Source organism: Streptomyces sp. NPDC001270 (assembly GCF_042896695.1).
Lineage (GTDB): Bacteria > Actinomycetota > Actinomycetes > Streptomycetales > Streptomycetaceae > Streptomyces.
In genome coordinates this window covers 1-51,302 of sequence record NZ_JBIAXM010000048.1, presented here as the reverse complement: position 1 = coordinate 51,302, position 51,302 = coordinate 1, and the positions used below count along the sequence as shown (strand labels likewise).

Genomic DNA, 51,302 nt, shown 5'->3' with positions numbered 1-51,302 from the left:
TCTTCCGGGCTCCGTAGACACGGTAGTTGGACGTGTAAACGTCGTGGATCCGCTCCTTGAGTTCCTCGTCGCGCACGGAACGGGCGGAGGGCGTTCCGAGACGTTTCTTGTGGGCGTAGTACGTGGAAGGGGCGATCTTGCAGTCGTGCCCGGTGAGAGTCCTGCAGATCGGCTCGACCCCGCCGAAGCGGTCCCGGTGCTCGTCGATGAACGCTACGAGCGCGTGTGTGGCCGGTCGAGCTCGGCCGCGAAGAAACTCGCCGCGGCCTTCAGAATCTCGTTCGCTCGCTTCAGCTCGGCGTTCTCCTTCTTCAGGGCCTTGAGCTGGGCGGACTCCTCCGTCGTCGTCCCCGGACGCTGCCCCGCGTCGATCTCTTGCTGCTTCAGCCAGTTCCGCAGAGTCTCGCGGGAGCCGATGCCGAGCTTGTCTGCGACCGCCTGCAAGGCGGCCGTCTCGTTCGGGTGGTCGTCGCGCACTTCGGTGACCATGCGCACCGCGCGACGGCGCAGCTCAAGCGGGTAACGGGAGGGTCGTGCCATGACTCAATCCTTTCACGGAATCGAGTCTCTACCTGACACGGGGCGGTTCAGACCGTCGAGTGTGGTGAGCATTTCCGTGAACGACCTGGTCAGGTCGGCGGCGTATGCCAGTTCCGGGCAGCGGTCGAGCACGGCCTTGCGGTGCAGTTTCTCCTCTTCGGTCAGGGTGGCCGGGTGCCGGGTGAGCTAGCCGGTCACCTGCCGTACCGACGGCGGTGGCGGAGCCGGTGTGAAGCCTTCCCGCCGGGGCAGGTCTCGCCGGATCCAGTCGCAGACGATGGTGTAGTGGCCGCGGAAGCCTCGGGCGGTGATCTCCCGGTAGAGGTCGAGGACGGTCACTTTCCCGCCGGTCTGGGCCCAGCGTGCGGCCAGGCAGGGCTTGAACGGGTCGAGCCGCGGGAAAGCGCAGGTAGGAACCGTGGACCTGAGCAGACCAGTCCCCGCAGGCCGGGCAACAGGCGTTGCTCGCGGCGCACCGCGCCTCGATGCGGATCACCTCACCTTCCGTCTCGACATACGTGATCACGACGTTCGTGTTCAACGGGAACAACAGCTCTTGCACCGGAGACGGGTCTTCGTTCACGGCGACCGAATGTCGAGCACATCAGCCATACGAGGAGCGAAATCAAGGCGACTTCCGAACCCCCGCCGCAAAGATCAACAACTACAACGAGTAGCCGGCCCACACAACTTGGGCCAGACCCCAACGAACCCCGTTCAAGACACTACGTCTACCTCTACCCCTCCAAGAAGGCTCTCCAGGCCGTCAAGGAGAAGGTCAAGAGGTTGTGCCGACAGGACACGAACCTGTCGCTGGGCAGTCGTGCTGCACCATCTCAACCCGGTGCCGCGCGGCTGGACGGCGTACTTCCGGCACGGGGTGTCGTCCGCGACCTTCCAGTACCTGTCTGCCTTCACCTGGCGGCAGGTCTTCGGGTGGCTGCGGCGCAAGCACCGCCGGTCCAACTGGAAGAGTCTGCGCCGCCGCTATAGCGCGGGCCGATGGTGGCCCGCCGACGACGAGGTGACCTTGTTCAAGTGCGCGAAGGTGCGGACCCACCGCTACCTCTACCGCGGTAACAAGATCCCCTCGCCTTGGCCCAATGGGACCACGACGGCAGCGGCCGCCTGAGAGGGCTTGTGGAGAGCCGGATGCCTGGAGATCGGGTACGTCCGGTTCGGGAGGCGGGCCGGGAAAACCCACCGACGGCAACGTCGGCAGGGCGTCCCGGCCCGACCTCACCAGCTCGCCGAGTCGGCCAAGGAGCTGTACCACAGGCAGGTGGTCTCGGCCAGGCGCACGGCGCCGGTGACAGCAGAGCCACGCCAGAACGGACCGGCCAGCTCGTTCGGATCCGAATGTGATTAGCGCCACATGAAATATACCTCTAAACCGGGTATTTTCGAACGATGTTCTCTGAGCGTGTGCTGCCGGCCGATTGGCTCGACCACATGGTCGGCGGATGCGATCCCGATGGTCCGGAACACACCTCGGGGGCGGGCAGTGGACAGGTCTGAGTGCGTGGTGTCCGCCGCAGCGCGACGGTCCTCTGATTTGGTCGGCGCGCCGATCGCGATGATCGACGTGGAAGGGACGGTGGTCGGGTGGTCGCGGGCCGGCCAGCGGCTGGTCGGTTACTCGCCCGCGGAGGTGGTGAGCCGTCCCGCCGGGGTCATGCTGGCGTCTGCCGAAGACTGGGCGGAGGCGTCCGCCTTCGCGGAGCGGTGCCGTGTCCGGGGTGGCTGGTCCGGCCTTGCGGCGCTGCGCCACCGCGACGGCCGCAGGCTCGAGGTGAGCCTGCGGGTCTCCCCGTTGTCGGGGCTGGACGGCGGCGCCCATTGGCTCGTCTCGGTCACCGACTTGGCCACGGTCTCCTCGTCGGCGGTGAACGGATTGAGGCCGTCGTCGCTTCTGACCCGCGCGCCGGTCGGGATCACGGTCCGTGACGTGGAGCTGCGCTGCACCTGGGTGAACGATCTCGCAGAGCGCCGGGACGGCATCCTTCCCGAGGTGCGGCTGGGCCGGCGGCTGACGGAGGTGGTGGCCGGCTTCGAGGCCGAAGCACTCGAGGCCGCGATGCGGCAGGTGCTTGCGGACGGTACCCCGGTGGTTGACCTTGAGTACCCGGCGTGGAATGCGCGCCGGAAACACGCGTTCAGGGTCTCCTACTTCCGCCTCGAGGACGCGGAGGGCCACGCATTGGCCGTGTGTGGCATGTGCGTGGACGTCACCGACAGGGAGCAGGCGCGTGAGCGCCTGGCGATCCTCAGTGAGGCCAACACGCGGATCGGCAGCACCCTGGACGTCATGCGGACCGGGCAGGAGCTGGCCGACCTCGCGGTGCCGCTCCTGGCCGACTTCGTCACTGTCGACCTGGCGGAGTCGGTCCCGCTCGGCGAGGAGCCGCTGGCCCGGCTGGGGCCGATGGGGCAAAACATCCCGGTCTTCCGCCGCGCGGGCCTGGCATCGATCCACCCCGGAATCCCGGAGTCCCTGTGGGCACGGGGCGAGGCGGTCTTCGTCCCACCGACCTCGCCCTACACCCGCATCCTGTCCGACGGGAAGCCCTACCTGGAACCGGTCATAGACACCTCCCCCGGCACCTGGTTCGACCAGGACCCGGCACGGGTCGAGAAACACCACGAGTACGGACTTCACACCTGGATGTTTGTGCCGATCCACGCGCGCGGCAACGTGCTGGGCGTGGCAGTCTTCATGCGTTCGGAGAATCCGGTGCCGTTCGAGGAGGACGACCTGCTGCTGGCCGAGGAACTTGTCTCCCGGGCCGCGCTGTCTCTGGACAACGCCAACCAGTACACGCGCGAACGCACCGCGGCCCTGGCCCTCCAGCGCAACCTGCTCCCGCAGCGCCTGACGGGCGGGTACGCGGTCGAGGTGGCCTCGCGCTACCTGCCGGCCGACAACCACCGCGGCGTCGGGGGTGACTGGTTCGACGTGATTCCGCTGTCCGGGGCCCGGGTGGCCCTGGTCGTCGGCGACGTGGTCGGGCACGGCATCAACGCCGCGGCGACCATGGGCCGGCTCCGCGCCGCCGTGCACACCCTCGCCAACATGGACCTGGCTCCCGACGAATTGCTGGCCCACCTCGACGACCTGGCCATCCGCCTCACCGAGGAGGACACCGATGCCACGGGCCCGGCCACCGCCGTGGTGGGGGCCACCTGCCTGTACGCCGTCTACGACCCGGTCACCCGGCGCTGCACGATGGCACGGGCCGGTCACCCCCCGCCCGCGGTCATCGACCCGCACGGCCACGTCACCTTCCCCGACCTTCCCACCGGAACCCCACTCGGGCTCGGACTGACCCCCTTTCCCTTCGAGTCCGTCGAACTGGAACTTGCCGAGGGCAGCACGCTCGCCTTCTACACCGACGGCCTGGTCGAAACCCACGATCAGGACATCGACACCGGGATGCACCGCCTGGCCACCGCCCTGGCCCACCCCCGCCTCCCGCTGGAAGACCTCGGCTCGGCCGTGCTCGACACGCTGCCGACCGGAGCAACGTACGACGACGTCACGCTGCTCCTCGCCCGCACCCGCGCCCTCAGCCCGAAACAGGTGGTCTCCTGGGACCTGCCCACCGACCCGGCCGTCGTCAGCAAGGCCCGGTCCTTGACCCTCGGCCAACTCACCAAGTGGGGACTGCCCAATCTGGCGACAACCACCGAGCTGATCGTCAGCGAACTGGTCACCAACGCCATCCGCCACGGCACCGGCCCGATCCGCCTGCGCCTGATCCGGCACCAGGTCCTCACCTGCGAAGTCTCCGACACCAGCAACAGCCTCACCCGCCTGCGCCACGCCAGGACCACCGACGAGGGCGGCCGCGGCCTCTTCCTCGTCGCCCAGCTCTCCCACCGGCGGGGCACCCGCTACACACCGGACGGGAAAACGGTGTGGGCCGAACAGGAACTGACACCCGCGGTACAGCAGTGAGCAATGTACATCGCGAAACTTGCAGGTCAGGCGGGCTGGTGCGCGGGTTTCGGGGTGCTCGGGCTGGTGAAGCTTCCCCGTGATCGTGGACACACCGCCCGCCTGCCACTGTCGAGTACCACCCTGAACTGGCTCGCCGAGCTGGTGCGCGGCCACTTCAAGAAGATCGGCTCAGGTGGCGGGCCCTGCCCGCAGGGAAGATCGCCGGCATCGTGCTGGCGGTGCTGCGCTGTGACCAGCGGCCCGGCGATCTGGCCAGCGGTACAGGGTGCGGGAGGTCGTGGGTCTGCTGGCCGACCGCGCCCCGCGCCTGGACCGGGCCCTGAAGAAGATCGCCCGAGGGGGCGGGAGGTGCTGCTGGACGCCTCTTTGACACGCACCCGGCGGCGCACCGGGGCCGCGACCCGGAAGAACTCTCGGGCAAGCAGAGATGCCATTTCCTGCTCGTGATCGCGCTCACCGACGACAAGGGCCGACTGCTCTGGGGCTGCGCGGTCAGACCCGGGAGGACCTCGGAGATCACCGCCTGCCGTCACCACAATCTCACGCAGAAGTTGCGGGTGGCCGGGTTCGGCGCGATCGCCGACCTGGGATTCGTCGGGCTCGACGACAGTGATCCCGACGCCGGCCCGGCGGTTATCAATCCCCTCGACGTGTGGAGATCTTCTAAGCGGCCAGCTCCAGGGCGGAGTTGGCCCGGTGGTTGTGTTCGTAGTCGATCGGACTGCGGTACCCGCACACGCTGTGTGGTCGGCGGGTGTTGCAGAAGCCGGTGATCCACGTGGCAACCTTCAGCCGGGCCTCGGCTGCGTTGCCGCAGCCGGGTCGGCAGTCGGGCTGGTTGGGGGCCGTGGTGTCGGGTCCGGGGTCGCAGAGCGCGTTGTCGCGCTTACCGCTTCTGCCTGAGTCGTCGCGGGGCGGAAGCGGCTGGAGGACCAGCCGGTCCTCAACAGGATCGTGTGGAAGTTCCGGACCCGGACCGTTTGGCGGGACGTGCCCGAGCGGCGTGGGCCACAGGCGACACTGCACGCGCTTGCGCCGCTGGGCTCTGAGCGGAGGCGAGGCGAGGCAACGCCGCGGCCCGACTAGGGCGGAGACGGTACGTGTGGGCACCGCACCGTAATCGGCCATAAGGTGCTATGGGCATCCAAAACGCCACGGGAAGAGGTGGACAAATGGATGACGTGGATGCTGTGGTCGTCGGCTCGGGCATCAACGGTCTGGTCGCCTCGGCCGAGCTGGCCCTGGCCGGGTGGTCCGTGGTCCTGGTGGAGCAGGCGGAGCGCATCGGTGGATTCATCGCGGCCGAGGAGCGCACGTTGTCCGGCTACGTGCACGACACCTATTCCTCGTGGCACCCGCTGTTCGTCTCCGGCGCCGCCTTCGCACGCCTCGGCCCGCTGCTGCGCGCGCACGGACTGAGCTACCGCAACACCGAGGAGTGGATCACGGCGAGCGTGGCCGACGACGGTCGGGTCACCCTGGCGCACCGGGATCCGGAACGTACGGCGGCGGGCTTCGCGCAGGAGACCGATGGGTCGGCGTATCTCGCCGAGTTGGGGCGGATCGGCGACAACATGGCGGCGATCGGCGGGCTGATGGGCAGCGAGCCGCGCTCGGCGGCATCCGTGCGCCACGCGGTCGGCCTGTTCCGCACCGGCGGGCGCTCCGGCATCGAGCAATGGCTGCGTTCGCTGGCCACCAGTGGTCGCGCCTACGCTCGCACCCGGTTCTCCGGGCACGAGGTGGACCATCTGTTCTCCCCGTGGCTGCTGCACGCCGGGCTGGCGCCGGACCACGCGTCGGGCGCGCTGATGATGCCTCTGCTCGCCGCCACCCTGCACAGGTTCGGCGTGCCGGTGGTGGCCGGAGGTTCCGGCCGGTTCCTCGACGCGTTCCGGTCGCTGCTCGACTCACTCGGCGTACGCGTGGAAACCGGCACACCTGTCGATACCGTCCTCATCGAGGACGGCCGCGCCGCAGGCGTGGTGACTGGCCGGGGGGTCGTACGGGCGCGCCGGGCCGTACTCGCCTCGGTGACCCCCACCGCGCTGTACGGCAGTCTCCTTCCGGAGTCCGCGGTGGCTCCCGCCGTACGTGACGCCGCCGCGCGTTTCCGCTACGGCCGGGGCGCGATGCAGATCCATGTCGCGCTGTCCGAGCCGATCGGCTGGCGGGACGAGCGTCTGGGCGAGGTTCCGCTCCTCCATCTGACCGACGGCTCAGCCGACACCGGCATCGCGTGCGCGGAAGCGGAGGCAGGGCTGCTGCCCAGGCGGCCCACGGTGGTCGTCGGGCAGCAGTACCTGCTGGACCCGACCCGCGTCCCTGTGGGCGCCGCCGCGCTCTGGCTGCAGCTCCAGGAGGTTCCATTCGCGCCCGTGGGCGACGCGGCCGGCGAACTGGACACCGCCGAGGGCTGGACCTCGACGGCTCTGGCCCAGGGGTACGCCGACCGGATCATGGCCCGGATCGCCCTGCACGCACCTGATGTGCACGACAAGGTTCTCGCCGTCGACGTGATCACGCCTGTGCAGCTCGCCGAGTACAACCCGAACGCGGTCAACGGCGACCCCTACGGGGGTGCCGCCGAGCTGGATCAGGACTTCTGGTGGCGTCCGACGCCCACGCCCGGACGGCACGCGACCCCGATCGACAGCTTGTGGCACATCGGCGCCTCCACCCATCCAGGCGCGGGCCTGGGCGGCAGCTCGGGCCACATCACCGCCACCACGTTGACCACCCGCCCACGACTGGCGTGCGTCCGCCAGTTGCTCGACAGACGCACAGGCACGTAGTGGGTCGACAGCCCGCCAACGACGAACCGGGGCGTCCTACTGAAGCGCTGTACCACCCCTGACACAGCCAAAAATCATTGAGGGCATTTCATCTTAAAGTTGCTGGTGGTGGGGCTGGTGTGGGGTTTGGCTGCGATGCTCGTGCCGGTCGGAGGCGTGATCGGTAGGAGGTGATCGTCTGTCAGCGGTGGACCTCGGCGTTCGTCAGTACGAGGAGCGCCCGCAGCAGCGTGGTCGCGTGTCGGGCATTCATGCGGACCTTGGTGAGGATCCGCCAGTTTTTCAGGTCGGCGAAGCCATGCTCGTTCGCCGCTCGCTCGCGGCTGACCAACCGGTTCGCCTCCTTCTGGGCTACGGTAAGCGGATGGCCGCGGGCCGCCCCGCTGGCCGGTGACGATGACCGGGTTGCCGGGGTCGTCGCCCAGGCCGACGAAGCCGAGATCAGCCAGGGCACCCAGGCCGGCCTCCCGCAGGTGACCAGTGATCTTGTTGTTGCGGGCGGTGGTGATCTCGCTGGAGCGTCCCGGTTTCGCGGCCGAGATCCATACCAGGCTGCCGCACTCATCGGTCAAAGCGAGGAACAGCCGGCCATGGGCCTTGTGCTTGCCCGAATAGTTCGGCCAGTTCTCGTCCCCGGTGCGTCGGCGGGTGCGGATGAGGGTGCCGTCGAGCAGCACGACGACGCCACCCTTGCGGGCGATTTTCTTCAGTGCGCGGCCCAGGCGCGGGGCGCGGTGTCCACTCCGGTCGTCCCTCCGGCCCGGGCGGGCCTCACGTCCCCTCCTGAGCCCAACGACAAGAACCACGATGATGATCAGCAGGACCAGCACAGCCGAACCGAGCGTGACGGTAGCCGACTTGGTGGTCGCGTAAATGGTGCCCAGACCTCCGAGAACAGAGTTGATGAGCAACACCAGGCCCGCGGGACCTGTCCCCGAGGGGTGGAACAGCCGCCAGTCGACGGCCGCCGAGGCGTTGTGGGAGGCCAGGTGCACCGACACCCCGGCCTGGCAGCCGGTGACCTTGCCCGCGGTGCCGGTGTACTGCCTGACCACACACGCCGACGCGGCCCCGTCCTTGAGGAAGCCGGTGTCATCGACGATCAGCGTGGTCGGCTTGATCACCTGCTGCATCCGCCACGCGAGGCGGGCGCGCCCGCGCGAACGGCTCGAACATCTCCGCCGCGAAGTCCTCCAGATCACACCGGACCGCGGCCAACTCCCCACCTATCACGCCCGGCTCAACGGCCTGCCCAAGCAGACAGACACACCACCAGCGAGTGAACCTGACCAAGCCCTACCGGTGCTTGGTCACCGGTTCGACCACCCGGGTCGTTGAGGCGACCCCGGGCAATGCCTTCATTCCGGTGAGCAGTTCTGTACCGGCGGCGTCGCCCTTGAGATGCACCTCGAAGAATGCGGTGGCGTACGCGGTCAGCGCATTCTGCTGGGCTCTGGGGGTCAGCGCTCGGTCAGGGCAGGTACTGTCGTCCTCGCCCAGGGAAGCGGGCGGGGTCCACTGAGTGTTGAAGAAGTTGTGGTTCGCGTCGCGCAGCGAGACCGAGTACGCCGGCTGCGCGGTGCGTCCCTGGGCGTCGTCAAGGTACTTCTGCCCCGCCTCCCCAACGGCGCCGTCACAGCCAGAGGTCACCACGGCGACGGGGGTCCGCGTGACCAGTGTGTCGCTGTTGTCTCCGTCCGGATCGTCGAATTTCACCGGCGCCAGCGACAAAACGGCGCCGACGCGGACCCCGGCCGGCACTTCTCCCCTGTGCTTGTCCGACGCCTGCCACATCACGGCCTTGCCGCCCCGGGAGTGCCCGACCGTTCCGACGCGCTGCATGTCCACGTGCCCGCGGAGCGCGGGGAGCCGCTTGGCGAGAGCCCCACGGCCGTCGGCGAGCTGCCGCCACAAGAGCAGGTGTTCGTTGATCAGCCGTGCGCGGTCTCCGTAGTCGAACGACGTCATGTTGATGCCGTTCACGCTGAGCGAGACGACGACGAAACCACGCTCGGCGAGGCTCTCGGCCAGGTAGTTGTAGCCCTGGTAGCTCGGATAGGACGTGCCCTTGTCGCAGGGCCAGGCCCCGGCGTCCCGATGCGTACAGGGGTACCAGGAACCGTGGGAGACCACCACCAGTGGCAGCCGTCCGCTTACGCGCGCCGGATAGTGCACCACCGCGCGTACTTCACTGACCGTGCCCGTTTCGGGGTCGGTGAACGCGGTGTCCCCCAGATCGTAGTCGGCGTTCACGGTCCGCTGCTCGGCAGCCTGGCCGGCGGGCGCGAGGCTGCCGACGCCCCTCGGACCAGCCGCGCCACTCATGGGTTTTGCCCCATTCACGCCAGTCAGGGCTATTCCGAGCAGCAGGGAGGCGACCAGGGCCGCAGGCGTCAGTGGTCGTTGCTTCATCATCGCTCTCCTGTCTCAAGCGGGTCAGCTGTTTCTTCGCCGCACCATTGAGACGACGCAAGCGCCCTGCCGGTTGGGACCGAAATCATGAGGGCCACGACGCTGAACGCGGCTCCACGGCGCGTTGGCCGGCCCGATGCAACGGCGAGTGCGTACGAGGGTGCCGTCCAGCAGTACTACGACCCGGCCGCTGCGGGCGGTCTTCTTCAGCGCCCGGTCCAGTTGCGGGGCACGGGCGGACAGCGGTGGGAGGACTTCCAGCGCCCAGCGGCGCACGATGGAGGCGGAGACGTGGCTGCCGCCGGCCATGTCGGCCAGGCGCTGGTCGTGACGGAGCACGGCGAGCACGATCACCGCCTGGGCGCCCGGGGCGGGCTTGCGCCACCGGGTGCCCAACTGGTTGCGTGCGTCGGCGGCGTATCGGGCCGGCGACAAGATCGATGGTCCGCTTCGAGAGCGGGAGGCGGACTAGATAGGCAACATCCTGACCGCCTTCGGCGGGCTGGTTTTTCGTCACAGATTCACCGACTCCCGCCAGGGGCCGTCTTGTTACGGCCGCTCGGCCACTGCCCTGACCGGTCAGCACGTCAGATTGCGTCCCGCGCCGGTCCGCGAGATCCAGGCCCGGTCGGCGAGTCTGCGCAGTTGCCCGCGGACCGGCTCCACCTTCGCCGGTGTCGTCTCCCTGCCCAGCGCGACCGGGACGTCCTTGGCCATCACCGGACCGTCCGGACCGGCAACGATCTCCATGATCCGCCGTTGCTCCGGGGCGGGGGCCTCCACCTCCATGCCCCCGACACGGTCCGGCACCAGCCGCATCCCACCCGCGCCCGAACCAGCCACCACCACCGGCCCCGGCTCGCCGGGCGTATCAAGGCGATTCACGCCGAGAACGCCCGCGCCTACGGCAGCCCGCGCGTCACCGCCGAACGGCGCCTGGGCGACGGCATACTGGTCAACCACAAACAGGTGGAACGGGTCATGCACGAAAACGGGATCGCGGGCCTGCGACTGCGCAAGCGGGTCGTCACTACGGTCAGCGAGCCGTCCGACACTCCGGTGCCGGACCTGCTCGACCGCGACTTCACCGCGGCGGCGCCGAACCACAAGTACGTGGGCGACATCCCATACCGCAGGTTCGAACAAGGCTGATGTTTCCGGTGGCTGTTGATCCGCATGCAATTCCGGTGCAATTCCACGTGCCTGAGTGATATCCGGGGATATTGAGGCACGTTGGTGGTCGTCAACATCGCCATGCCGTCGATGCGGATGGGCTCACCCTGGCCACTGTCGCCGGCCTGCGGTGGGCCGGTTCCGAGGCATGCCTGGCGGCGAACCGCGACCTCGCACAGACCCTAATTCGAAAGAGTTTCGAGGAACCCGGCCAGAAGGGTGTTGAACTCGGTCGGCTCCTCCATGTTGGGGAAGTGTGCGGTGTTCTCCACGGACACCGCGCGGCCGTCGGGTACCGCGTGGACCAGACGGTCGGCCATCGCTATGTGGTCGCTCACGTCGAGGGCACCATTTATCGCCAGGACAGGAACGTCGATGGACGCCGCACGCCGCCAGGTCTGCGAAACCGGCACGCGATGGTCCGGGTCGCCGGCCGTGTGCTTGGAGATCGTCCGGGACGCCATCGCGCGCAGGCGGTTGGCCATGTCCGCATCGATATCACCGAGCGAGCGGTGCGGGCCTGCCGCGAAGCGCACGTGCCCGTTCAGCCAGCCCTCGATGTCGCCGGCTGCCAGCGCACTGTTCTGCTCCTCAAGGACCTCCAGGCTCCAGGGGTCCTCGAAGGATGGTTCGCTGGTCCCGACGCCGCTGACGACCACGGCACGAACCAGTTCGGGATGTTCGAGCGCAGCGTCGACCGCGGTACCCCCACCCATCGAGACCCCGACGAGCACCGCCGGCCCGGCATCGAGATGGCGCAACAGCGCTGCCAGATCGTCGGCCGGACGGAAAGGCCGGGTCGCGTTCGAGGAGGCGCCGTGTCCCCGGGCGTCCGGTGCGATGACCCGGTAGCGCGAGGCGAACGGCCGTATCTGCTCCTCCCACATGCCGTGGTCCAGGAACCCGGCATGGAGCAGCACCAGCGGCTTCCCCTTGCCGACGTCGCGATAGGCGAGGGAGCCGTCAGAGGTCGTGAACGAAAGCATCTCGGAGTGCCCGGCGAAAGCAAACATGACAACCAAGGTGTCATCAATCTCGAAAGTTGGCAACCGAAGTGTCATTCTTGAGGAATGAAAAGCACCGACACCCCTCTGCCGCCCGACGAGCTCGCCGCCCGACTGACGGAGGTGTTCGCCCTGGTGGGGCCGCTGTACCGGCGGGTGCACCGCAAGGTGGAACAGGCCGAGTCGATCGAGGGGCTGTCCGTCGGCGTGCGCGCCGTCCTGGATCTGCTGCGCCAGCACGGACCCATGACCGTCCCTCAACTGGGCCGCGCCCAGACACTCAGCCGGCAGTTCGTGCAGCGCATGGTCAACGATGCCGCCGCGCAGCACCTGGTCGAGACCGTACCCAACCCCGCCCACCAGCGGTCCTCACTGATCCGGCTGACCTCCGACGGCACGGCGGCCATCACCGCGGTGCGCACCCGCGAACACGCAGCCCTGCGGCAGGTGAGCGGCAACCTCACCGGCGCCGACGTGGATGCCTGCGTGCACGTCCTGACCCGGATGCTCGCGCTCTTCGACGAAGTCGACGTGCCCTAGCCACGTGGAGAGCGCCCGGACGAGGCGGGCTCGGTTCTGGGCGCAGCGGTTCCTTCCAGCGGTGCGGGCAGGCGTCCGTCGGCTCTCAGCGAGGCGTCCGAAAGCGCCGACCTGCTCTCAGGCTGATGCGCCTGTTCGGCATCGCCGAGCAGACCGTCCTGCGATACGTCACCGCGGCCCACCCCGAACGCGCCGCCAAGCTGCCCCGGTGAGCGCTCTGCCCGGGGACGGAACTTCTGAAGGCGCTTACCGCTTCTGCTGGGACGGCGTCGGATCGGTGTGGGCTGCGGTCATGTCCAGCAGGAGCATCGCATCGTGGTCGGGGGTGCCTGGCTGCGCGATGTAGACGCCCATGCGCTGGCCGGGGGTGCCTTCGAGGGCCATGCCCTGGAAGTTCAGGGTGATCGTGCCGACCCGGGGGTGCTGGAAGGTCTTGGTGAGGTTCTTGCGGCCGGTGACCTCGTAGCGCTCCCACAGTCCGGCGAACGCCGGGCTCTTCAGGAGCAGCTCGCCAACGAGCTGGGTGAGGTCGGGGGCATCGGGGTCGGTGCCGGCCAGGGCCCGCAGGCGGGAGACGCAACCGCGGATCTGGTTGTCCCAGTCGGGGAAGACCTCACGGGCGGCGGGGTGGAGGAAAAGGTAGCGGGCAAGGTTGCGCTGGGTGCCGGGCCAGTCGTCGATGCCGGCGTACAGGGCCAGGCCACCGGGGTTGGTGGCCAGCACGTCCAAGCTGCGGCTGACGATGTAGGCCGGGTTCGGCCGCACGGTCTCCAGCAGCAGCTTCAGGTGGGGGCGCACCGTGCGGCTGGGGGCCGGGGCAGCCTGGGGTGCGTAGCGGGCGGCGCGGACGGCCAGGTCGCGCAGATGCTGGTGTTCGGCGTCATCGAGCCGGAGAGCACGGGCCAGGGCGTCGACGACGGCCGGGCTGGGCCGGGTTTCCTTGCCGCGCTCCAGCCGGGTGTAGTAGTCGATGCTGACCCCCGCGAGGGTGGCCAGCTCCTCGCGTCGCAGGCCGGGGGTGCGGCGCACGCCCGGCCCGGGGGTCAGGCCGGCGCTCTCGGGGCTGGTCTGGGTGCGACGGGCACGCAGGAATCGGCCCAGCTCGTCTCCGCTGCGGTGCTGCTCGGCTGCCATGAGCCCCAGTCTCGCTCCGCCGGCCCCGCGACACGCCCTCAGTGGGGGGCCCTGTCACACCCCCGCTGGCTGTTCCCTGGCAGATCCCGGCCTGCCTGACCCGCGCACGGCGCGGCAGCCTGAATGGTGTTGCCCGCTGTCCTCGGCGGACAAGGGCCTCCCCCGGCGGAGTCCCGTGGCGAGCACGGGGTGGCCGGCCGGCGGTGGTCCTGACACGGGCAGTCGAAGTTTCGGGCCCGCTACCCCCGCATTCGGAGGGAGCCGTCGATGACGCAGTGGGACAGCGCTGAGCTGGACAAGCTCAGCACCGCGGAGGAGCTGGATCTTGAGTCCGGGCGCGGTGACGGCACACTGCGCGATCCGGTGACGGTATGGGTCGTGCGTGCCGGTGACCGCCTGTACGTCCGGTCGGTCAAGGGGAGGGAAGGTCCGTGGTACCGGGGAACGCAGTCCCACCGGCAGGGCCGCATCGCCGCCGGCGGTGTACGCCAGGAGGTCACCTTCCATGAGGCCGATCCGGGCGAGTACGCGGACGTGGACGCCGCCTACCGCACCAAGTACGGCCGCTACACCAGCATCGTCCACCACGTCCTGACCGATCGGGCCCGCGCCTCCACCCTGCGCCTCGAACCACGCTGACCGGCCCGCGCCCACCGGCCCCCCAAGCGGCCAGCAAGCCAATCCCACCCCAAGGAGCTGCGCTGATGCGCGCCACCCTGCTGTACGGAGCTGACGACGTCCGAGTCGAGAACGTCGGCGACCCGAAGATCGAAAACCCCACCGACGCGGTCGTCCGGATCGTTCTGTCGTGCATCTGCGGCAGCGACCTGTGGCCCTACAAGTCCGCACCTCCCACCGACAACCCCCGCCATATGGGCCACGAGTTCCTCGGCGTCGTCGAGGAGACCGGCCCCGACGTCACCACCGTGCGGCGAGGCGACGTGGTCGTGGCCCCGTTCGTCTACAGCGACAACACCTGCGTCTACTGCCGTGAGGGTCTGCAGACGTCCTGTGTGCACGGCGGGCAGTGGGGCGTGAACGGCGTCGACGGCGGCCAGGGCCAGATTGCGCGCGTCCCGTATGCGGACGGCACGCTGGTGAGGCTGCCCGTCGGGGAGGACTCCGAGCTGCTGCCGGACCTGCTCACCTTGTCGGACATCCTGTGCACCGGTTACCACGCCGCCCGCACCGCGGGCGTCACCCGCGGCGACACGGTCACCGTCGTCGGCGACGGCGCCGTGGGCCTGGCTGCGGTCATCAGCGCGAAGCTGCTGGGCGCCGAGCAGATCATCCTCATGGGCCGCCACAGCGCGCGCACCGACCTGGGCCGCGATTTCGGTGCCACCGGTGTGGTCGCCGAGCGCGGCGAGCAGGGCATCGCGGCCGTGAAGGAGCTGACCGGCGGCAGCGGCACCGGCAAGGTCTTGGAATGCGTCGGGCTGAAGGACGCGATCATGCAGAGCTTCGGCGTGGTCCGTGCCGGCGGCACGATCAGCCGCGTCGGCGCCCCGCAGTTCACCGACGTACCGTTCGGCTTCGGCGATTTCATGCGCAACATCACCCTCACCGGCGGCGTCGCCCCGGCCCGCGCCTACATCGAAGAACTCATGCCGCACATCCTCGACGGCTCGATCCGTCCCGGCCGGGTCTTCGACCGCACCGTCGGCCTCGAAGAGACCGGCGAGGGGTACCGGGCCATGAACGACCGCGAAGCGCTCAAGGTCCTCATCCGCCCCTGACCCCACCCTGGCGGCCCGGCCACGGCCGGCGACCCGCCTCGTTGAAAGGCACCACTGTCATGCGCGCCACCTTCATGTACGGCCCGGGCGACGTCCGCGTCGAAAACGTGCCCGACCCCGGGATCGTCGAGCCCACGGACGCGATCGTCCGGATCACGCTGGCCTGCGTCTGCGGTTCCGACCTGCACCCCTACCGCTCCATGGACAAGACCCGCGAGGGCGTGCCCATGGGGCACGAGTTCCTCGGCGTCGTGGAGGAGACCGGCTCGCAGGTCACCGGGCTCAAGCGCGGCGACTTCGTGGTCTCGCCGTTCGCCTACGCGGACAACACCTGTCCGATCTGCCGGGACGGCTTCCAGACGGCCTGTCCGCACGGCGGGTGGTACGGCGCCGGCGGCCTCGGGGGCGCGCAGGCCGAGGCCGTCCGCGTTCCGCAGGCCGCCGGCACCCTGGTAAAGCTCCCCACGGACGTGGACGAGGCTCTGCTGCCTTCGCTGCTGGCCCTGAGCGACGTCTACCTCACCGGCCACCACGCCGCCCACATGGGCCGGGTCGAGCCCGGCAAGACCGTCACGGTGATCGGCGACGGCGCGGTGGGCCTGTCCGCAGTGCTGGCCTCCCGCCGCATGGGCGCCGAGAGGATCATTCTCATGGGCCGCCACACCTCCCGCACCGACCTGGGCCGCGAGTGGGGCGCCACGGACGTCGTCGCCAAACGCGGCGAGGAGGGCATCGCCGAGGTGATGAACCTGACCGGCGGCGAGGGCTCCCACGTCGTGCTGGAGGCCGTCGGCCTGATGCCCGCCTACGAACAGGCATACGGCATCATCCGGCCCGGCGGGATCATCGCCCGCGTCGGCGTCCCGCAGTACGAGGACGCCCCGGTCGGCTTCAGATCACTGTTCGGGAAGAACGCACAGTTGGCCGGCGGCCCCGCCCCGGTGCGCGCCTACCTCGAACCCGCCATCACCGATGTGCTGGACGGCCGCATCGACCCGGGCAGGGTGTTCGACGCCGAGGTCGGCCTGGACCAGGTCGCCGACGCCTACAAGGCCATGGACGACCGCAGCCGCCTGAAGGTCGTGGTGCGCCCGTGACCGCCCGCAGGCCCACCCCTGCCGCCGCTGCCCCGCACGAGCGGCTCTTTCCCGGCCACGAGTCCACGCTCACGGTCACCGATCCGGAACTGATCGAATACTTGGCCGGCGTCTTCGACTTCTCGCACGCCACCAACGACGTCCTCACCGGCCGCGGGGTGGAACTGCCCTTGAGGGGCCAGTCCACCACCAGCCCGGACACCCGGATGGAGCAAGGACCGGCGGCGCAGAAGCGGATCGTCGGCGACAAGGCCGTGGACGCCATGCACTCAAACACCCCTGCGGACGAACAGCACATCCAGGAGCTGCTGAGCGGCAACCGCTTCGGCGACCACTGCACCCGCACCGGCATCGACGTGCCCACGCGTGAGCTGCTCACCTTCGCGCTGCTCGCCGCGTTCGGCGGCGCGGACGCCCAGGTGAAGGGACATGCCGCGGCCGGCCTCGACGTCGGCAACACCCGTTGCATCCTGATCGCCGTCCTGACCGGCCTGCTGCCGTTCCTCGGCTACCTCCGCACCCTCAGCGCCCTGGCCGCTGTCGACGCCGTCACTCCGGCCGACGACGCGCCGTCCGCGAAGGACAACACGTGACCACCCGTAACTGGCTCATCACCGGCGTCAGCAGCGGCTTCGGTCACGCCCTGACCACCCAGCTCCTTCAGCGCGCGGACCGCGTCATCGGCACCGTCCGCAACCTGGACAAGGTCGCCGACCTGCGCGAGAAGTACCCCGACACCTTCGACGCGCGCGTCTTGGACGTCACCGACACCGCCGCCGTACGCACCACGGTGGACGCCGCGTTCGGCGCCGGCCGTGTCGGCGTGCTCGTCTCCAACGCCGGCTACGGCCTGTTCGGCGCCGCCGCCGACGGCCTCCAGCTCACCCCCGAGGTCCTGACCAAGCTCTCCAGCCTCCCCCCCGGCCGCCGGCGACACCCACACCGAGGCCGGCCTCGCCATGCTGGAACGCTGACCCCCTTTTCCACCACCCCCGCCTGCACGAGAGCAAGGAGCACCCCCGTGGAGTTCGTCAAACCGCAGCACACCGGCAAGGGCCCCGAGAACTGGTTCAACGGAGACGTCTGGTTCGACGTCATCCACGCCGGCCAGGAACCCTCCCGCCTGCGCGCCAACATGGTCCGCTTCGCGCCTGGCGCCCGAACCGCCTGGCACCACCACGCCGTCGGCCAGACCCTCCACGTCGTGGCCGGCATCGCCCTGATCGGCACCCGTGACGGCACCGTGTACGAGGCCCGCCCCGGCGAGACTGTGACCTGCCGGCCCGGCGAGGAGCACTGGCACGGCGCCACGGAGGACCGCTTCATGCAGCACCTCGCCCTGTGGGACGGCACCGCCCCCGACGACGACCGGCCCGAGACCACCTGGCTGGAACACATCACCGACGAGCAGTACGACGCCCCGCGCACCCGCGCCCACTGATGCCGACGCGCGCAGGGAGACGTCACTCACGCCCGAGACGACGACTGCCCTGCGCACTTGCACCGGCCCGGACTGGGCCGCCCGCCGGATTCCCCTGGACCTGGGTGTGGACTCGGCCGCGTTCCTGGCCTGCTCCGCCGCGCCGCACTCCTGCGCACCGTCGGCAGGACAGCCGTGCTCGATCTTCGGGCCACGGTGGAGCGTGTCCCTCTTGGCTTCCGCCCGACCTCTGGCAAGCCGTTGTCTGCCGATTGCCCCGCTCGGGATTCACGCGAGACGAGCCAACTCGGCTGGCATCACACCCGGCTGCCGAACTCATGGGGCCTTGCGCCCGGCCGGTCCGCCGGACGGGCGGCCACCGCCTCGGCCACGGCGAGCGGCACCGGTTGTGCGCGAGTGTCAGGAGCCCCGGCCTTCTCAGACCGCCGCGAGACGATTGATGTCCGAGTTGCGCAGAACGACGGGACGCTCCTCCTCGCCCCGACCGACGACGATCATGGCACGCCCGACCGCTTCCGTCGTGGTGATGTGGCCGGGGACGATCCGTCGCAGCAGCGGGTAGAGAACGGAGCCGAAACGGTACAGGACGCGGTACGCCGGGGTGCGGGAGACGGCACCGTCCAGGGGCTGCACGTAGCCGGGGCGGAACATGTACGCCTTCATCGGCATGGCCAGCAGATCGTTCTCGGTACGGCCCTTGACCCGGGCCCACATCTGGCGGCTCTTCCCCGTGCTGTCGGTGCCCTCGCCGGAGACGTACACGAAGGTGAGGGAAGGACTGGCGGCGGACAGGGCACGCGCGGCGGCGAGCGCGTACTCATGGGTGACCCGCGTGTACTCCTCCTCCTTGCGGCCGAACGACGAGACACCCAGGCAGTAGAAGCAGGCGTCCAGCTCCTTCAGCTGGTCCTGGACGGCCGTGTAGTCGGTGAAGTCGGTGTGCACGATCTGCCGCAGCTTGGGGTGGGCGTCGGGCAGCGGCCTGCGGACGACGGCGAGTACCTCGGTGACCGCGTCGTCGAGGAGACAGGCACGCAGGACGCCCTGTCCGATCATGCCGGACGCTCCGAAGACGATGACACGCACGATTGCTCCTAGAGGGGTCGCGTGAGGTGAGAGGGACTGAAAGAGGCGCGGGGCCGGATACGGGCGGGACTCACAGTGAGGTCCGGGCGAGGACGCCGGCCGCGAGGGTGGCCACCATCTCCTGGAGCGTGGGGCCGAAATGCAGGCTCAGGGCGGCGAGTGAGGGGTCTGCCTCGTAGGCGGTGAGCATTGCCTGCGACGGACGGGAATGGGTCCACACCGCACCGATGACCATGACCGTGGCCGCGGCCAGCTGAGCCGCCCGGTCGCCCAGTTCAGGGAGGTGGACCAGTGCCAGGGCCGCGAGTGACTCGACGTTGGTGACGGCTGCCTTCTTGTAGCGGGCGGCGACCTCGGGGGACACATTGTGTTCCAGTACGCCGGCCTGCGCACTGAGCAGATCGCACAGCGTCCGGCGCTCGGCAAGGGAGGCCGTGACCGCGACGGCGAACTGCTCGCGACGCTCGTCCAACGGTGCGTCCGGTGTTAGCCCGGCAGCCAGCAGCGCCGGCAACTCGGCCGTCCACTCCTTCCAGGCGTGGTCCAGCAGCTCCAGCAGGATCGCCTCTCGGGACTCGAAGTAGCGCAGCACGTTCGACTTCGCGAGTCCCACGCGACGGCTCAGCTCGTTCAGGCTGACCGCACTCACCGGCATCTCGTCGAGCATCGCGGCGGTGACATCGAGGATGGCCTGCCGACGGACCGCCCGCTGCTCCTCACTGCGCGCACGCTGGAATGAGTTCATGCCGGCCATATTACAGACCTTCGGTCTTTTGACATCAGACCGGCGGTGTCTTACGTTGGAGCTGCCCCAACGGACCGGCGGTCTGAAATAGCCGGGCTGTCTCGACGCAGCCTCCGCACGGCCTCTGTGCCGGTACTCCCATCTCTTCAGGAAGAGAGCATCCTCATGTCCAAGGTCTGGTTCGTCACCGGAAGCTCCCGCGGCCTGGGCCGCGCCATCGTCACCGCCGCGCTGGAGGCCGGCGACCGAGTGGTCGCCACCGCCCGCAGGCCGGCGCAGCTCGACGACCTCGTCACTCGCTACGGCGACCGCGTCCGCCCCGTCGCTCTCGACGTCGCCGACCACGACGCCGTTCAGCGCGCCGTGCAGGAGGGCCTGAACACGTACGGCCGCTACGACGTGGTCGTCAACAACGCCGGCTACGGCGACGTGGCCTCCGTCGAGGACGTCACGGTCGACGACTTCCGCGCCCAGATCAACACCAACTTCTACGGTGTCTTCCACGTCAGCAAGGCCGTGGTGCCGATCCTGCGCCAGCAGGGCTCCGGGCACATCTTCCAGGTCTCCTCCGTCGGCGGCCGGATCGGCTCGGTGGGCCTCGCCGCCTACCAGAGCGCCAAGTGGGCCGTCGGCGGCTTCTCCACCGTCCTCGCCCAGGAAGTCGCGCCCTTCAACGTCAAGGTCACCGTGCTGGAGCCGGGCGGCATGCGCACCGACTGGGCCGGCTCCTCCATGACCGTCCCGCCGATCAGCGACCCCTACCAGCAGACGGTCGGCGCCTTCGTCGACATGATCAGGAACCCCGGCCCCGAGACCACGGTGGCCAACTCCGCCCACCCCGACCAGGTCGCCGAGGCCGTCGTGAACCTGGCCGGACGGGCCGACGCCCCGGTCCGCCTCCTGCTCGGCCGCGACGCCGTCCAGTACGCCGGCGCCGCAGCCCAGGCCCTCGCCGAGTCCGACGAGAAGTGGCGCCCGGTGTCCGAGTCCGTCTGGGACTGACCGCCCCGGGACCGAACGGGTCACCACCCACCGGGCCGCACCAGCAAGCGCGGCTGGTCAGCGCGCCGAGTGGGGGCTGGTGGAGACGGGGGACTTCTGGCTGGAGCACGTCGACAGCCGGGGCGAGTTCGGCTGGGGCTACGAGCGGGTCGGGGTGATCGGTCCGGTGCTGCCGGCGAATCCGCGCCGGCTGTCGGACTACCGGCATCCGAGGGTGCGGTGTGAGGCCGGTGGCGGAGAGTCTGCGGGCGGCGTTCGCCCGGCCTCAGGGCTTGCTTGCCGGGGTCCGGTCGGTCGGACATCCGCTCGCCGTGCTGCCGGTGTTCTTCCATCTGCTCTGGCAGCGGGAACTGGCCGTGGATCTGATGGGCGAGCCGTTGTCGGCGGTGGTGCATCCGGCTGGGATCCCCTGACGCTGCCTCCTGCTCGACTGCCCGCAACGGGCACCGGCGTGGTAAGTTATCGGTCGATCACTAACGTAGGAGTGGATATGACAGCCAAGGAAGACGACGCCGCCCGCCGCGCCGCCGCCCAGCACACCCTGACCGAGCACCTGCGCCTTACCGCCGCCGGACGCGTCGACGAATGGGTGAAGCTGTTCGCCCCGGACGCGGTGCTCGAGTTCCCGTACGCGCCGGCGGGTGTGCCCCAGCGGGTAACGGGGCGAGACGCACTGGTCGCGCACATGAGCAACTTTCCCGAGACCTTTGACGTGAAGTTCGTCGACCTGGTGTTCCACGAGACGGTCGATCCGAGTCTGGTGATCGCCGAATTCCGCTCGGCAGGCACGGCGCTGCCGACCGGCAAGCCGTACGAGCAGACGTGCATCTCCGTCGTCCGGACCGATGACGACGCGCTCATCACCCACTACCTGGACTACTGGAACCCCCTGGTGGCGATCGAGGCGCTCACGCCCAACGACGTGCCGTCCGACCCTGACCTCAGCGTGACTTTTGGAGGCTGAGGGGAGCCGTGTTTAACTGACGCCCATGCCCGCCGCCGGTACCAGCACGAAGAGCGATGAACGACGTCGGGCCATCATGGCCGCCGCGGTCGGTTGCTTCGCGCAAAAAGGTTTCTACGGTACGACGACACACGAGATCGCAGAGTGGGTCGGCATCTCTCAGCCGTATCTCTACCGCCTGTACCCGAACAAGGAAGCGCTGTTCGCGGCGGCGGTCGACCACGTGTCCGTCGTCATGACCGAAACGCTGGTCGCGCACTCGCCGGCCTCGGGTGGAGCCGGGCCGGCGCCCGAGGCGGCGTTGGATGCCGCACGCGGCGCCTACGCCGCGCTCGTCGCGGACCGGAGCATCCTGCGTTTCCTCATGCACGCGAACTGTGCCGCCGGCGAGCCGCTGGTGGCGGAGGCCGTGCGCCGGTGCTACGCCAAACAGGTTGACACCGTCCGGCAGTTGCTGGGCGACGACGACGACGTGCGGCGCTGGTTCGGCGCCGGCATGCTCGACAACGTGGTCGCCGTGCTGGGCCTGGCCGACATCGATGAGCCGTGGGCGCACGTCCTCACCGCTCGATGACCCCGACACCGACAGTTCGACGACAGCCCCGAGTCTTCCTGTTAGGCCGGCTCGGCCGGTGAGACACATGGCCTTTCACACCGGCCATGAACGATCACTGCGGCTGTCAGTCACCCTGCTCTGGACGGCACCGCAGTCCCCGTGCGGTGGTGCGTGTCTCAAGTGTCGCGTGACACCTTCACGCGGGCGCGAAGCGCCGCCGTGATCTCCCCGACCACCGCAATCTGGTCCGGCGTGAGGACATCCACGAACAGTTCCCATACGGCACGCAGATGAGGCAGGGACGCGTTCCGGAACGCTTCCGCGCCCTCGGCGGTGAGCACCACCTGGGCACCACGGTTGTCGACGACGCACTCCTCGCGCCGGATGAGCCCTCGCCGCTCCATGCGCCCGATCTGATGCGAGAGACGACTGCGCTGCCAGCCGACGCGGGCCGCCAGTTCGGAGGAGCGCAGTTGCCGGCCTTCCGCCTCGCGCAGTGCGAGCAGCACGGCGTAGTCGCCGGGCGACAGGGCGGAGTCCCTCTGCAGGCGTGACGAGAGCTCCGAGCGGAGCGCTTCCGTTGTCTCGATGAAGTCCCGCCAGATCCGCAGCTCCTCACTGGTGGGAAGTGTCTTACGCCGCTCTGCCATGGTGCCGCCACCCATCTGATTGACACGTCAATCATATCGCGATAATCATTGACGCGTCAATCAACCTGGTCGTGCCACACGCGGCCTGGAGGCACCGCAGGAGGAGTCCATGACGGCCCAAGCCTTCGAACTGGGGCTCAACTCGTTCGGAGAGGTCGCGACGGATGCCGCCGGCCCACTGGCCGACGCCGAGACTGTTCGGCTGCTCGTCGAGGAGGCGAAGCTCGCCGAAGCCGTTGGGCTCGACGTGTTCAGCGTCGGCGAGCACTACCGCCGCGGCCACAACGACAGCGCGACCTCGGTCCTGCTCGCAGCGATCGCCACCGCGACCCAGAGCATCCGGCTCGGCACCTCGGTGACCGTGCTGAGCACGAACGATCCGGTGCGGCTGTACCACGAGTTCTCCACCCTGGACGCTGTCTCCGACGGACGCGCCCAGATCGTGCTCGGGCGGGCCTCGGCGACCGAGTCGTTCCCGCTGTTCGGCTACGACCTTGCCGACTACGACGAATTGTTCGAGGAGAAGCTCGATCTGTTCATGCGTCTCCAGCGCGAGGAGACGGTGACCTGGTCGGGGAAGTTCCGGCCACCGCTCACCGAGCAGCAGCTGCATCCCCGGATGCGGCCAGGGGGCATCCCCACCTGGATCGGTGTGGGTGGCAGCCCGAACTCGGTGCTCCGTGCGGCCCGCTACGACCTGCCGCTCATGATGGCCATCATCGGCGGGCGCCCCCAGCGCTTTGCCGGCCACGTCGAGTTGTACCACCGGGCCCTCGAACAGTTCGGCCACACCCGGCAACCGGTCGCCCAGCACTCACTGGGGCTCGTCGCGGACACCGACGAGGAAGCGCTCGAAACCTGGTGGACGTACTGGCAGCCGGTCGTGACGCAACTCGCGCAGGAACGCGGGTTCTACAAGCCGACCCGAGAGCGCTACCTGCGGGAGGTCGAGGAGGGCGCGCTCTTCGTGGGTTCGCCCGACACCGTCGCCCGCAAGATCGCCACGATGACCCGCGACCTGCACCTGAGCCGCTTCGACCTCAAGTACGACGTCATGAATCTGCCCCGCGACACCCGAGCCCGCACCATCGAGCTGCTGGGCGGCGAAGTCGCCCCGCGGGTGAAGCACCTGCTCACGAAGGAGCCCAGCCATGTCTGACCTCGTCTTCGGTCTGGACACGTTCGGCGATGTACCGGTGGACGACCTCGGTAATCCGGTGTCCTATGCGCGAGCGATCCGACAGGTCGTCGACGAGGCCGTTCTCGCCGAGGAGACCGGCGTCGACGCCCTCGCCCTCGGTGAACATCATCGCCCGGAGTACGCGATCTCGACTCCGGAGACCGTCCTCGCCGGCATCGCCACACGGACCAACCGCATCCGTCTGGGCTCCGGCGTGACCGTGCTGAGCTCTGACGACCCGGTCCGCGTCTTCCAGCGCTTCTCCACCCTGGACGCGCTCTCGAACGGCCGGGCCGAGGTCATCCTCGGGCGCGGTTCCTTCACCGAGTCGTTCCCTCTCTTCGGGTACGACCTCAGCGATTACGACGTGCTGTTCGAAGAGAAGATCGAGCTGTTCGCCAAGCTGTTGGAGGAGAAGCCCGTCACCTGGACCGGCACCAAGCGGGCGCCGCTCAAGAACGCCGACGTCTTCCCCAAGACCGAGTCCGGGCACCTGACCACCTGGGTCGGAGTCGGCGGTTCGCCCCAGTCCGTCATCCGCACCGCGCGCTACGGGTTCCCACTCATGCTCGCCATCATCGGCGGCTCCCCGGAGCGCTTCGCGCCGTACATCGACCTCTACCAGCGCGCCGCCGAGCAGTTCGGCACGATCGCTCATCCGGTCGGGATGCACTCGCCGGGCTTCGTCGCCGACACGGACGAGGAGGCCCGGGAACTGCACTGGCCGCACTACAAGGTCATCCGTGACCGCATCGGCGCGCTGCGAGGCTGGCCGCCGATCCGCAGGGAGGAGTACGAGGCGGAGATCGAGCACGGCTCCAGCTACATCGGCTCGCCCGAGACGGTCGCGCGCAAGATGGCCCGCGCCATCAAGGCACTCGGCGTCGGCCGGTTCGACCTCATCTACGCCTCGGGGGCACAGCCCCTCAGCGCCCGCCTGCGTGCCGTCGAGTTGTACGGCACCAAGGTGATCCCGATGGTGCGCGACATCCTCGCAGGCTGACGCCGTGAACGGAGCAGACATGGACACCACCGCCGTACGCACCGTCGGCATCCTGGGTGCCGGGAAGGTCGGCACCGTATTGGCACGACTGTCCCTGGCAGCCGGCCATCGCGTGCTCATCGCCGGTTCCGGCGATCCCGCGAAGATCGCACTCACCGTCGAAGTCCTGACCCCGGGCGCCGTCCCGGTCGCCGCTGCCGAGGCCGCCGCGGCGGCGGACGTCGTCGTCCTGGCGCTCCCGCTCGGCAAGTACCGCAGCATTCCCGCCGAAGCGCTGCGGGGCAAGCTCGTCATCGACGCGATGAACTACTGGTGGGAGGTCGACGGCAGCCGCGAGGACCTCACCGACCCGCTCACCTCCTCCAGCGAGATCGTGCAGGCGCACCTGCCGGGTGCGCACGTGATCAAGGCGTTCAACCACATGGGGTACCACGATCTTGAGGGCGGGGCCCGGCCTGCGGGGACGCCCGGACGCAAGGCAATCGCGATCGCTGGTGACGATCCGGGCGACCTCGCCGCCGTCGCGTGCCTCGTCGACGCTCTCGGTTTTGACTCCGTCACGGCCGGCCTCCTCGCCGAAGGGATACGGCTGGAACCGGGCACCGAGCCGTTCGGCGCCAATGTCGGCGCCGGGGAACTGCGCGCGATGCTCGGCCGCTTCCCGGAATCGGACCGTGGACGGACCGTGCTCAGCGCCCGGACTGCCGCTGCGGCGTCGAGCGAGCAAAGAGCCTGATCTCCAGCCAGGGAAACGATTGACACGTCACCCATTCCCCTCCTAATTCATATGACATATGAACCATTGCTACGGGACCGGGCTGGGCGGGACCGCACAACCCCGTCACACCGCCCGGCTGGTCACTTCGTCTCGCGCGGCTTCGCCGCCGTCGCAGGGCCCGGTCCGCTCCAGCGTGCCCAGCCCGCGCGGCACCTGAAGCCCACCGGTCCCGCGCAAAGATCCGGGCCCCTCGTCGAGCAGGCCGTCGCCACCCTCAAGTCCCAGTTGCATTCTCCGCAAACTGCGCTGCTCGACCACCCGGATCACCAGCCTCGTCCAGGCGGTCCTCACCCTTCATCCGACCAGGTCGGAGTGAGGGTGAAAAAGGCTCAGTGTTTCTGACAGGCAGGGGGGCCATGACACCCCATGAGACGGCGAGAAGAGGCCGCAGCAGCCTGTCGTCATGAGATGGGCGTCGCAGCGGAATGCACGCCGGGCATCGAAGAGGCGGACGGTGGAGGAAAACTCGGGGCAAGTGAGGGTGACAGCGGAGCCAGTGACACGCACAGCGAGGTCGGGAAAGTGGGCTCCTTGCGCTGCACGTCCCGGCAGCCTCCGGCCGAGGTCCGGGCGATCGGATCCCAGCCCGATTTCTTCGCCCGGAAGAACCAGCGATCGCCCAACCGGGACGAGCAGGCAGGGTCCGTCGAGCCGGCGCAGGCCGGTCCCGTGCGCCAGGAGAAGTCCAGCACCAGCCACTTCTCGTCGCACCGCTCCGAGTCCCGGTAGGTGTGCGCGGGCGCGCCGACCGCCTTCAACGCTTGTTCATAGGAAGCGGCGGTGCAGCCGGTGGTCGGAGGCGTACAGCCCAGCTCCCCGCACAACCGTAGCGCAGGTGGCTTGGCACCCTCGGCGGTGAAGCGCGTGTAGTTGTCGACGATCACATCCCGGTCGCCCAGCGGCTCGGGCAGCCTGACCTGTGCCGTGGCCGTGCTCTCCTTGGTGCACCCGGAAGCCCCGTCCCCGGACGGCGAGGTGAAGGTGACCTGCACCCGCACGAGGTCCGTCATCGGGTCGGTGAGCACCGCCTTGAGCTCCCGCACACACGCGTGTGCGCCACTGGGCACCTGCGCGTCGAGAAGCAGCGTACGGCGGTCCCCGCTGAGGCGGACTCCGGTGACCGCGGAAGGCTGCGCCGTCGTCCACGGGATCGGCTCGGTCGCCGCTGGCGAGGGTGACCTCCCGTCCCCCTGACCGGCCACCTGTGTCCCGCACGCACCGAGGAACAGCACAGCAATTGCGCAGACCACGGCGGCCACGGCCGCTCGACGCGTTCTACCTGATCGCAAGAATGCTCAATCCCCCGGGCGCGCACCGACGTTCCCCCAGATCAATATAAGGCTGTGTTCGGGAAGGTTCACCAGTTAGGCGGTACGAATCACCTCCCCAGACGCCGGGTCCAGGCCGGCTGAGACCATCCGCCCTGTGAAGGGCGGGTTCGGGGCAGCCGCTCGAACGGCTGCCCCGAACCCCCGGGCCGGTCAGTTGACGGCCAGGACCGCCGTGTTGTTCGTGAGGTCCGGGTCGAAGTCGAAGGGGTACTCGCCGAACTCGCCGAACGTGGGGTGGATGCTCACGGCACCGGTCGCGCCCGGCACCACGGTGTCTATGCGAACGGAGAACGCGAACGTGCGCTGGGTGTCCTCCAACACCCAGTACCGCAGGTCGCAGTCGTAGCGCGGGGCGCCCGTCTGCTTCGGGTAGTAGCCGCCGTCGAGGGTGCGCGGGTAGCAGCCGGACGGCACGCCGGTGACCTTGGTGCCCTCGGGCACGACCAGCCGGACCTCGGCGACCGGGTCACCGGAGCCAAGGTTGCCGAACCAGGCCGGGCCGTTGTTCTTGAACGTGAGTTCGGCCGTGGCCGTCTCGCCCGCCGCGCCGGAGATGGCGTCACCGGTCACGGAGAAGTCCGCGGTGTTTTCCGCGCCGATCTGGAGGATCGCGTAGTCGTTCTGGGAGTCGATGTCCTGGGCGCCGTCGCCCGGCTCGATGTCAATGTCGAGCCGTTCGTTCAGCGCGTGCGGGGCGAGTCGCACCGTCAGCGGCTCGGGCAGTTCGAAGGAGGCGCCCGGCGCCAGCACCTGGCCGAACGTGCAGATTACATTGTTCGACGGTGGGTAGTCGTTGCCGTCCGTCGTGGTGTAGGTGCAGGCGTCGTACCGGGTCAGATCCGTCAGGCCGTACGAGGCGTACAGCTTGACAGTGATCCCGTTCGCGCTCTCATTGCCGTTGTTGGTGATCTTGAGCGGGATCGTCCGCTCGTCGCCGGGCTGACCGTCCTCGATGTCGGCGATGGGGTCGATGGCGAGGTCGGGCCCGACGCCGGTGGTGAGCGTGGTTTCGGAGCTTTCGAGCGGCGCGGTGAGCGTGCCGTCGGGACCGCCGGTGGCCGTCGCCTCGTAGGTGATCCTGCCCTGTGCGCCGGCTTCGGCGCCGTCGGCCGCGCGTACCTTCAGGAACACCTGGTCCTCGTAGTCGCCCCCGATCGCGGGCACCACGGGAACGTCGCACACGGCACTCGTGCCGCTCGGCGTGCAGTTGTCGGGCCAGGTCACCTCGGCGACCCCGCTGAGGTTCGAGACGTCAATGGTGAGCCTGCCGTCGGTCACCGTGAAGTTCTCGTTGTCGTGGTAGATGCCGACGCCGAGGGTGCGGGACTGCGGCGCACCGCCGTCGGTGCCGAGCGGAAGTGTTTGCTCGTACGGCTCGTTGATCCACAACTGGTCGGTCTGCGGCGGGTCGTCGTCAGCGAACGCGGGCGCGGCGAGGCCGGCAGTCAGCAGACCGGCCACCACCGCCACGGCGGCAACGACGGGTCTGAGACGTACCGGACGTCCAGCAGAAAACAGTCTCATTGCTACCCCCAAGGGTGTGGTAACACGACTGACGCGCCGGCAGCCCCGGCGCATCGGCAGGATCATCACATGGCAGGACAGCCCGCCGCGCCCCTGTTTTCCGGCCCTGTTGGAGAACACCCGACTGCTGGCCAACCCGCTGGCTCCTCCCGACGCCCTCAAGGACCTGAACTGCTGGACCCTCCACCGGCTGAGGCACTCCGCACTCACACACAACGCCGAGGGCGCCACTTCCATCCGCATGCTCCTGGCCCACTCCCGCCCCGCCTCCGTCCGCTCCCTGGAGTGCTGCGCCCGCCCCGGCGTCGACGCGGTCGCCCGGCCCGTCGCGAAACACGACCCCGCTGCACGTCGCCACACATGACTCCGGTCGTTTGCGGCTGGTGTCAGCGTCTTTGCCGGCACGTCGGCCGTGGATTCAGCGTGACTGAGGGATTTTCACCGGGAACCCACGGCGTCTTCTGCGGGCGTGCCCGCAAGTACGGTGGGTCCGTCGTCGTAGATTTTGGTCGGCGGAGCAGGTACCTGCGGCCGCTGCCATTCATCGACGCTGAGCGTTCGCCCGGTCGTCCGATTTCGGCAGGGCTCCGCACCGACGCACATCCCGTGGGCACCCTGACAGATGACACCGTAGTCTCCCCGGATGACTACCGTTTCCGTCGAAGATCTCGCACGGGCATGCAAATCTGTCGGCGACCTGCTTGCCGAGGTCCGCCCCGAGCAGTGGACGGAGCCGACGCCGTGCACGGAATGGAACGTGCGCAAGGTGGTCAGCCACCTGGTCGGCATGGACCTGGTGTTCGCAGCCATGATCGAAGGCGGCCCGATGCCCGAACGCGGAGCAGACCGCCTCGGTGACGACCCGGTCGGCGCCTACCGGTCCTCCAATGCTTCACTGTTGGCAGCTTTCTCCGGCCCTGGGGTGCTCAAGCGACGTTATCGCGGACCCTTGGGGAGCGCCACGGGCGCCGAGCGCTTGCAGATCCGTCTGTACGATCTGCTCGCTCACGGATGGGACCTCGCCCAGGCCACCCAAATCCCTGCCCGGCTGCCCGAAGACCTTGCCGAGCAGGCCCTGGCGTTCGCTCAGGCCCAACTCTCCGCCCAGTCCCGAACCGGAAGATTCGCCGAGCCGCGCCCCGTCGAGGAGACCGCTCCGGCCATTGATCGCCTTGCCGCGTTTCTCGGCCGGTCGGTCCCACCGCAGTTGTGAGACCGATCGAGTGCAACTGGCCGCCCCGAGGCACGGCGCGCTGATGATCTTCGGCCACAATGACGAAATGCCTGCCGTGATCGCCTGACCGGCAGGGGACTCATGCAGTGGGTCGGCGCCGGCGGTCAGTGCTTCGTGTTTCCACAACAGCTACTTCCTGGAAGACTTCGAACCCGGGGAGGAGGAGTACGAAGCCGTTGCAGGACTGTCGCTCCCCCGCCGCGATGGCCACCACCAGGGCTCGCCCGGCCTGTACAAGCTCGCCAACAGTGTCACTGACATGCCGGGGACGGAGCCCCTCGTCGACGGGGCCGGTTCAGCCGAACCAGACGATGTCCAGGACGAACAGGTGGCCGGGTGAGCCGGTTGATGACGTAAGCGACGGACAGCCGGGCGGCCTGTAGACGGAGCCACAATTCAGCGAGCCTCTGAGCGCCTGAGTTGGCCAGTCTGAGTGACCGGCGTGGCCCGACCGGAGGTGGCAATCGGCTGGTGCTCTTCAAGGGGAGACCGAGTCGGGCGGATGACCTGCCGCTCGGCCTTCCGGGCTGCCTCGTGCACCGACTTGATCGGGCACAAGATGTCGGGTCCGGCATGGCAAGTACTGCCTAGCGTGGTGGTCGTCAAGAGGAAGGAGACGGGCATGCTGGAGCGGCTGAACCAGGCCATGGAACACATCGAGCGCCATCTCGACCAGGACATCGAGGTGGAAGAGCTGGCACGCATCGCAGCCACCTCGGAGTACCACCTGCGCCGTATGTTCTCCGCGCTCGCGGGCATACCGCTGTCGGAGTACATCCGACGCCGTCGGCTCACCCTCGCGGGCGCCGAAGTACTCGCGGGGCGTGAGACGCTGTTGGAGATCGCGGTGCGCTACGGCTACAGCTCCGGCGAGGCATTCGCGCGGGCGTTCCGTGCGATGCACGGCATCGGACCGGGTGACGCCCGGCGCACCGGTGCCGAACTCAGCTCCCAGTCCCGGATGGCCTTCCGCCTCACCATTGAAGGGAGTAGCAACATGCGATACCGCGTTGTGGACAAGGCGGACTTCACCGTCGTCGGGCTCAAGACCCGGATACCGCTGGTGCACTCGGGGCCGAACCAGGCGATCACCGACTTTGTCCGCGGGGTCGCCCCGGAGACCCTGGAGCGCCTGGAGAAGCTGTCGGACCAGGAGCCGCACGGCATCGTCGCAGTCTGCGACGACCTGGACCCCAGCCGTGCCGAGGGCACCGAACTCGACTATCACCACGGCGTGATCACCTCCGCGGCCGCTCCCGAGGGCACGACCACGTTGGCCGTCCCGGCCGGCACCTGGGCGGTCTTCACCACCTCCGGGCCAGTGCCGCAGACCATCCAGGAACTGTGGCGGGACGTCTTCACGGAGTGGTTCCCGTCGAACCCGTACCGCAGCCGCATCGGTCCTGAGGTCCTGCGCACCCGCCTGTCGCCGGACAAGACCGAGGCTGACGCCGAACTATGGCTCCCCGTGGAGCCCGAGCACAGCTGCACAAAACAGCAAGCCCCCCGGGGCAAGTGAGTGTGAGCGCCTCGGTTGGCCTATTGGACCAATCGAAGCGCTCACTCACAAGCCCCGGCCCACAGCGCTCAGCCCCTCGCCGCACCGCCCTATCTGCGGCGCCTTCTCCTGGTGTGCGGCGAGCGCGCGGCGGTATCCGTCCGAGGCGGTCTCCGGGGTTCGCACCGGCCCGGCGGCCACGGCCACGCGCCGGCTTCGGCAGGCGTCGATGCCTGACACGCCGGTTCGGTTGGTGCCGTTACCTCCGATGTCTGGGGTCAGCCGCCAGTCTCCTCGGTGCAGGGGAGGCGGAGGGCGTCCAGGGCGGCGATGGCGGCGTGGCCGGTCAGTGCCAGGGCGCCGTCGGCTGTGACGAATACATGCAGTGTTCCGGCGGAGAGGTCGACGGGGTAGTCGGCGGCCTCGGCCCAGCTGGTACAACGCCGGTGAGCGGCCACGGCGGCGCAGGCCCTGCTGCCGCAGGCGCGGGTCTCGCCCACGCCCAGAGTATTCAGCCAGTTTCACGCGAGGCTCTGCCCAACATCGGAGCACGAGTGATACCGGCCGCTCCGATGCTGTACGTGCTCACTGCAACTGGAAGAGGACCATGGGGGGGCGATCTTATGGCTGCGATGGTTTCGGCAACGTGAGGATTTCGGCTCCGTCCTCGGTGATGGCGATCGTGTGCTCACTGTGTGCCGTCCGACAGCCGGTCGCGCTTCGCAGCGTCCACCCGTCGGCATCGGTGACCAATTTGGCGGTGTCCGCCATGACCCACGGCTCCAGTGCCAGCAGCAGCCCGGGGCGCAGTTTGTACCCACGGCCGGGCCGTCCGGTGTTCGAAACGTGGGGGTCCTGGTGCATCGTTGATCCGATGCCGTGCCCTCCGAACTCGGTGTTGATCGCGTATCCGGCCTGGCTGAGGACGGTGCCGATGGCATGGGAGATGTCACCGATGCGCGCTCCGGGGCCGGCGACGGCGATCCCTGCGGCCAGTGCGCGTTCGGTTGCACTGATCATCGCGACGCTCTCCGGGGGCTGCGCGTCGCCCACGATGAAGCTGATGGCGGCGTCTGCAGCGACTCCGCGTTGGGAGACGGCAAGGTCGAGTGTGAGCAGATCGCCGTCGGCGAGCGTGTAGTCGTAGGGCCGTCCGTGGAGCACGGCGTCGTTGACGGCCGTGCAGATGTAGTGGCCGAACGGGCCGCGTCCGAAGGATGGCGCGTAGTCGACGTAGCAGGACGACGCTCCCGCCTCGGCGATCATGGACTTGGCCCACCGGTCGATATCCAGGAGGTTCGTGCCGACCGTACTACGGCCCTTCAGTGTCTGCAGGATGTCTGCGACCAGGGCGCCGGTGTCCTTTGCTCGGGTCAGCCGGGTGGGGTTCAGGATCTCGATCATGCCGCGTCCTTCTCACGCAACCAATAACTATACCGGCAATACTATACCGGTATTAGAATCGGTGTCGTGGTCGGACTGCCGCTCACTCCCCCAGAGGCCGAACGCGAACAGTGCCTCGACGCCCTCCTACGTCGAGCCAGGGGAGAACATTCGATGCTCGATACCGCGCTCGACGCACGTGTCTCACCGGAGACACTCAGGAGGATCGAGTCGGGACGAGGAGCCACCTCGTCTTCCCGACCATCACGGTGATCGCCGATGTCCGGACCGGCCTCATTGTTCACTGCAAGGAAGTTGACGTCCAGGTCGTGGCCGCCTGGTGCTGTGACCGGACAGGCCCATCCACCGGGGCCAGATCGCTCCAAAGGGGTTGCGCGTATGCTTCCCTCCCATTGACTGAGGGGAGTTGCAGAGTGACTCGGTTACATGGACCTGTTTTGCGCACTCAGCGGCTGGTGATGGAGCCGATCCGCCGCGAGGACAGTAACGATCTGTTCAAGGCTGTGGTCAGTCAGGACAGTGTGATGCGGTGGCTGGCGACCGGCCGGGCGGACAGCCGGTCCGCAGCCGAGGCCATGTGCGACGATCACGTCGCACATTGGGCCAGGAACGGCTACGGCGACTTCGCGGTCAGGGACGCAACCAGCCATGCCTTCCTCGGACGGGTGGGACTGCGCAATCGGGCCAGGTACGGGGTCGACCTCGGCTTCGCCATCCATCCGCGGGCACAGGGCCGCGGTATCGCGGCGGAGGCAGGCCGTGCCTGCCTGGACCTGGCATTTCGCCAGCTCAAGCTCCCAGCCGTCTTCGCGTTCGTCCTGCCTGGCAACACGGCCTCGATCGCGGTGCTGCACCGCCTGGGTGCCCAGGAAGCCGGGACCGTCCAGTCCAGCGGCCTGCACTGTGTGCGGTACCGGTTCGATCCCACCGAGTACCCGGCCTCGAAAGCGTCCGCGGTGCAGGGCGGTGATTCAGACCTCCGACTGCACTACGCGCCCGGACCGGGCGACCCAAAGGACACCGCCGCACTCTGCGACGGCCGGCCTGACCCCTTCGGGATCAACGGGCTCGGCCTGGTCTGGTCGGACAAGGAACACACGCTCACGGCTCTCCGTGACAGCCGGCTGGTGGCTTCCGCGGGGTTGCTGCTACGGGAGATGGCATTCGACGGGGCACCGCGTTCCGTCGCCGGGCTGGGCAGCGTGCTGGTGCACCCTGCCCATCGGAGCCGGGGCATCGCCAGGACCATGATCAGCGTCGCGATCGAACACGCACGGGAGGCCGGGGCCGAAACGGTGATGCTGCTCTGCCGCCCGGAACTGGTTCCGTTCTGCACACAGCTCGGCTGGCGCCACATGCCTGTACCGGTCACCTTCCCACAGCCCGTCGGCCCCCGACCCTGCCCGCTGAGCACCATGACGTACGACCTGGCCGACCTGCCCCAGCCCACTGTCAGTGTGGACCTCCAGGGCCTGCCCTTCTGACACACCGGGCAGAGGCTCACCAGCGGCTTCGGACCGCCCCGGCAACAGGGCGTCCGCCCCAGCGGATGCCCCTCTCGCCGCGGATGCACGCGCGTTCCTCGCCTTCCCGCGGCGAACACACGTGGGTGTCGGCCGTTGGTGTTACGCCAGCGAAGGTAGGCATGCATGGCGGGTGAGATCTCAAGACGCAGTGGACATTTCTGACTCATCAGATCCTTGGCATGCCCAAGACTTACTGAACACGGCCGGGCAGCCGAGGTCCGAAGCCGGTCGGCCGGGCTGGTGGCAGTCTGTCCTGTGGCAGACGAGATCAGGGCCCGCCTGGATCGTCCGCGTTCGAAAAGACGTTCCCATCACCCGGGCAGTAGCCGGTCGACTGGTTGCTGACCTCGTGGACGGTCATCGCCGCCGCGTTCGACCAGGCCGACGCCCGCGACCCCGAACACCACCGGAACTGGGTAGTACTGATTGACGGCCCCACCCGCCAGCGGGGGCCCGCGTACTCGTCTGCGCGGGGCCGTCTCCGTTTCCGTGTCGCGGGGTACCGGATGCCCCTCCAATTGGCTGAGCGCGTTCAACCGAAGATGCCCGCCAACGCCACCAACACCGCACCGAGGACGGCGAACGCGAACGACTTCTTCACCCTCTCGTGCTTGGTCCAGGCGATTTCGCTCATGATGACGAGCTGTCTGGACAGCAGGGGGAGCACGTCCTGCTCGCGCAGGGCCGTCTCCAGGCCGGCGGGATCCCAATGGCGAATGTGTCCGAAGAACATGAAGTTGTCGTTACTCCCCGGGTGGATCTCTGATTTGCGCAGCCGGGGAGAGACGACGGTGATGGCGAAGAGGGCCCCGGTGGCCAGTGCCACCACGCCGAGGTAGAAGACCCAGACCGCAAACCCGTCGATCTTTCCGAGTCTTCTTCCGCCTCCGGACAGCGCGGTGATGGCGACCAGGATGGCGGATTCGATGGTCAGCGCGAACGATGCTTTGGCGTCGAATTTTCCAGTCCAGTCCGCCACCGCGGCGTGGATCCGCCATGCCGTGTCCTCGGGGTGGGTGTTGTGCTCACGCGACGCCCCGGCCGCCGGGCGAACGCCCGGCTTTGTTCCGCTCGCCGCCGACTTCCAGCGTCTCCTCACTCCACGAGTTCCTTCCGTCGTCACCGAGCTTCCCGTTATCGGTGATCTTCGGATGGACGGCTCCGGTGACATAGGCCCAATGGAGGGTCAGCCGTCTGCCCCACCGCGCCACCGACACGTCCTGGCCGCCGAACGCAACGAACGCGCGTCCGCAGTGAGGGGGCATCCGCTGGGACGGACGCCCCCTCGCAGTCGCAGCCTCAACTCGGGTGGGCCCTCGCGTCACCTTCGCCAGAACCGGTGGTGCGTCACACCGCTCGTGTCGGCGGGGCGATCACTGGTTTTGTACGCGCGTCACGTCGTCGTTTCGACACGGCTCCGGGCGTCGCACGGCCGTGCGAGGAGGTGATGTTCACGGCTTCGGGAGGCACCTCGGCCCCGGGGTGTGGCGGTCGAACACTGCGGAGGCGTCATCACTTCGTCGGCTGGCGGACCCAGATCTCGAAGTGGCCGGTGCCGGTGGAGGTCTGGTAGGGCAGGGAACTGGTGAGGCGATAGCGGCCGGTCTTGCGCATCTCCTCGCGGACGGCTTGTTCCGCGGGGGCGAGGCCGCCCGCGTAGTTGAGGACCACGCCGTCGAAGTAGCCCGCGTCGATCGCCGCCCGGTAGCCGGGAACGCCCGTCAGGTGGCGGCCGTCGGACGTGGTGTAGTCGATGTAGAAGAAGGACAGCCAGTCCTGATACGACGTCAGGCGGTTCCTGCTGAGGTAGTAGACGGGCCCTTCCTTCGGGTCACCCAGCCAGTGCTGCCCCGGCCGCACGGTGTAGGAGAGCTGTGGGATCAGGTAGCGGGTATCCGGCCAGCTGCCGTAGTACGTGGCGGACTGGTTCATGCCCAGAGTCAGCGCCAGCACGCCGATCGCGATCGCCCACTGCGGGAACTTGAAGTGCGCGCCCATCAGCCGGGTCACCCCGACGCCGGCCATCGGCGCGGCGAAGAACAGACCGAAACCGATGTGCTTCTGCAGGGACGTCTCGGTCTGGAGATGGATCTGGTAGGCGGGCGCGAGCAGTGCGGTCCCGGTCAGCAGTACGCCGGCGCAGGTCCGCCAGCGTCGTCCGGGCACCGCCTGCCGCCACCCCGGTACTTCACTCAGGCGTGCCGTGCGGGCGTACAGCACCGTACCGATTACTGCGACCGCCACCGGCAGCCCGGCCCATCGGCCGGTGTCCTCAAGGATCTGCCAGGCCGGTGTGGTGCCGTGGGTGCGAGCGGTGGTGGTGGACTGGACGGCGCTGAGGTAGCCGCTCGCGAGCAGTCCCGTGACCAGGGTGGCGATGGCGGCGGCCGCGAAGAGAACCCCCCGCAGCAGCGCCTGGCGCGTCCCGTGGTGGCGGTAGGCGGCGAGCACCAGCAACAGGGTGAGCGTCGGCAGGAACAGCGCGGAGGCGTACTTGACGGCGACCGCCAGCGCGGCGACCGGACCGACGGCGGCCACGAGCGCCCAGTGCCGGGGCGCCACGACGACCAGCAGCCAGGCGCTGACGGCGAGCAGACAGACCGCCGGCGCGTCGTAGGTGGCGAAGTTGCCGAGGAACAGCGTGGGCATCGACACCGCGAACAGGAGGGCTGCGCACAGACCTGCGCGCTCGTTGAACAGGCGCCGGGTCACCCCGTACAGACAGCAGGTGGCGGTGAGCATGAACAGCAGGCTCATCGCGCGTGCCCCGGCGAGACCGAGGACCGAGTCGACCGCGGCGGCCAGTACCGGGTAGAGCACCGGGGCGCCGGAGAAGTAGGTGTCAAAACCGCCGTAGTCGGACTGTCCGTAGAAGAGATGCCCGATTTCCACGTGACCGGCGTAGAGGTAGAGCGCCTCGTCCTCGAAGGCCGCGTTGCTCAGCCGTAGCGAGAGCGCGGCCTGGAGCACCAGGACCACCAGGAGCAGTCCGCGGCTGATCAGGCGGCGCCGGCGACCGGCGTCGGCGGCCCACCCCATGCCGGCCACCGGCGGCAGGGTCCAGCCAGGCAGCGGGGGTTCGACGAAGGAGTAGCCGGGGTCGGGGTCGGCAGGCACCGGAGGCAGGACGCGCAGCTGCATGGTGCGCGAACTCAGCGGCTCGGCGCTGCCGTTCGGCTGGGGCGGGATGCGCCTGGCGCGTGTGCCGAACCAGTCGATGGGGCTGTCTTTTCCTGCGCGCTCGTCGGTGTCGCTCATCGCAGCTCCGCCGGGTCGAGGTCGTACTTCTTGTTGCGACCGCCCGCACGGAAGGCGGCGAGCGCCTCGGGGCTGCTGTCGACCCGCCAGTCGGTCTCCTTGTCGAGGTTGAACCAGATGAAGCCCAGCAGATCGGATCGTTCGGCCACCGTGCCGAGCAGCTCGGTGATCTGCGCGGCCTTCCTGGAGCTGGGCTGGGCGCCGGTCTCCGCGAGCAGGAAGGGCCGCTGGGTGAAGGCGCGGATCTCGGTGAAGGTGGGCCCGAACAGCGAGTTGAAGTCGTGGGGTCCGGTCAGCGCGTAGTAGCCGACGACGCCGATCCAGTCGACGTAGCCGTCGCCCGGGTAGTACGGCTTCAGCCGCACGTCGGGCACCGGGTTGATGACGTTGGGGCTCCACACCCAGATCACCGTGGAGACACCCTGGTCCTGGAACAGGTCGTGCACGTGCCGCCAGGCCCGCACGAAGTCGGCGGCGTTCGACTTGTCGGTACCCCACGGGTACCAGCCGCCGTTCATCTCGTGACCGAGGCTGATCGCCACGGGGATGTTCAGGTTGCGCAGCGTCTGTGCGGTCTCGGTGATGTACGCGTCCTGGCTCCCGTCGGCGATCTGCGCGAGCGTCGCCTTGTAGGGCTCCCAGGAGATGTACGGCAGTTGGCCGTTCTGCCAGACGGCACGCGTCTGGTCGGCCTGTAGCTCGTCGCCCCAACCGAGGTAGTACTCCAGCAGGGTGGGCTCTCGGCCCACCGTCTCGGCGTACTGCCGCGCAGCACCGAGGTTTCGGGGGACGTCGTCGAAGGTGGCGCCGAAGTACTTCGCGCTGGGGTGCAACAGCCGTGTGATGTCGTACGGCTGGACGGGCGCGTACGTGGTGCCGCCGCCGGCGAGTGACTGCGCCGGTTGCGCGCCGTTGCCGCCGGCGCCGATCGGGGCGGGTCCGGCGGCCGCGCAGCCCGCCAGGAGCAGCGTGGTCACCACGGCCAGCAGGGCGGATATCCGGGGCCGGGTCACGCGGCCACCTCCTGGGACCGGTTCGGGGCCACCTCTTGGGGCTGTATCAGGACGCGTCCCACGGCGACGGCGTAGAACAGGCCGGAGGCGAGCATGAGCGCGTAGTCCGCGGGGTTGGGGCCGGTCATCCGCCACACGGCGAGGACTGGCCAGAGGACCGCGGTGGGCGCGCTCCACAGCCACATCCCGGCCCAGAACCGGCGGGTCTTGTTCTTCTTCGCGCCGCTCGCCCCGGTGGGCTGCCAGCCCATCGGGCGGCGCCGCAGCACGTCCCAGATCGCGAAGACGTGGGCCCAGCCGTACATCACCCGGGTCGCCCACGCCTCCAGCCGGTAGGGGTTGCGGTGCCACAGCGGGTAGACCACCGTCAGGTACAGGACGCTGGGCAGCACCATCCACATGTTGGTGGCCTGGAGCTGGTCCGGGTAGCGGATCAGCAGGGTGAGCGCGATCAGCGGGGCGGTGAAGGTGAGCAGCGCGGTCTCGATGTAGTAGATGAAGCCGGAGATGTAGCAGAGGCGGCTCGCGAACCGCATGCGTACCCGCCAGAAGTCCTTCAGGCTGCCCAGCATGCTCATCGACGCCATGCACCAGCGGTACTGCTGGTTGTAGTAGGCGCCGACAGTGTCCGGGCAGACACCGGTGGACAGCGCGAGCGGCACGTAGCAGAGGTCCCAGCCACGGGCCCGCAGGTCGAACCCGGTGTGCATGTCCTCGGAATGCTCGATCAGGCTGGTGCCGCCGATCTCCTCCAGCGCGCTGCGCCGGTACACCGCACAGGAGCCCACGCAGATCGAGCCGTCGCTGCGCTGCCGGGAGACCTGGACCGAGCGGTAGAACAGCTCCTGTACGGCTCCCGCCCCGCGTTCGATCCAGTTCTGCTGGTCCAGGACCCGGAAGTACTGCGGTGACTGGACGATCGCGCAGCGCGGATCGGCCTCCAGGTACGGCAGGAGCTCGTGCAGCAGATCGTTACGGGGGGCGAAGTCCGCGTCGAGGATGAGGATCACGTCACCGGAGGAGTTCTCGAAGCCGTGGCGCAGGTTGCCCGCCTTCTTGAACCAGCCCCGGTTGGGCCGCACCAGGTACCGGAAGCCGAAGTCCGCCGCCATGGCGCGGGCCTCGGAACTGTCCCCGTCGTCGAGCACCAGGACGTCGACCCGGCCGGGATAGTGGCCGGCCAGGGTACGGACATGGGTCCAGGTGTTGTGCAGCACCTCGATGGGCTCACCGCAGACCGGCAGGAAGACGTCCACGCTCGGGTGGTGGAGCGGCTGCCATCCGCGCACCATCCTGCGGTGCGCCTTGAGGTCGAAGTTGGGTGTGAAGAGTTCGAGCCGCATCGATATGAGGAAGCCGCAGGCGGCGAGCAGCAGCGTGGGCGCGAAGATCCAGATCCAGGCGCTGTGCCGGGCCGTGTCGAGCTGGCTCAGTATCACGCAGACGAAGCCCGCGAACGAAGTCGACGTCAGCACCCAGGTGTGGCGCTTGACGTAGCCGTACTTCTCCCGGTCGTCCGGGGGCGCCGGCAGCAGTCCTTTCGGCGGGGTGCGGCGACTGCCCTTGGGCGCACGGCGTTGTCCTCCGCCCCGGACCGGGGTCGCGTGGGTGGCCACAGACGACAAGCCCCCTTGATTCTGCGTGGGTTCGGTGAAGAAGACGGTCGCGAAAATAGTAAAGGACGGATGTTTCGTGTCCGAACGCAAGTCCCCTCCTGAGGTACGAAGTCTTCCGGTTTCCGCTCCACAGGCGGCGGGGAGCACCGGCCGCGTCCGGAGGCAGGGGCCGCCGGTCGTCGCCTGCGGGAGCTCACCCGGCCGAGAACTCGTCGGCATGACACCGGCGGGGAAACGGCATGACACCCGCGGGAAAGGCAGGAGCCGCTTCGTGGCACCCGCCCCTTCGACGGTCGGGGACAAGGCCCGAACGCCCGGATCACCGAATTCCGCCCTCACTCGCGCAGCTCGGACACCGACCACAGCACCTTGCGGCTCGACTGGCGTGTCCGGCCGGCGGCCTGCCTGTCCAGCACGTGTGCAGCCCGCCCCCCGACCGGTGTCCGTACCCCTCTTCGGACCGCGCAGGTCAGCACGTGCCGTTCCCGAGAAGCGATTTGGCGACCGTTGAGGGGGTCAGGCATGACGCACGGGTTTTGTCGTGGATCCGTAACAGCGCCGGGCGAAGCGCAACGGGCGCAAAAACCAGTCCATCTAGGAGATCAGCAAGGCGCACCGGGCGCCTTCACCAAAGGGGACGGGTCTCACCAGGCGGAGAGACCCGCGAGAGGGAAGTCCATGACCAGGACGAAGAAGGCCGGACTGAAGGCACGGGGCAGCCGTGTGGCAGTGATCGGTGCGATGGGTCTGGCCGCAGTGACTCTGGCCGCCGTGCCGGCGTTCGCCAAGGGCACTGTCGACATCACGGCGCCGCGCACGGCACATGCCGGCAAGACCATCACGATCAAGGCGCAGGGCGACGACGACAGCGCCGGCTACCTGCATCAGCTGTGCCTGGAGGAGAACGGCTACGGCGAGGGGTGGCACCAGGAAAACTGCAGCGCTCCGGCCAAGGGCGACGCGCGGGTCACCGCACGGGGCACTGCTGCGCGCCGCGGCGACCTGAAATTCCGGGCGGTGCTGTACGGCCTGACCAGCAAGCACGACAACCACCCCGTACGCCTGCACAGCTCTGAGGTGGCAACGGTCCACGTCCGCTGAACCAGCAACCCTTCCGCGCACAACAGGCCAGACGCCTTCTGGCCTAGCTGGAAACACCCAGGGGCCGGTCTCTCAATCTTGAGAAACCGGCCCCTCGAGCTGCTCAGCTCGCAGTCGGCCGCGGCTCCTCCTGCAGGACCGCCGGTCTGTCACGGGTGGTGCGATGTTCGGCCGGATCGCGCTGTACGGGACGCTCGCCGTCGTCACGACCGTGCTCCTTGGCAGCATTGCCGTGTACAGCGGCCTGATCGAGGAGTACCGGCCACCGCGGCTGAGTGGGGAACGGATCGTCGGCACATGGACCGACAGGCAGGGCGGCACGCTCGTCTTCGCCCCGGACGGCACGGTCACCGCGACAGGTGTCAACACCTATTCCCTCGACGACGACTTCAATGACGTGGTGCGGGACTGCACCGCTGCGGGCAGTTGGAAGTAAGACGCCGGCGACAGCCCGTGGGCCCAGGCGATCACGCTGTCGTTCGACGGATGCAGCATGGCGGACTGGAGCGTGGGAGGAACGCCGGACCGACCGACGCTGTACGTATACATCGGCGACCCGGACTCCTGGAACCTGTACACGCTGACTCGGACCGCAGTCACGGCACGTACGCGCGCAGCATGACCGCCGGCTTCCGCACCACGGCCGGCCGACGGTGCCCCCGGTCCAGGAACGCGGTAGCGCGTAGCACACGATCTACCGTGGATCGACGCCGGCTGCGACCCGAGGAACAACGGAGGAACCTCTGACGCGCGTGGAACGTGCCCGTATTTGATGACCGGCAGGCCGGCTCGATCCCGAACACCCGCGGCTGAGACGGGCCCCAGTCGCCGACCCTGAACAGCGGCATCGGCGAGGTGGGCCCGTTCACGATCAGAGCCTCGATGACCTGGCCAGGCGTCAGGGGCGGGCTTGCGGTGGACCGGCACAGGTCGTCGACGAACCCGGCCACGTCGAGCGGGCACAGAAACTCCGCAGCAACAGCGCAGCATCCGGGCACTGCTCCGCCACGGACGTCACCACGCTTCAGGAGTTGCCCCTCGGGCCCTGGCCGCGGGGACCGGGAAGCCATCGACGCGCCCGGACCAGCGCCGCCCCGGCCCCGTCGTCCCCGGTCAGGTCTCTCCATACGGATCATCGGCCCGCGAAGTACGGGTCTAGGGACCTCACGGGCGCCTCGTGCATCATTGAACAGGCTGCTGCTTCACCTCCGATCGATTTCCTTCTGCCGCAACACTCCTTCCGACCGCGGAGGTTCGTGATGGCGTCGATGCGCGTCCACCTCGTGCTCGTGCACGGTCTGTTCTCCTCCGCGAAGGTGTGGGACACGTTCGCCACGCTCATCCGTACCGATCCTGAACTGGCCGACCGGGTCGACGTCCACCCCTTCGAGTACGACTCCCCGCTCGTCCGGCTCCGCCCGGACCGCCGGGTCGCCGAGACCGACGACATCGCCGACCAGCTCGGGACCTTCCTGGAGACCCGGCTCCCGGACGCCGAGCGGATCGTGCTCGTCACCCACAGCCAGGGCGGCCTGGTCGTCCAGCGCTTCCTGGCTCGCAAGCTGTGGCACGGCGAGGGCGCCGACCTGGCCCGTATCAAGAACTTCACCATGTTCGCCTGCCCCAACACCGGTTCGGGCTTCTTCCTCACTGTCCGCAAGTGGCTCAAGATCTGGCGCAACCCGCAGGAGCAGCAGCTCAGGCCGTTCGACCGAGCAGTGACGGAGGCTCAGCGAACCGTCCTCAGCGCGGTCGTGCACGCCAGAGGCCACAGCGACCAGGAGTGCCCCATACCCGTGCGGGCCTACGGCGGGACCTCCGACGAGATCGTGCCGCCCGTCGTCGCCCGGGGTGTCTTCCCCAAGGGCGGGGTGATCACCGCGGACCACTTCTCCATCGTCCAGCCCGCCGACCGTACCTCCGCCTCCTACCTCGCCGTCCGCGCGGCCGTACTGGAGGCCGCACGGGACGCCCCCGAGCCGGCAGACGCCCTCCCCGCGCCGACGGACGCCCGTCCCCTCGTCGTCCCCCGGCCGGGCATCCCCGCCGACGGCGCGCCGGGCAGGACCGACACCACGGCCGTCGAGGACCCGGACCTCGCCCCTTTCCCGCCGCCGCCGTACGCGCAACTGGAGGACGGCCAGTTGAAGGGTGAGGACCGGCGCAGGCTGGTCGCTCACCTCCTGTCCGGACAGGCCCGCAGGAACGTCCACGTCGTGGCGGGCCTGGGCGGGTCGGGCAAGAGCCGCATCGCCCTGGAGGCGGCCGACCGCGCCCGGCGCGCCGGGCACCGCGTCTGGTGGGTGTCCGCGCCCGAACTCAACCTCCGGATGCGCATGATCGCCCGCGATCTCGGCGCTCCGTCGATCACCGTGGAACGGGCCTGGCTCGTGGGCACGGCCATGGACCTGGTCTGGACCCTCCTGGACGCCTGCCCGGATCCCTGGCTGCTGGTCTTCGACAACGCCGACGACCCCGAGCGGCTGGGCCCCCGCGACGGTCCCGTCGTCGGCGGCAGCAGTTGGCTGCGCACCCCGCGCAACGCGCAGGGCACCGTGATCGTCACCAGCCGGGTGCGCAGCAGGTCCGCCTGGGGCGACGCCGCGTACATCCACCAGGTGCTGCCGCTCGACGAGGACGACGGCGCCTCCATGCTGCTGGAGCGCACGGGCGGCCTCGGTGGCACCAACGAGGAGGCACGAAAGCTGTCGCGGCAGCTCGGCGGGTTGCCGCTCGCCCTTCGCCAGGCCGCTGACGTGATCAAGACCGTCCATCAGAGCAAGGTTTCCCTGGACAGTGACATCAGGGACTTCGAGGCGTTCCGCCGTACCGTCGCCCCGCGCGAGGACGCCGTCGCCGACCAGGACGGACCGCATCTGAGCGAACTCCTCGGCAAGGAGATCGTGGAGAAGGTCTGCGGGATCGGCCTGGACCTGCTCACCCAGCACGAGCTTCCGCAGGCTCCCGCCCTGCTGAAGGTCCTCGCCTGCCTCAGCATCGCCCCCGTCCCCTACCGCTGCCTGCTCACCGACACCGTGCTCGCCCAGTCTCCGCTCTTCCCCGGTGCCACCCCCGCGAGCATCAGCGCGGCCCTGGCCGGCCTGGAGGAGCTGGGCCTGGTCGACGCCTACGAACGCGAGGGTGTCACCGACCGCAGACTGGCCGGCCTGCTGACACTGCACCCCGTCGTGCACGGCGTCCTGCGCGAGGACGAGGAGGTGCAGCGGCGCCCGGCCGACCACTACGGCCTGGCCGTACGCATGCTCCGGTCCGTCACCCTGCACTGCAACCCCGACCACCCCGCCAACTGGCCCCTGTGGGAGGCGCTCAGCCCGCACGCCCTTGAGGTGTCCCGGGCCTGCCTGCTCGGCGACCTCAAGCTCTCCGACCGCACGGTGCGCACCGAGGCCCTGGAACTGGCCCGGCTGACCGCTCGCTACCTCATCGCCACCGGACTGCTCGGACCCGCCTACGACCTCGTCGTCCCGCTCGTCGAACGCTGCACCTGCTACGGCTTCGACAGCGACGACCGCGAGATCCTCGGCCTGCGCCATGAGCAGGGGCGCATCCACCTCGACCGGGAGCAGTTGCCCCAGGCCGAGGAGGTGCTGGCCCTGGTGGTGCGGGCGCGGACCCGGATCCTCGGCGAGGACCATGCCGACACCCTGGCCAGTCGGCACAAGCTCGCCCGCACCATCAACGAGCAGTCCGGCCGGGAGCGCGAGGCCGAGGTCATGCTGCGTTCCATCGTCGAGGCGGAGAACGAGGTGCGCGGCCCCGAGCACTACGACACCCTCGTGGTGCGCCACACCCTGGCCCGTACGATGGTGGCCCTCGGATCCCACCAGGAGGCCGAGGCGGAGGCGCGGAAGATCCTCAGCATCAGCCGCCGCAACCACTGGCCGCCCGCCACCCCCGAAACCCTCCGCGTGCAGGAGACCCTGACCCACGCGCTGCTGCGCCAGGACCGCGGGGACGAGGCGGAGCAGGTCATCCGCGAGGCCCTGCGGGACGCCTCCCAGCCGGTGGACTCCAACCTCGTGATGCGACTGCGCTTCACCTTCGTCCTCGTACTCCTGGGAATACGCGGTCGTACCCCCGAAGCGGTGAACGAACTGCGCGCCCTGGTGCACGATCTGGACCGGGTGGTGAACACCGAACACCCTCTGTCGGTGCAGGCCCGAGGGCTGCTGGAGACGGCTGTGCGGGAGATGCCGACCTGAAACCCGTTTCTCGCAAGGGAGTTGGGTCGATTTTCCTTCGGGGTGGTGGGCTTGCGCGTAGCCTGACAGTGCCTCACCCTGTGTGACGCGTCCCCTACCGAAGCGCGCGGAGGTCCGTCGATGACTTCTCTTCCCCCTGACACCGACGACGAGCAGGCCCTGACATGGGGCCCGCCGGGCAGCGAGCTGGAGGAGATGCAGGCGGAGTTCGGGCGGCGCATCGCGATGGAGGCGCTGGAGGCCGGGCGCCAGGCACTCGAATTCGACGCGAAGACCGCGTTCCGTACCACCAGCGGAGCGCATCCGGGTTAGGCGTCGCGGTCTCGCCACCGTCGTCCACACGTGCCAGGGGGCTCACGAATGGCATCAGGGAACTCCGTCCAGGGCTTGGCGGCGACACCGTCGCACGACCCCTTTTTCCGTGTCGCCACCGCGTCCGCCTTCACCCACGATCTGCTCGCCGGCCTCGCCGCAGGACGGCACGCGGCGATCCGGGTGCCCGGCTTCCTGCCTCGCGAGCGGTGCGAAGAAGTGCTCACCGCCCTGGAGGAGCGGGCCTTCGACTCCTACGGCAGCGCCCGTGTGCAGCCGCAGGTCATGCGGTTCGGCGTGGGCGTCAGCGACCACATGGCGGACGGCGGGGTCGCCGACGCCTACTGGAAGGCCCTGGAGGGGCATCGCGCGGCCTGGAAGGGGCTCGGCCTGTCCTTCGACCCGTTCCTCGTCTGCCGGGAGGGGCTCGGCGCCGACTGGCCCGGTGGCGTGGAGGTCGGCCGCAGGGGCGGACGCGAGCTGGGCGACGGCGTCGCCCGGGAACCCAATCAGGGCTTCCTGGTCCACTTCGACGACGCGCTGCGCGAGTACGCAGGCGATCTGCTGGACACGCCCCTGATCGGCCAGTTCGCCTTCAACCTCTACCTCGCCGTGCCGCCGTCGGGTGGCGAGACGGTCCTGTGGCGGCACCGATGGCGTCCCGAGGACGAGGCCCACAGGCGACCCGCCTCCTACGGGTACGACGAGACGGTGGTCCGTGGCGCCGAGTCCCTGGAGATCTCCCCGCGGTTCGGCGAAGCCCTGCTGATCGACCCGCGCTGGTTCCACGCGGTGCGGCCCAGCCGGGGCGGCCGCAGGATCGCACTGGGGTTCGCGGTGGGACTCACCTCCTCGGGCCGCCTGCTGACCTGGGCCTGAGCACCGCGCCTTCGAATGAACGGACTTGATGTGTCGTCAACTGGCCACGGTTTTTGACGTCTCAGTGACCGAGTCGATACGTTGTGTCAATGGACATCTTGCGGTATGTGGCGTTCAGTGTCGATCCGGCCGGCGGCAACCCGGCGGGCGTGGTATTGGACGCCTCGGGCATGGACGAGGCGACGATGGGCGCCGTCGCGGCGGAGGTCGGGTACTCGGAGACGGCCTTCGCCACCCCCCGCCCGGACGGCACGCTCGACGTCCGCTACTTCAGCCCGAAGGCCGAAGTGTCCTTCTGCGGCCATGCGACCATCGCCACCGCCGTCGCCCACGCCGACCGACACGGCGTCGGCGACCTGCTGCTGCACACCATGGCCGGTCCGGTCCCGGTGACCACCTCGACCCGCCCCGACGGCTCCCTGGTGGCCACCCTGGTGAGCGTCGAGCCCCGGACCGCGGAGATCACCGACTCCGATCTAGCCGAACTGCTGGACGCGCTGCGCTGGTCCGCGACCGACCTGGCCCCGGCCCTGCCGCCGCGCGCCGCCTACGCGGGCGCCTGGCACCCGGTCATCGCGTCGGCCGACCGCGCGCGCCTCGCCGACCTCGACTACGACATGCCCGCGCTCGGCGCCCTCATGGCCCGCCGGGACTGGGCCACCGTCGCCCTGGTGCACCGCGAGACGGACACCGTGTTCCACGCCCGCAATCCCTTCCCGCCCGGTGGCGTCGTCGAGGACCCGGCCACCGGTGCCGCGGCGGCGGCCCTCGGCGGGTATCTCCGCGACCTGGGTCTCGTCGACCCGCCCGCGGTGCTGACCATCCACCAGGGCGTCGACATGGGTCGGCCGAGTCTGCTCACGGTGGGCATCCCGGCGGACCCGACCGGCGGCATCGAGGTGACCGGCACGGCTGTCCCCATCGCCTGACCGGAGACGGACCGCTACCGTCCACCCTCCTCATCGACCTCCAGCACGACCTCGATCTCCACCGGCGCGTCCAGCGGCAGGACATCCATGCCGACCGCACTGCCCACCGGGCGGCCCGCCGACCCGAACACCTCGGCGAGCAGTTCACCGGCCCCTTCCACCACCGTGGCCTGCCCGAGGAAACCGGGCGCCGAGGCCACGTACCCCACCACCTTCACCGCTCGGACCACCGCCTCCAGCGGGGCGACCGAGCCCGCGGCGGCCAGCGCCGCCAGCGCGCACTGCCTGCTCAGCTCTCGCGCCCGTTCCGGCGACACCTCCGCACCGACCCGGCCGGTCGCCGTCAGCTTCCCACCGGTGAGCGGAATCTGGCCGGCGACGAAGACGAATCTGCCGCTGCGCACGGCGGGCACGTAGGCGCCTTTGGGGGCGCTCACCTCGGGCAGTCCCAGCCCCAACTCGGCGAGCCGCGCGCGGACGTCAGTCGGCATGTCCCCTCCTGGCAACCTGGACGAAGGGGGCCATCGTCCCACCACCGGCGCCCCACCGGGACGGACTCGCCGCTTGCGCCGACGGCGACGGCGCGGCTCTGCTACGCGGCACCGCCGCCGCCTGGAGAAAAGCGACCCCGTTCAGCCGTTGAGTCCGGCAGTTCCGGAACCCGGCGAGGTCGTGTCCCGGGACCGCGCACCGTTCTTCGCCAAGGACGCCGGCAACCAGCGTCTACGGGAGATCGCCGCCGAAGCTCTCAAGGAGGTGTAGTTCCGGCACGGCAGCCGCCGCACCGCGATCAATGTACTCCGGCCTGGCCCCGTTCCAGATCCTGGCTGTATCCCGTCCCCCTGAAGCACAACTAGACCCGGACTTCGCGGGTCGTCCTTTTAGGTCTGCGGCCAGCGGGTTCGTGTGATGTCGGTGTCGAGTAGGTCGAGGAGGTGGAGTTGAACGCCACGGGTGATCTGGACGGTGGGCGGCTCGGTGACGCTGCCGAATCGTTGTCCGTTCCATGATTGCGGGCCGGTCCGCCTCAACTGCACGTGCCGCAAGGTGCAGTGCGGTTCCCCGACCCACGTAGCCGTTGGACGTTCCCAGTCCCGGCCACTTGCTGGCGGAGTCGTTCAATCTTCACGTGCTGGGCTGCGAGCCGGGACAGGGCTCGCTGCTTGAACTGCCGGTCGGCAGGGGAGCCACAGCGGCGTACCGCATGAAAGCCCATCGCCGCACCCAGCATCGGCACCGCCCCGTCGCTCCACTCACCCGGATTCCCCTCCCCCGACCGGTCCGCGCTGTCCGGGACAGATCCGCTCACCAGCCCTGACAGAGTCGGACGTGTCCGGGACAGGGCGAACGAGTACCCCGGCAGTCCCCTCACTGGCACCCTCTCTTCCATCGCAGACGAACCGCAGACGAAGCGGCGCCTGTTGAGGACTGAGGGGGAAAAGATGTACAGAGGTATGACGCTGGCCGCGGCCACCGCGGTGGTGACGCTGGCCTTGCCGGCCGGCGCCGCGACGGAAGCCAGTGCCGGAAGTGCCGCTACCCAGAAGGTCAGCGTTCAGCTCACAGCACCTGTCACCGCCGCGCCGCTCAGGGCGGACAACGCCCTGCTCGCTGCCGACCCGAACAATCCGAAGCCAGTGTCCTGCGCGGCCAGGACTGCCAAGATCAACCGTACGTCCCATTGCTATCGGAACGAGTGGCCCGTAGAACTCCAGAACGAAGCAACGGGAAAGATCGAGGGACGCGCTCGGCTCCATGTGAACATCAAGGTCAGGCTCGATCCGCGCAACCGCCACAAGTGGCAGCACAGCATCGCCCTGAAGATCACCGATCCGCAAGGCCCCATGGCGCTCGCGATCGTGGGCAGTGCGGACCTGAAGTGCGGCGCCTGCACCTTCAACCGCCAGTACCCGCAACCGCTGCCGCCCAACATCTCCAAGACGTTCACCATGACGGTCTCCTCGCCCCACGACGTCACCATGGTGGACAAGATGCAGACCTACGTGGCCCTCACCGCGCCGAACGCGGCGAACGTGGACGCGCAACCCGTCGGCCCCGATCTGCACGTCCGTTGCGACAACACGCCCCGGATCAGCCCGCAGGAAAAGGGCGGTTGCGTCTACCCGGACGTCAAGCCGACGTACTTCATTTCCCGCAGCCACAGCGTCTACGGCCCGGTGGCCAAGCACATCACCCAGGCGCAGAGTCGACTCATCCAAGCATGGGGACTCAAAGGGCGAGGCCCGGCCCTCACGATCACCCGGGACGACAGACTCAACAACCGCAACCGCAGGGCGGCGTGCGGGAACAGCCCCCGGCCCAGCTGCGACGAGTACCCCTTCGCCTCCACCTATGAGGGCGCGTTCCGCAACAAGGACTACTCCACCAGGACGGTCCCGCTCACATCCAACACAAGAGAGGGCAACTACCGCCAGCAGTGGTATAACCGGAACCGTCTCCTTGAGTCCGATGCCTTCTGGGTGCAGCCCACCCGCTGAGAGAAAACGGTCGCCTACCGGCCAGGCAGGCCGGACAGGGCGCCGACGTACGCGACTACATCCTCTGGCCGGCCGGAACTGGTCGACCTCGGCATGCCCCTCTTCACCGACCAGCACCTTCTCCACCAGCGGGTTGATACGGATGAGTACGTCGTCGACGTGCGGCCGCACCTGGGACCTCAGCCCATCGCACCATGCCTCGTCCTCGTAGCGGCAGGTGCGGTACAGGTCCCGTGCGTACTCCAGGACGGGGCGATGCTCCACAAGCAGGCGGGCGAGGGCCCAGTCAGCGGCTGCGTCTTTCGGTCTGATCTCCCCCGTGACGAGGGTGGCCCAGATGCGGGCCAGCGTCAGCAGGACGTTTCGGGTGTCCCCGTCCAGCTCGGCCAGGAGCTCGGGGATACCCGCGACACCCGCCCAAGGTCGGCGTGCGGCCCGGAGTCAAGGACCTCGGCAGGACGCGGCCCTGTCAGGGGACGGTCACCGGCAAGGACCATCGTGCGCACAAGGGCCAGGTCAGACATCGGCAGGGGCTGCGAAGTGGCGCGGGCCCTGAAGTCCTCGCACAGCCACTCGCCGCAGAGATAGTCCCCGATCGGAGGGAACCGCCAAGGGCGGACCTCCGATTGGACAACAACAGTGAGCTCAACCGGCCGGACACCGGGCGTCAGGCCGCAGATCTCCAGCAGGCCCTCGACCAGCGTCCGCCGCTTTCGCTCTCCAAGACTCACCTGTGTCACGGCGAGGACGTCCAGGTCACTGGCGGCAAAGACCACCGAGCACGGAGGAGCCATGGAGGTACGTTCCCACGAACTCCGGCCCCACGACGTTCCCGACAAACCCGACGGTCTGCTCAAGCTGACCCATCAGCCTCGAACCCCTGTCGGCGTTGATGTCGATCACTGACCAAGTGTCCCTTCATCAACACCTTTATCGAATATCCCTCTGCGAATGTGCTCATATAGACATCTAGGGTACTTGTGGGTCAGAGAGCGCTCATAGTAGCCGTAGACGGTGCCGTCCTGCTCACTGACCTGGTCGGCGAAGGTGAAGCCCGCCTAAGGGCGTGCAGATCTTTAACTCGTGGCTTTCCGCTCGCTGATTCGTTGGTCTGGCATGAGCAGTTTGGAAGCACAACGGGCCGTGCTGGCAGTCA

General features: G+C 68.8%; 49 protein-coding genes and 8 pseudogenes. 32 read left to right on the top strand and 25 right to left on the bottom strand.

Translation table 11 applies throughout. The features are described from left to right. Positions 1 to 213: 213 nt before the first annotated feature. Positions 214 to 540, bottom strand: a complete 327-nt coding sequence (locus tag ACFY2B_RS41820) for a transposase (RefSeq protein ID WP_390768301.1) — start codon at positions 538 to 540, stop codon at positions 214 to 216. A 186-nt stretch (positions 541 to 726) separates the two neighbouring features. Next, positions 727 to 879: a hypothetical protein gene (locus ACFY2B_RS41815; protein ID WP_390768300.1), complete on the bottom strand. Its 153-nt coding sequence runs from the start codon at positions 877 to 879 to the stop codon at positions 727 to 729. A 484-nt stretch (positions 880 to 1,363) separates the two neighbouring features. Here ACFY2B_RS41815 and ACFY2B_RS41810 point away from each other — a divergent pair, with 484 nt between their 5' ends. The 3 genes from ACFY2B_RS41810 (at position 1,364) to ACFY2B_RS41800 (ending at position 7,296) form a co-directional block, all read left to right on the top strand. Beyond that, entirely contained in the window at positions 1,364 to 1,672 is a 309-nt protein-coding gene (locus ACFY2B_RS41810) for a group II intron maturase-specific domain-containing protein (protein WP_390768299.1), read from the top strand. Between the two features lie 342 nt (positions 1,673 to 2,014). Then, a complete protein-coding gene (locus ACFY2B_RS41805) occupies positions 2,015 to 4,498 on the top strand; it encodes a SpoIIE family protein phosphatase (protein WP_390768298.1) in 2,484 nt (827 codons plus the stop codon). Between the two features lie 1,175 nt (positions 4,499 to 5,673). Continuing rightward, positions 5,674 to 7,296, top strand: coding sequence for a phytoene desaturase family protein (locus ACFY2B_RS41800; RefSeq protein WP_390768297.1), 1,623 nt, complete (start codon positions 5,674 to 5,676; stop codon positions 7,294 to 7,296). Positions 7,297 to 7,477: 181 nt separating this feature from the next. On the opposite strand, the gene ACFY2B_RS41795 is transcribed toward ACFY2B_RS41800, so the two are convergent. From ACFY2B_RS41795 to ACFY2B_RS41770, 6 genes and pseudogenes are all read right to left on the bottom strand, one after another. Beyond that, entirely contained in the window at positions 7,478 to 7,861 is a 384-nt protein-coding gene (locus ACFY2B_RS41795; RefSeq protein WP_390768305.1) for a transposase family protein, read from the bottom strand. Next, positions 7,785 to 8,210, bottom strand: a pseudogene (locus ACFY2B_RS41790) (hypothetical protein); the annotation flags it as partial. The gene ACFY2B_RS41795 and the pseudogene ACFY2B_RS41790, both read right to left, overlap by 77 nt. 9 nt (positions 8,211 to 8,219) lie before the next feature. Then, positions 8,220 to 8,402 (bottom strand): annotated as a pseudogene (locus tag ACFY2B_RS41785) (transposase); the annotation flags it as partial. 190 nt (positions 8,403 to 8,592) lie between these two features. Then, positions 8,593 to 9,621: an alpha/beta hydrolase family protein gene (locus ACFY2B_RS41780; protein WP_390768296.1), complete on the bottom strand. Its 1,029-nt coding sequence runs from the start codon at positions 9,619 to 9,621 to the stop codon at positions 8,593 to 8,595. Positions 9,622 to 9,732: 111 nt separating this feature from the next. Then, positions 9,733 to 10,143: a hypothetical protein gene (locus ACFY2B_RS41775; protein ID WP_390768295.1), complete on the bottom strand. Its 411-nt coding sequence runs from the start codon at positions 10,141 to 10,143 to the stop codon at positions 9,733 to 9,735. A gap of 144 nt (positions 10,144 to 10,287) precedes the next feature. Continuing rightward, positions 10,288 to 10,458: a hypothetical protein gene (locus tag ACFY2B_RS41770; protein ID WP_390768294.1), complete on the bottom strand. Its 171-nt coding sequence runs from the start codon at positions 10,456 to 10,458 to the stop codon at positions 10,288 to 10,290. 108 nt (positions 10,459 to 10,566) lie between these two features. Between ACFY2B_RS41770 and ACFY2B_RS41765 the strand changes: the two are divergent. Further along, a pseudogene (locus ACFY2B_RS41765) lies at positions 10,567 to 10,839 on the top strand (IS3 family transposase); the annotation flags it as partial. A gap of 224 nt (positions 10,840 to 11,063) precedes the next feature. Here ACFY2B_RS41765 and ACFY2B_RS41760 read toward each other — a convergent pair. Continuing rightward, complete coding sequence (locus ACFY2B_RS41760) at positions 11,064 to 11,894, bottom strand: alpha/beta fold hydrolase (protein WP_390768304.1); 831 nt, start codon at positions 11,892 to 11,894, stop codon at positions 11,064 to 11,066. Positions 11,895 to 11,951: 57 nt separating this feature from the next. Here ACFY2B_RS41760 and ACFY2B_RS41755 point away from each other — a divergent pair, with 57 nt between their 5' ends. Continuing rightward, positions 11,952 to 12,425 carry a MarR family winged helix-turn-helix transcriptional regulator gene (locus ACFY2B_RS41755; RefSeq protein WP_390768293.1) on the top strand — a complete coding sequence of 158 codons (474 nt, stop codon included), beginning with the start codon at positions 11,952 to 11,954 and terminating at the stop codon, positions 12,423 to 12,425. 246 nt (positions 12,426 to 12,671) lie between these two features. Here ACFY2B_RS41755 and ACFY2B_RS41750 read toward each other — a convergent pair whose 3' ends face one another. Next, positions 12,672 to 13,559, bottom strand: coding sequence for a helix-turn-helix transcriptional regulator (locus tag ACFY2B_RS41750; protein ID WP_390768292.1), 888 nt, complete (start codon positions 13,557 to 13,559; stop codon positions 12,672 to 12,674). A 267-nt stretch (positions 13,560 to 13,826) separates the two neighbouring features. Between ACFY2B_RS41750 and ACFY2B_RS41745 the strand changes: the two genes are divergently transcribed. The 6 genes and pseudogenes from ACFY2B_RS41745 to ACFY2B_RS41720 all read left to right on the top strand — a co-directional run bounded on the left by ACFY2B_RS41745 (position 13,827) and on the right by ACFY2B_RS41720 (position 17,836). Continuing rightward, on the top strand, positions 13,827 to 14,198 hold the full coding sequence (locus tag ACFY2B_RS41745) for a DUF2255 family protein (RefSeq protein WP_390768291.1): 372 nt from the start codon (positions 13,827 to 13,829) through the stop codon (positions 14,196 to 14,198). A 65-nt stretch (positions 14,199 to 14,263) separates the two neighbouring features. After that, entirely contained in the window at positions 14,264 to 15,298 is a 1,035-nt protein-coding gene (locus tag ACFY2B_RS41740) for a zinc-binding dehydrogenase (protein ID WP_390768290.1), read from the top strand. Positions 15,299 to 15,357: 59 nt separating this feature from the next. Next, positions 15,358 to 16,395 carry an alcohol dehydrogenase catalytic domain-containing protein gene (locus tag ACFY2B_RS41735; protein ID WP_390768289.1) on the top strand — a complete coding sequence of 346 codons (1,038 nt, stop codon included), beginning with the start codon at positions 15,358 to 15,360 and terminating at the stop codon, positions 16,393 to 16,395. Beyond that, complete coding sequence (locus ACFY2B_RS41730; RefSeq protein WP_390768288.1) at positions 16,392 to 16,988, top strand: carboxymuconolactone decarboxylase family protein; 597 nt, start codon at positions 16,392 to 16,394, stop codon at positions 16,986 to 16,988. The genes ACFY2B_RS41735 and ACFY2B_RS41730 overlap by 4 nt, the downstream gene beginning before the upstream one ends. Next, positions 16,985 to 17,188 (top strand): annotated as a pseudogene (locus tag ACFY2B_RS41725) (SDR family NAD(P)-dependent oxidoreductase); the annotation flags it as partial. The gene ACFY2B_RS41730 and the pseudogene ACFY2B_RS41725, both read left to right, overlap by 4 nt. Positions 17,189 to 17,416: 228 nt before the next feature. Further along, entirely contained in the window at positions 17,417 to 17,836 is a 420-nt protein-coding gene (locus ACFY2B_RS41720; RefSeq protein WP_390768303.1) for a cupin domain-containing protein, read from the top strand. 417 nt (positions 17,837 to 18,253) lie between these two features. On the opposite strand, the gene ACFY2B_RS41715 is transcribed toward ACFY2B_RS41720, so the two are convergent. Both ACFY2B_RS41715 and ACFY2B_RS41710 read right to left on the bottom strand, forming a co-directional pair. Then, the gene (locus ACFY2B_RS41715) at positions 18,254 to 18,922 is read right to left on the bottom strand and encodes an NAD-dependent epimerase/dehydratase family protein (protein ID WP_390768287.1); all 669 of its coding nucleotides are present in this window, start codon (positions 18,920 to 18,922) and stop codon (positions 18,254 to 18,256) included. A gap of 70 nt (positions 18,923 to 18,992) precedes the next feature. Beyond that, positions 18,993 to 19,667, bottom strand: coding sequence for a TetR family transcriptional regulator (locus tag ACFY2B_RS41710; RefSeq protein WP_390768286.1), 675 nt, complete (start codon positions 19,665 to 19,667; stop codon positions 18,993 to 18,995). A gap of 165 nt (positions 19,668 to 19,832) precedes the next feature. On the opposite strand from ACFY2B_RS41710, the gene ACFY2B_RS41705 reads away from it, so the two are divergent. The 4 genes from ACFY2B_RS41705 (at position 19,833) to ACFY2B_RS41690 (ending at position 22,207) form a co-directional block, all read left to right on the top strand. Continuing rightward, positions 19,833 to 20,669: an SDR family NAD(P)-dependent oxidoreductase gene (locus ACFY2B_RS41705; protein ID WP_390768285.1), complete on the top strand. Its 837-nt coding sequence runs from the start codon at positions 19,833 to 19,835 to the stop codon at positions 20,667 to 20,669. Between the two features lie 230 nt (positions 20,670 to 20,899). Then, positions 20,900 to 21,082: a hypothetical protein gene (locus tag ACFY2B_RS41700; RefSeq protein WP_390768284.1), complete on the top strand. Its 183-nt coding sequence runs from the start codon at positions 20,900 to 20,902 to the stop codon at positions 21,080 to 21,082. Positions 21,083 to 21,159: 77 nt separating this feature from the next. Continuing rightward, positions 21,160 to 21,633, top strand: a complete 474-nt coding sequence (locus ACFY2B_RS41695; protein ID WP_390768283.1) for a nuclear transport factor 2 family protein — start codon at positions 21,160 to 21,162, stop codon at positions 21,631 to 21,633. Between the two features lie 25 nt (positions 21,634 to 21,658). Further along, positions 21,659 to 22,207 carry a TetR/AcrR family transcriptional regulator gene (locus ACFY2B_RS41690; RefSeq protein WP_390768282.1) on the top strand — a complete coding sequence of 183 codons (549 nt, stop codon included), beginning with the start codon at positions 21,659 to 21,661 and terminating at the stop codon, positions 22,205 to 22,207. A 158-nt stretch (positions 22,208 to 22,365) separates the two neighbouring features. Here the strand turns inward: ACFY2B_RS41690 and ACFY2B_RS41685 are convergent, their stop codons facing one another. Continuing rightward, positions 22,366 to 22,839 (bottom strand): MarR family winged helix-turn-helix transcriptional regulator, encoded by a 474-nt coding sequence (locus ACFY2B_RS41685; protein ID WP_390768281.1) that lies wholly within the window; start codon positions 22,837 to 22,839, stop codon positions 22,366 to 22,368. Positions 22,840 to 22,948: 109 nt separating this feature from the next. On the opposite strand from ACFY2B_RS41685, the gene ACFY2B_RS41680 reads away from it, so the two are divergent. The 4 genes and pseudogenes from ACFY2B_RS41680 to ACFY2B_RS41665 all read left to right on the top strand — a co-directional run. After that, positions 22,949 to 23,998 (top strand): LLM class flavin-dependent oxidoreductase, encoded by a 1,050-nt coding sequence (locus ACFY2B_RS41680; protein WP_390768280.1) that lies wholly within the window; start codon positions 22,949 to 22,951, stop codon positions 23,996 to 23,998. Then, positions 23,991 to 25,022, top strand: a complete 1,032-nt coding sequence (locus ACFY2B_RS41675) for an LLM class flavin-dependent oxidoreductase (protein WP_390768279.1) — start codon at positions 23,991 to 23,993, stop codon at positions 25,020 to 25,022. Before ACFY2B_RS41680 ends, ACFY2B_RS41675 begins: the two co-directional genes overlap by 8 nt. 4 nt (positions 25,023 to 25,026) lie before the next feature. Then, positions 25,027 to 25,758 carry an NADPH-dependent F420 reductase gene (locus ACFY2B_RS41670; RefSeq protein ID WP_390768278.1) on the top strand — a complete coding sequence of 244 codons (732 nt, stop codon included), beginning with the start codon at positions 25,027 to 25,029 and terminating at the stop codon, positions 25,756 to 25,758. A gap of 203 nt (positions 25,759 to 25,961) precedes the next feature. Further along, positions 25,962 to 26,116: pseudogene (locus ACFY2B_RS41665) on the top strand (IS5/IS1182 family transposase); the annotation flags it as partial. Positions 26,117 to 26,201: 85 nt separating this feature from the next. Here the strand turns inward: ACFY2B_RS41665 and ACFY2B_RS41660 are convergent. Together ACFY2B_RS41660 and ACFY2B_RS41655 are read right to left on the bottom strand one after the other, a co-directional pair. Then, entirely contained in the window at positions 26,202 to 26,843 is a 642-nt protein-coding gene (locus ACFY2B_RS41660; protein ID WP_390768277.1) for a hypothetical protein, read from the bottom strand. 438 nt (positions 26,844 to 27,281) lie between these two features. Further along, entirely contained in the window at positions 27,282 to 28,601 is a 1,320-nt protein-coding gene (locus ACFY2B_RS41655) for a hypothetical protein (RefSeq protein ID WP_390768276.1), read from the bottom strand. Between the two features lie 70 nt (positions 28,602 to 28,671). Here ACFY2B_RS41655 and ACFY2B_RS41650 point away from each other — a divergent pair, with 70 nt between their 5' ends. The 3 genes from ACFY2B_RS41650 to ACFY2B_RS41640 all read left to right on the top strand — a co-directional run bounded on the left by ACFY2B_RS41650 (position 28,672) and on the right by ACFY2B_RS41640 (position 31,408). After that, positions 28,672 to 29,019, top strand: coding sequence for a hypothetical protein (locus tag ACFY2B_RS41650; protein ID WP_390768275.1), 348 nt, complete (start codon positions 28,672 to 28,674; stop codon positions 29,017 to 29,019). 279 nt (positions 29,020 to 29,298) lie between these two features. Next, on the top strand, positions 29,299 to 29,868 hold the full coding sequence (locus ACFY2B_RS41645; RefSeq protein ID WP_390768274.1) for a TIGR03086 family metal-binding protein: 570 nt from the start codon (positions 29,299 to 29,301) through the stop codon (positions 29,866 to 29,868). Between the two features lie 643 nt (positions 29,869 to 30,511). Further along, on the top strand, positions 30,512 to 31,408 hold the full coding sequence (locus tag ACFY2B_RS41640; RefSeq protein WP_390768273.1) for a GyrI-like domain-containing protein: 897 nt from the start codon (positions 30,512 to 30,514) through the stop codon (positions 31,406 to 31,408). A gap of 257 nt (positions 31,409 to 31,665) precedes the next feature. Here the strand turns inward: ACFY2B_RS41640 and ACFY2B_RS41635 are convergent, their stop codons facing one another. Further along, complete coding sequence (locus tag ACFY2B_RS41635; RefSeq protein ID WP_390768272.1) at positions 31,666 to 31,887, bottom strand: hypothetical protein; 222 nt, start codon at positions 31,885 to 31,887, stop codon at positions 31,666 to 31,668. A gap of 121 nt (positions 31,888 to 32,008) precedes the next feature. Next, the gene (gene map / locus ACFY2B_RS41630; RefSeq protein ID WP_390768271.1) at positions 32,009 to 32,791 is read right to left on the bottom strand and encodes a type I methionyl aminopeptidase; all 783 of its coding nucleotides are present in this window, start codon (positions 32,789 to 32,791) and stop codon (positions 32,009 to 32,011) included. A gap of 66 nt (positions 32,792 to 32,857) precedes the next feature. Between map and ACFY2B_RS41625 the strand changes: the two are divergent. Together ACFY2B_RS41625 and ACFY2B_RS41620 are read left to right on the top strand one after the other, a co-directional pair. After that, positions 32,858 to 33,054: pseudogene (locus ACFY2B_RS41625) on the top strand (transcriptional regulator); the annotation flags it as partial. 174 nt (positions 33,055 to 33,228) lie between these two features. Then, positions 33,229 to 34,275, top strand: a complete 1,047-nt coding sequence (locus ACFY2B_RS41620; protein ID WP_390768302.1) for a GNAT family N-acetyltransferase — start codon at positions 33,229 to 33,231, stop codon at positions 34,273 to 34,275. Between the two features lie 16 nt (positions 34,276 to 34,291). Here the strand turns inward: ACFY2B_RS41620 and ACFY2B_RS41615 are convergent. The 5 genes and pseudogenes from ACFY2B_RS41615 to ACFY2B_RS41595 form a co-directional block, all read right to left on the bottom strand. Continuing rightward, positions 34,292 to 34,445: pseudogene (locus tag ACFY2B_RS41615) on the bottom strand (IS630 family transposase); the annotation flags it as partial. A 404-nt stretch (positions 34,446 to 34,849) separates the two neighbouring features. After that, entirely contained in the window at positions 34,850 to 35,416 is a 567-nt protein-coding gene (locus tag ACFY2B_RS41610; protein ID WP_390768270.1) for a Pycsar system effector family protein, read from the bottom strand. Between the two features lie 413 nt (positions 35,417 to 35,829). Continuing rightward, positions 35,830 to 37,575 (bottom strand): ArnT family glycosyltransferase, encoded by a 1,746-nt coding sequence (locus ACFY2B_RS41605; RefSeq protein ID WP_390768269.1) that lies wholly within the window; start codon positions 37,573 to 37,575, stop codon positions 35,830 to 35,832. Continuing rightward, entirely contained in the window at positions 37,572 to 38,588 is a 1,017-nt protein-coding gene (locus ACFY2B_RS41600) for a glycoside hydrolase family 26 protein (RefSeq protein WP_390768268.1), read from the bottom strand. The genes ACFY2B_RS41605 and ACFY2B_RS41600 overlap by 4 nt, the downstream gene beginning before the upstream one ends. Further along, complete coding sequence (locus ACFY2B_RS41595; RefSeq protein ID WP_390768267.1) at positions 38,585 to 40,204, bottom strand: glycosyltransferase family 2 protein; 1,620 nt, start codon at positions 40,202 to 40,204, stop codon at positions 38,585 to 38,587. The genes ACFY2B_RS41600 and ACFY2B_RS41595 overlap by 4 nt, the downstream gene beginning before the upstream one ends. 678 nt (positions 40,205 to 40,882) lie before the next feature. On the opposite strand from ACFY2B_RS41595, the gene ACFY2B_RS41590 reads away from it, so the two are divergent. The 6 genes from ACFY2B_RS41590 (at position 40,883) to ACFY2B_RS41565 (ending at position 47,648) form a co-directional block, all read left to right on the top strand. Beyond that, on the top strand, positions 40,883 to 41,305 hold the full coding sequence (locus ACFY2B_RS41590) for a hypothetical protein (RefSeq protein ID WP_390768266.1): 423 nt from the start codon (positions 40,883 to 40,885) through the stop codon (positions 41,303 to 41,305). A 163-nt stretch (positions 41,306 to 41,468) separates the two neighbouring features. Further along, positions 41,469 to 41,741 (top strand): hypothetical protein, encoded by a 273-nt coding sequence (locus ACFY2B_RS41585; protein WP_390768265.1) that lies wholly within the window; start codon positions 41,469 to 41,471, stop codon positions 41,739 to 41,741. An 823-nt stretch (positions 41,742 to 42,564) separates the two neighbouring features. Then, positions 42,565 to 45,528, top strand: coding sequence for an alpha/beta fold hydrolase (locus ACFY2B_RS41580; protein ID WP_390768264.1), 2,964 nt, complete (start codon positions 42,565 to 42,567; stop codon positions 45,526 to 45,528). 120 nt (positions 45,529 to 45,648) lie between these two features. Next, positions 45,649 to 45,840, top strand: a complete 192-nt coding sequence (locus ACFY2B_RS41575) for a hypothetical protein (RefSeq protein WP_390768263.1) — start codon at positions 45,649 to 45,651, stop codon at positions 45,838 to 45,840. Positions 45,841 to 45,888: 48 nt separating this feature from the next. Then, positions 45,889 to 46,719: a 2OG-Fe(II) oxygenase gene (locus ACFY2B_RS41570; protein ID WP_390768262.1), complete on the top strand. Its 831-nt coding sequence runs from the start codon at positions 45,889 to 45,891 to the stop codon at positions 46,717 to 46,719. 89 nt (positions 46,720 to 46,808) lie between these two features. Next, positions 46,809 to 47,648 (top strand): PhzF family phenazine biosynthesis protein, encoded by an 840-nt coding sequence (locus tag ACFY2B_RS41565; protein ID WP_390768261.1) that lies wholly within the window; start codon positions 46,809 to 46,811, stop codon positions 47,646 to 47,648. A 14-nt stretch (positions 47,649 to 47,662) separates the two neighbouring features. Here ACFY2B_RS41565 and ACFY2B_RS41560 read toward each other — a convergent pair whose 3' ends face one another. After that, positions 47,663 to 48,139 (bottom strand): RidA family protein, encoded by a 477-nt coding sequence (locus ACFY2B_RS41560; RefSeq protein WP_390768260.1) that lies wholly within the window; start codon positions 48,137 to 48,139, stop codon positions 47,663 to 47,665. Between the two features lie 148 nt (positions 48,140 to 48,287). Here ACFY2B_RS41560 and ACFY2B_RS41555 point away from each other — a divergent pair, with 148 nt between their 5' ends. Together ACFY2B_RS41555 and ACFY2B_RS41550 are read left to right on the top strand one after the other, a co-directional pair. Beyond that, positions 48,288 to 48,410 carry a hypothetical protein gene (locus tag ACFY2B_RS41555; RefSeq protein WP_390768259.1) on the top strand — a complete coding sequence of 41 codons (123 nt, stop codon included), beginning with the start codon at positions 48,288 to 48,290 and terminating at the stop codon, positions 48,408 to 48,410. Positions 48,411 to 49,102: 692 nt separating this feature from the next. Then, on the top strand, positions 49,103 to 50,146 hold the full coding sequence (locus ACFY2B_RS41550; RefSeq protein WP_390768258.1) for a NucA/NucB deoxyribonuclease domain-containing protein: 1,044 nt from the start codon (positions 49,103 to 49,105) through the stop codon (positions 50,144 to 50,146). A gap of 159 nt (positions 50,147 to 50,305) precedes the next feature. Here the strand turns inward: ACFY2B_RS41550 and ACFY2B_RS41545 are convergent. Further along, a pseudogene (locus ACFY2B_RS41545) lies at positions 50,306 to 50,548 on the bottom strand (DUF4111 domain-containing protein); the annotation flags it as partial. A 354-nt stretch (positions 50,549 to 50,902) separates the two neighbouring features. Next, the gene (locus ACFY2B_RS41540; protein ID WP_390768257.1) at positions 50,903 to 51,049 is read right to left on the bottom strand and encodes a hypothetical protein; all 147 of its coding nucleotides are present in this window, start codon (positions 51,047 to 51,049) and stop codon (positions 50,903 to 50,905) included. Positions 51,050 to 51,302 lie beyond the last annotated feature (253 nt).

Coding starts and splice junctions, on each gene's coding strand:
- ACFY2B_RS41820 (WP_390768301.1), bottom strand. CDS start 540: ATGGCACGACCCTCCCGTTACCCGCTTGAGCTGCGCCGTCGCGCGGTG.
- ACFY2B_RS41805 (WP_390768298.1), top strand. CDS start 2,015: ATGGTCCGGAACACACCTCGGGGGCGGGCAGTGGACAGGTCTGAGTGC.
- ACFY2B_RS41800 (WP_390768297.1), top strand. CDS start 5,674: ATGGATGACGTGGATGCTGTGGTCGTCGGCTCGGGCATCAACGGTCTG.
- ACFY2B_RS41795 (WP_390768305.1), bottom strand. CDS start 7,861: ATGAGTGCGGCAGCCTGGTATGGATCTCGGCCGCGAAACCGGGACGCT.
- ACFY2B_RS41780 (WP_390768296.1), bottom strand. CDS start 9,621: ATGAGTGGCGCGGCTGGTCCGAGGGGCGTCGGCAGCCTCGCGCCCGCC.
- ACFY2B_RS41770 (WP_390768294.1), bottom strand. CDS start 10,458: ATGGAGATCGTTGCCGGTCCGGACGGTCCGGTGATGGCCAAGGACGTC.
- ACFY2B_RS41760 (WP_390768304.1), bottom strand. CDS start 11,894: ATGTTTGCTTTCGCCGGGCACTCCGAGATGCTTTCGTTCACGACCTCT.
- ACFY2B_RS41755 (WP_390768293.1), top strand. CDS start 11,952: ATGAAAAGCACCGACACCCCTCTGCCGCCCGACGAGCTCGCCGCCCGA.
- ACFY2B_RS41750 (WP_390768292.1), bottom strand. CDS start 13,559: ATGGCAGCCGAGCAGCACCGCAGCGGAGACGAGCTGGGCCGATTCCTG.
- ACFY2B_RS41745 (WP_390768291.1), top strand. CDS start 13,827: ATGACGCAGTGGGACAGCGCTGAGCTGGACAAGCTCAGCACCGCGGAG.
- ACFY2B_RS41740 (WP_390768290.1), top strand. CDS start 14,264: ATGCGCGCCACCCTGCTGTACGGAGCTGACGACGTCCGAGTCGAGAAC.
- ACFY2B_RS41735 (WP_390768289.1), top strand. CDS start 15,358: ATGCGCGCCACCTTCATGTACGGCCCGGGCGACGTCCGCGTCGAAAAC.
- ACFY2B_RS41710 (WP_390768286.1), bottom strand. CDS start 19,667: ATGAACTCATTCCAGCGTGCGCGCAGTGAGGAGCAGCGGGCGGTCCGT.
- ACFY2B_RS41705 (WP_390768285.1), top strand. CDS start 19,833: ATGTCCAAGGTCTGGTTCGTCACCGGAAGCTCCCGCGGCCTGGGCCGC.
- ACFY2B_RS41695 (WP_390768283.1), top strand. CDS start 21,160: ATGACAGCCAAGGAAGACGACGCCGCCCGCCGCGCCGCCGCCCAGCAC.
- ACFY2B_RS41690 (WP_390768282.1), top strand. CDS start 21,659: ATGCCCGCCGCCGGTACCAGCACGAAGAGCGATGAACGACGTCGGGCC.
- ACFY2B_RS41685 (WP_390768281.1), bottom strand. CDS start 22,839: ATGGCAGAGCGGCGTAAGACACTTCCCACCAGTGAGGAGCTGCGGATC.
- ACFY2B_RS41680 (WP_390768280.1), top strand. CDS start 22,949: ATGACGGCCCAAGCCTTCGAACTGGGGCTCAACTCGTTCGGAGAGGTC.
- ACFY2B_RS41675 (WP_390768279.1), top strand. CDS start 23,991: ATGTCTGACCTCGTCTTCGGTCTGGACACGTTCGGCGATGTACCGGTG.
- ACFY2B_RS41645 (WP_390768274.1), top strand. CDS start 29,299: ATGACTACCGTTTCCGTCGAAGATCTCGCACGGGCATGCAAATCTGTC.
- ACFY2B_RS41640 (WP_390768273.1), top strand. CDS start 30,512: ATGCTGGAGCGGCTGAACCAGGCCATGGAACACATCGAGCGCCATCTC.
- map (WP_390768271.1), bottom strand. CDS start 32,791: ATGATCGAGATCCTGAACCCCACCCGGCTGACCCGAGCAAAGGACACC.
- ACFY2B_RS41605 (WP_390768269.1), bottom strand. CDS start 37,575: ATGAGCGACACCGACGAGCGCGCAGGAAAAGACAGCCCCATCGACTGG.
- ACFY2B_RS41590 (WP_390768266.1), top strand. CDS start 40,883: ATGACCAGGACGAAGAAGGCCGGACTGAAGGCACGGGGCAGCCGTGTG.
- ACFY2B_RS41585 (WP_390768265.1), top strand. CDS start 41,469: ATGTTCGGCCGGATCGCGCTGTACGGGACGCTCGCCGTCGTCACGACC.
- ACFY2B_RS41580 (WP_390768264.1), top strand. CDS start 42,565: ATGGCGTCGATGCGCGTCCACCTCGTGCTCGTGCACGGTCTGTTCTCC.
- ACFY2B_RS41575 (WP_390768263.1), top strand. CDS start 45,649: ATGACTTCTCTTCCCCCTGACACCGACGACGAGCAGGCCCTGACATGG.
- ACFY2B_RS41570 (WP_390768262.1), top strand. CDS start 45,889: ATGGCATCAGGGAACTCCGTCCAGGGCTTGGCGGCGACACCGTCGCAC.
- ACFY2B_RS41565 (WP_390768261.1), top strand. CDS start 46,809: ATGGACATCTTGCGGTATGTGGCGTTCAGTGTCGATCCGGCCGGCGGC.
- ACFY2B_RS41560 (WP_390768260.1), bottom strand. CDS start 48,139: ATGCCGACTGACGTCCGCGCGCGGCTCGCCGAGTTGGGGCTGGGACTG.
- ACFY2B_RS41550 (WP_390768258.1), top strand. CDS start 49,103: ATGACGCTGGCCGCGGCCACCGCGGTGGTGACGCTGGCCTTGCCGGCC.